Here is a 56,734-nt window from a genome sequence, read left to right as displayed (position 1 = left end):
ACGTCCGCGTCGCGACCGGCCCGGACGGCCGGGCGGTCTCCGTCGGCGACATGCGCCGGTTCCGCGCCGAACACGGCTTCGCTCTGCCTCCTCTGGTCTGGGACAACGAATGCCTGCTCCGCTACGGCGCGGGCTTCGCCGTTCCGGAGCCCGACACCACCGACGCATGGACCCAGGTCGTCTACACCGCCTGGCAGCTGATCGGCCAGTCCGGGACCAAGAACCCGCTGACAGAAACCGAGGAGCTGCCCCGGTCCCGCGCCGGCCGCCGCCGCGACGAACGCAACGGCATCACCGCCGGCCCCGGCGTGCGGATCGTGCGGGTGCACTCGGCGCACCGGCCCAGCCGGGCCGCGGCCGAGCAGGACGCCGCCGCCTCGACCGGCCGCAGCGCCCCGAACTGGTCCTGCCGCTGGCCGGTCGCGCCCTACCGGCGCAACACCTGCCTCAACCCCCGCGGCCACGCCGGGGGCGACTGCGAACACGAAGAGAAAATCGTGCCCGCCCACATCAAAGGCCCGCCCGACAAGCCGTTGCGCATCACCGACACCGTCCATCTCTGGGACCGCCAACCCGAGCCCTGACCGGCTCCTGCTCAAGACACAGCCTGCCGGCGCGGAAATTCAACGGCCCTCCGGCAGATCCCGTGGGCTGCCGGTGCCGTCGGGAGCCTGTTCGCCCGCCGGCGGTGCGGCCGGACCAGCGGCGTCGGCACGGGCGAGCACGTCGAACTCCTCGAGGAGCCGCGCGGCCTCCGCGACCCGGGCACGGGTGGTGCGGGCCAGCTGGCGCAGGACGTCGCGCGCGGCGACTTCGGCGACGATGCCGTCCGGGGTGCTGGCCAGGCTCTCGGCCTCCCAATTCTGGGTCGCGGTCGTCACCCCGGCGACGGTGCAGGTGGCGTGGAATTCCCAGCGGTCGTCGTGGCGCTGGTTCGCGGTGACGGCGAACGACTTCCCGGCCGCCAGTGCCGTTTGGCGGCCAACCGGTCCCGGTCGCGCATGCGGTGCTGAACACGGCGGCCGCCGAGGGCCCGGACACCGCGGCGTTCCTCGCCCGCCTGCATGGATCGGTCGATCACCGCGCCTCTGGTTCGACGCGGAGCACGTCGCGTGGTTCACCGCGCTGCTGGCCGGCGGACGTGTCGCCGGGATTCTCCGCGGAGGAGCGGGTTGGGAAGCCGTCGCCGACGACCTCGACGCGGCCTACGGCCCCGTCGTCATGAGCAGCAGCCAGGGCCGCGGACTTCCCGGCTCAGCGTTGGCCCGCTCACCGCGAAGCGCCCGCACATCGCGAAGTACGTGCGCGAGCTGACCGAGTGCCCCGAGCCAGGCGAGCGGAGCGTCCTTGTGCTGGATTCTGGCTCGGTGCTGCCGAACGCGACGATCCGGCGGCGTCTGGTTGCGCTTCCGTCGAAGCTGGGCGGTCTGGGGGAGGGGTTTGGCCTCGGCGTTCTTGAGCGCTGCTTGGCCGAGCCGCGGGCCTGCTCGCTTGGCATGGCGACCGAGACCGCCCTGGCCTGCGTGCGCAGGCTGAATTGCCATCCGATCGCGGGGAGCGTATCCCTGCGTCAACGCGAATCGGATAGCGGTTGGGCTGCAAGCGGATAGCCGGGGGAAGAGGGATGCGATAACCAAGGACGGTGCCAGCGGACTCGGGTAGCGAAGCGCAGTCATGTCCCTCGTCCGATGACGCGGCGGTTGAGCAGCTTGCCGCGGTGCCGAAGGGCGACATGTTTGCGTCTCTGTGGATCCGCAACTACCGGCTGTTCTTTGTCGGGCAGGTCGTTTCCAATGTCGGCACCTGGATGCAGCGAATCGCTCAGGACTGGCTGGTGTTCCAGCTGTCGGGGCACGACGCGGTTGCGTTAGGCGTTGCGGTCGCGCTCCAGTTCGCGCCGACTGTGTTGCTGTCGCTGTGGGCGGGTGTGCTCGCCGATCGGGCGGACAAACGCAGGTTGTGCATCGCGGTACAAAGCGGAATTGCCTTGCAGGCCGGCGTGCTGGGACTGCTGGACGTAAGTGGAGCAGTGGGGCTGTGGCACGTCTACGTGCTGTGTTTCGTGCTCGGGACGTTCAGCGCGCTCGATGTTCCCGCGCGGCAGGCGTTTGTGGCCGAGATAGTCGGGGACGCGTTGATCCCGAACGCGGTCGCGCTCAACTATTCGGTGTTCAACTTGGCTCGCATAGTTGGGCCCGCGATGGCCGGGTTCGGAATTACGTGGGTGGGAACGGGGTGGATGTTCTTCGCGAACGCGGTGAGCACGTCGGCTGTGGTCGCCGGGCTGGCGCTCATGGAGCCGGGCAAGCTGTTCCGTGCCTCGGCCGCAGGGCGGGCCAAAGGACAGGTGCGAGAAGGTCTCCGCTACGTGCGTGGGCGGAGAGACCTGATCGCAGTGCTGCTGCTCGTGTTTTTCGTCAGCACGTTCGGCAACACGTTCGCAACCTCGCTCGCAGTGGTCGCAGGCAATGTATTCGGAACTCAGGCTGACGGATACGGGCTGCTGTCAACGCTGCTGGCGGTGGGTACGTTCGCCGGCTCGCTGTTATCGGCACGCCGCGGCACCCGAAGTTCGCCTCGGGTGCGCGTGATGCTGCTTGCCGCAGCGGGATTCGGCGCCGCCGAGGTCGTGGTCTCGTTCATGCCGACGTACGTTGCGTTCGGCATCGCGCTCGTGCCCGTGGGCTTGGCCAGCGTCACCTTCCTCAACACTGCCCTGTCGCTCGTGCAAGCCCGCTGCGGTCCGGAGATGCGCGGGCGTGTCATGGGGTTCTACGTGCTCGCCCAACTCGGCGGTTATCCTGCCGCCGGTCCGATGGTGGGGTGGATGGCCGAGATGTTCGGAGGGCGGTCACCGCTCTGCATCGGTGGGGCTGTCTCGATCATCGCGGCGCTGGCGTGCGCGGCCATGCTGAGCCGCCACGGCGCGATCCGCTCAGACCTCGCCAGCAGATAGCTGCCCCGCCGCTGAAACGATCGGGCGATGTTGCAGCCTCCGCCCCGGCCCTAAACCCGACCCGGCGACGTGAGGCACGGGCTCGCTCCGCCGTCCGGCCGATTGCCCGCCCGCGCGGAGATTTCCCTCTCGCGCACGCGGGCATCGTCGTGTTCGCCCCGGCGGGTGGTTCCCGTGTCGCCACCCCGCCGCGCGTCCCTCGCATACTGGATAGAACCGCGACGGCGAGTGGATTGTCCGCCTCCTGCGGACGTCCTAGCGTTGGCCATGCATCGACCGGGACGAGCTGCGTTCCCTTGTCGCCTCGGGCGTGATCACGAGCAGGCGAGGGTCCCGTGCGCGCCATCAGAGCGGATGCGCCTCGGGATCCCCTTTCGCGCGGCGGGCGCCGCAAGCGGAATCCGGCGTGCACGACGAGCTGGTGCCGACAGGCCAATCCGATTCCATTGGGGGAGGACTTTCGATGCTTCCGGAATTCTTCGACAAAATCGGGCACGAGAACATCGTTTTTCATCACGACTCCCGTGCCGGGCTCAAGGCGATCATCGCGGTGTACTCGACCGCGTTGGGGCCCGCGCTCGGCGGTGTCAGGTTCCATGCGTATTCCAGTGCCGAAAACGCCCTGTCGGACGCACTGCGCCTGTCGCAAGCGATGGCGTACAAGAACGCCCTCGCCGGCCTCGCGCTCGGCGGCGGCAAGGCCGTGATCATCGGCGATCCCGCCAGCGACAAGACCGACGCGCTGTGGCGTGCGTACGGGCGGGTGGTGAACTCGCTGCGCGGCAGCTACATCACCGCCCCCGATTCGGGCACGACTGCAACCGACATGGACGCGATCGCCCGTGACTGTTCGTACGTGGCAGGCCGTTCGCGGGAGAACAGCGGCACCGGCGATCCCTCGCCGGCCACGGCCTACGGGGTGTTCCGCGCGATGGTGGCCTGTGCGGAACATGTGTGGGGGTCCCCGTCGCTCGCGGGTCGCCGGGTCGGCGTCGCGGGCGTGGGCAAGGTCGGAACGGCTCTGGTCAAAAGGCTGTTGCAGGGCGGCGCGTCCGTCGTGGTCAGCGACATCAGCGACCGCGCCGTCGAGGCCGTGCGACGGGATCACCCCGAGGTGGACGTCGCCGTGGACACCGAAGCGCTGGCCAGCGCCGATCTGGACGTGTACGCGCCGTGCGCACTGGGCGGAGCGCTGGACGCCCACGCGGTAGCTCGCCTGCGTGCCCGGGTGGTGTGCGGCGCAGCCAACAACCAACTCGCGCACGACTCCGTCGCCGACGACCTGCACGCGCAGCGGGTGCTCTACGCCCCTGACTATGTCGTCAACGCGGGAGGAGTGATCCACGCAGCACAGGAGCTCGCCGGTCTGAACCGTGAACGCGAGGCGGCCGTGCGAGTAGGCCGGATCTACGAAACGACCGCCGAGATCCTGTGTCAGGCCGCCGAAGACGATGTCCCGCCGCTAAAAGTGGCCCAGCAGCGGGCCGACGAACGAATCCGCAGCGCCGAGACGGCGACCGCAGCCGTCCGAGGTTGACCGTCCGGAACAGGTGAAACGACCCGCCACGGTTCGTCTCGAATCGCACGATGAGAGAAAGGGCAGGAATATCCCATGACCAATCCTGACGTAGTTTCGCGCGCGCGGTCCTTGCTGGCGGTACCGGGGCACAGACCCGACCGGTTCGCGAAGGCGGTGGCCAGCGGCGCCGACCTCGTCATGCTCGACCTCGAGGACTCCGTGGGACCCGCGCTGAAAGACCAAGCGCGCGACAACGTCGACGAGTGGCTTTCCGGGCGAGACGCCGACACCTGCGTGGTGCGCATCAACGACGCGTCAACACCCTGGCACCGCGCGGACCTGGCCATGCTCGCGCGCCACCACACGGTCGTGATGGTCCCGAAAATCACCCAGGCCCGCGATGTGGTCACGGTGGTGCGGCATCTGGGAGCGGGCGCCCGCCTGATCGCGATCCTGGAGACCGCGGCCGCCATCCTGCACGCCGAGGAGATCTCCGGTGCGCCGGGCGTGGTGCGGACCATTTTCGGCAACGCCGACCTGGGCAGCGAACTCGCCGTGGATCCGGCCGACGGCCGGCCGTTCGGCTACGCCCGGTCCGCTGTGGTCCTGGCCGCGGCGGCCAATCACCTGCCGCAACCGCTCGACGGCGCCACCGTCGCCCTGGAAGACACCGACGCCGTGGCCGAGGACTCGCGGCGCGCCGCGGCTCTGGGCTTCGGGGGCAAAGCGTGTCTGCACCCCCGGCAGGTCGCCGTGGTCAACGACATCTTCACGCCCAGCCCGGAAGTCCTCGCCTGGGCGCGCGACGTGCTCGCCTCCACCGAGGACGGATCAGTCGTACGGCTGAACGGCGAAATCGTCGGCAAACCGATCCTCGACCGTGCGCGCCGAATCCTCGCCATGCAGCCGCCTGCCGAGGCCAAGGCGCTCGCGCCGGCCCCCTGACGTCCTCGGCACACCGACGCGACCAGCAACAACACCTTTCGTATCGATCCGGATGGAGGTGCCCGGCTGTGATCAGGCAGGGCTGGCGGGGAAGGTTTTACGAGGATTTCGAGGTGGGCGACGTGTATCAGCATCCGTTGGGGCGGACGGTGACCGAGACCGACAACACCTGGTTCACGCTGCTGACGATGAACACGGCGCAGATCCATTTCAACAACGCGGCCGGCGAGGCCAGCGAGTTCGGGCGGTGCCTGGTGAACTCGACCCTGACGCTGGCGATCGTGGCGGGGCAGAGCGTGATCGACACCAGCTTCAACGCCATCGCCAACCTCGGCTGGGAAGACATCAAGCTCACCCGCCCCGTGTTCGCCGGCGACACGCTCTACTCCGAAACCACGGTGCTGAACAAGCGCGAATCCCGCAGCCGCCCGCACGCCGGGCTGGTGCAGGTGACAACCCGCGGCCTCAACCAGGACGGCGAACAAGTGCTCTCCTACACCCGCACCTTCCTCGTCCACAAGAGCGCGCACGTCGCGAAACCGGGACCGTTCCCCGCCCTCCCGACCGCGCCGCGCGCCGAGGCGTCCACCACCGCGTGAGCGCCGGGCGCGTTCCGGCTCGACCGACCCCCATTCGCTTTCGAAACGGGACTCACGTTGACAGTTCTCGAACGCTACTTGGACAACATCGAACTGGGCGGCTTGGGCACACCCCGGGCGCAGGTCGCGCGGTTCCACGGCCACCTCGACACCGACGCGCTCGCATCCGCGTACCGCGACCTGTGCGACGCGCACCCCATTCTGCGCTCCCGTGTCATCGCAGACCCGGCCGGGCAGCTGCTGTCGGCAGCGGACCGGAACCCGCCGCCGATTCGCGTCCGCGACGGCGGGGACGATGTCCTCGACCGCGAGGCCCGCCGCCCGTGGGATCCCGCGCAAGGGGTCGCTGAGCTGTTGCTCATCCGCGGCCAGGAGTCTGGATACCTGGTGTTGCGTGCCGACATCGGGGTCGTCGACGGGCGCGGCTGGACGGCGTTGTATTACGAGCTCTGGCACCGCTACACCGCGATCGTCACCGGCTCGACACCACAGGCCCGCACGAGAGGGTCGTTGCCTGCCTCTCCGGCCGAGCTCGCAGCGCAACGCTGGAGCGGGCCGCCGGTGAGCGCACCCTCCAATATGGACCGAGCGCCGATCGTGCAGCTCGACGACCGGCTGAGCCCGGCGGAGACCCGCGGCATCGTCGCCGCGGCCCGCGCCCGCGGCATATCGGTAACCGGCCTGGTGACCGGGATCGTGCTGATCAGCCTGCGCACGTTCGGCACGCCGGTCGCCGGGCCGGCGGCCATGGTGTGCTTGACGGCGGTGGATCTGCGGCAGCGGGTGACACCGCCGGTCGCCGCGACCGAGACCTCGAAGTTCGTGGCCTGGCACCGAGCCGACCTCCAGGTCGCCCATGACTCCGACCCGGCCGCTCTCGGACACACAGTGAAACGCAACCTCGAACAAGGAATCGCCAGCAGACAGCTGCCGCTGGGCTACCCGTCGCTGAGCGTGGAGACGCCACTTGAGCAACGGCTGGCCAAGGTGGTCGTGAGCAACATCGGGGTCGTGCCCGACATCGAACATCCTCCCGATGTCAGGATCACCGGCTGGTCGCGCATCATCCCGTTCAACCGGCCCTATCCGCTCTTCGGGGTGTACACGTTTCTCGATCGGCTCCACCTGATTGCGGCGTACCCGGCCACATTGTTCTCCCGCGTCGACGCTGCCGCGCTGACCTACGACGTGACTACCCGCTTGCGGGCGATCGCAGACCCCTTCACGGGGCTGGGCAGCCGCATCGAAACCGCAGCGTCCTCGGCGCACCGCTAGGCGCGTCGTGCCGCGCTGCCCAATGCCCGCGAAGACACGGCCGTCCCGCGGGAGCCGGGCGGCTCGCACGCATCCATTTCCCTCGCGTTTGCACGGAAGGCAGACAGTGCCACCACAGATGACAACGATTCCGGGAAGCCGATTGTCCGGAATCCCGCAGGTTCGCAGCCTGGGTCCCGACATCCGCCGCGACATCTCCGTGGTGTCGTCGGTGTTGCCGTTCAAGGTGAACAACTATGTCGTCGACGAGCTGATCGATTGGTCGGCCGTCCCGGACGATCCGATCTTCCGGTTGACGTTCCCGCACAAGGACATGCTGCCCGCCGACATGTACGACGAGGTCGCGGCATTGCAGGCGCGCGGCCTGCGCCCGGCCGAGCTGCGGCGGGCCGTGGCGCCGATGCGGGAGCGGCTCAACCCCCACCCCGGGGACCAGTTGACCAAAAACGTTCCGCAGGACGGCAGTGGTGTGGTGCGCGGGCTTCAGCACAAATACGCCGAGACCGTCCTCGTGTTCCCCTCCCACGGGCAGACCTGTCACGCTTACTGCGGCTATTGCTTCCGGTGGGCGCAATTCGTGGGGATGCCCGGTCTCAAACAGCAGGTCGACGACAACGACCGCATCGTCGACTACCTCCGCTCCCATCGCGAGGTCTCGGATGTGCTGTTCACCGGCGGCGATCCGATGATCATGACGACCGACGTTCTTCGTCAGTATGTCGAGCCGCTGCTGGGGCCGGGGTTCGAGCACCTGCGGAACTTCCGTTTCGGCACCAAGGCCTTGTCGTACTGGCCCTACCGTTTCACCACCGATCCCGACTCCGACGATCTGCTGCGGCTGTTCGAGCAGATCGTCGGCTCCGGCCGCCACGTCGCGGTCATGGCTCATTTCTCGCATGCCCGCGAACTCGGCACCGACGCGGTCGCCCGGGCGATGCGCCGAATCCGCGACACCGGAGCGGTCGTCCGCGTCCAGGCGCCGATCGTCCGCCACGTCAACGACAACGCGCCGGCCTGGGCGGAGATGTGGCGCCAGAGTGTCCGCCTGGGCGCGGTGCCCTACTACATGTTCGTCGAACGCGACACCGGCGCCCGCGAGTACTTCGCCCTGCCGCTGGCGCAGGTGGTGGACATCTACCGCGACGCGTTCAAGCAGGTCTCGGGACTGGAACGCACGGCACGGGGCCCCGTGATGTCCGCCTCGCCAGGCAAGGTGGCTCTGGACGGGGTAGCCGACATCTGGGGATCCAAGGCATTCGTATGCCGGTTCCTGCAGTGCCGGGATCCGGACATGGTGGGCCGGCCGTTTTTCGCGGAATTCAGCGACACCGCCACCTGGTTCGACGACTTGCGTCCCATGCAGGGAAGCGAGGGCTTTCCCGCGCATCAGGTTGCCGCGGTCTAGGTCAGCCGCGCGTGGGCGCGGCGATCGAGTGCAGGTCCTGAAACGCCTCGCGCAGCTGCGTCAGCGACTCCTGGATCCAGGGCAGCCGGAGGGGGTCGGGGGCACGCAGCGCCGCCCACCGCTCGGTGTCGGTGTCTCCGTAAAGGAGGCTGGTGGCCGCGCGGAACCGCAACGCGGCGGGGTCGTCGCCGAACTCGACGCCGGGCAGGACGGCGACCCCGAAGCGTTCCAGCAGGAGGCTGGCCAGGTCGGCGCCGGTGGTGACGCGGGGACGCAAGACCTCGAAGTCGGGGTAGAGGTAGAACGGGCCCTGGGAGCCGGGGCAGGCAGCGCCCGCCTCCTGGAACAGCGCCTGCACGGCGCCGGAGACCGCGGCGTGCAGACGGCGGGCTGCCTGGATGTGCGCGGTGACCGGCGCGGGCTCATCGAGGGCGTAGGCCGCGACGTGCTGCATCGGCGCCGCCAGCCCGGACCACACTTCACTGGCGATTCCGATGACCGCCTCCCGCAGCGACGAATCCGGAATACGGGCGAACCCGATCCGGTAGCCGCCCAGGGCGAGGTTCTTCGACAGTCCCGTGGTGACGATCGTGCGCTCGGGCAGCAGCTCGGCGGGGCTGGTGAACGGCTCGGACGTGAGGTCGCGGTAGATCTCATCGGAGATGACGACCAGTCCGTTGTCGCGCGCGATCCGGGTGACTTCGGCGAGCTGCTCCCTCGAGGGCAGCCGCCCGGTCGGGTTGTCCGGCACGGTCAGCACCATGACGCCCGGGGAGCGCCCCGCTGCCCGGGCCTGGTCCAGCGCCGCGGGCAGCCGGTCCGGATCCGGCAGGCCCCCGCCGCCCGGGGGCACCGGGACCTGGATCACGGCTTTCCCTGCCAGCGCTGCTTGCGCGGCGTAGCTCACCCAGGCTGGCTGCGGAAGCACGACATCGCCGGAAATGGCCGCCAACAATGCGTACAGCAGCGGCTTGCTGCCCGGTGCGAACACGACGTGGTCGGGCGTGCTCGGCTGGCGCCGCCGCGTCAGGTAGCCGGCGGCGGCGGCCCGGGCCTGCGGAGTGCCGGCGACCGGGGCGTAGGAATTCGCGGTGGCCGAGCCGGCCAGCACGGCGGCGATCTCGGGGAGCACCGGCAGCCCTGCCTCGCCGAAACCCAGGTGGACGACCTTGCCGCCGGCGGCGCGGCGCTCCTGGATCCGGTCGTTGATCGCCAGCGTCGCCGAATGCTGCGGCATCGACACCAGACACCTCCTGAGGCGTGGGAACTGTTGTCCGGTAAGGGACCTGTCGTGGGTCACGCAGTCGAACTGGATACGGGCAGCGCAGATTTCGGGCGCTGCCAAGGGAAGCGTCACGTTGTGGCGGGTGCGCGGTCCGTGGTTGTGATCGAGGCGAGGCGGTCGGCGACCTCGTCGGTGGTCACGGCGGTTCCCCACAGCCGGTGGAAGTGCTCGACCGCGGAGCGGTGCATCGCCGGGTCGAACGCGGCGCTGGCGTCGGCCAGCACGTAGGTCCAGTATCCGCGGTCACTGGCGTCCAGTGCCGTGAGATGCACGCATCCGTCGCTGGCGATACCGCCGAGCAGCAGGCTCCGGACCTGGAGGCTGCGCAGCGTGCTGTCCAGGCCGGTCGAGGTGAACGCGCTGCGGGTCACCTTGTTGAGCACGACCTCGCCGGGCCGCGGGGCCAGCTCGGCGACCACCTCCCGCCATGTCGAGACGGGATCCAGGCCAGTCGCCGCAACGGCCGCGCCGGTGCTGTCCTCGAACCTTCGCCGGATATGCGGCAGCAGGTCGCCTCGGTCCAGGCGCTGCGCGCCCGTGGTGACGTGCACGATCGGGAGGTCGGCGGCCCGGTACAGGGTCAGGATCCGGTGCAGGTTCGGGATGACCGTCTCCTGCGCGGCGCGGTAGAACTCCGCGAACAGCCGGGGAAACTCCGCCCGCAGACGGGTGCCGATGGGGCCCGCCGGGTCGAGGTAGTAGCGCTGCATGTCGATGATCACGAGCGCGGAGTCCTCGGGATCGTAAGGGACGTCGGGAAAGCGGATCGGGTACGACGCCCGATCCGGTCCCGCGGGCTCATGCTGGGCCATGGCCATTCCTTCCAGTCCGCACAGGCTCGCTGCCGCCGGCGGCACGGGTGTCAACGCTGTACGGGCAGTGGCGCCGTCGCCGCCGGCTCTCCGAGCGGGTCGCGCTCCGGAGAGGGCACGGTCGCCGGATCGATCTCGTCGACCGGGGCATCCCAGGTGCGGGAGAACACCGTGTCGCCGTCGATCGACACCTCCCCGCGCACCCACAGGCTGGCGGCGGTGCAGCGGACGCTGACCGCCGCCGTGAGCGTCTCGCCGGTATTGAGGTGCACGAGCGCGCGGTAGCGTCCACGGGCCACCGACGCCTCCGGGCGCGCACGCAGCACCGAGGCGGTGGTCTCGTGCTCGATCTCGACCAGATGCCCGCTGCCGGGCACAGTGGTGTCGCTGCGCTGGCCGAAGCGGACCTCGATGCCGTCGTTGACGTAGTCCCGGGTGACGTTCCATGTCCCGCCGTAGCCGGGGATGTCGGGGGTGGGCTTCCCGAACCAGCCCACCCGTTTCGCGCCCTCCAGGCGTGTGACGTCGCCGTCGGCGCCCAGTGCCTCGTCGACGACCGGCAGGTGTGCCTCGATGCGGACGACATGCAGGGGAGAGGGCGAGGGAAGCGGACGAAGGAGGGGAAAATCCGCGTCGCTGACCGCGATCCGCAGGCGGTGGCCGGCGGCGACCCGATACGCGGTGCGGCGCAACCGGATGCGATAGCGGTCCCGTCGTTCGGTGGGGCATGCGACACCGCCCACGATCAGGGTGGACCGGCCCTGCGGGTCGACATCGGTCAAGCGCGCCACCAGTCGCTGCGGCACGGGCTGGCCCTCCGCCGCAAGGGTCACCGTGACGGACGGCATCCCGGTGATCAGCACGTCGTCGTCCAGCGCGAGGCTCGTCGCGCACAGCGAACGGCTGTCGTCCTCGTGCTGGTCCTCCGGCCAGCCGAACCCGTAGCCGACGATGTTGCTGAGCCCGGCTTGCGCGCCGACGGTCGGGTCGGGGTCATACACCCCGATGACGGATCCGCCGCACGCGTCGGCTGTTGCATCGACGGCGTCGACCAGCGTCGGGGAGCCGGCCGTGCTCAGGCGCAGGTCCTCCTTGCCGGGAGGCCACGATGCGTAGGTGCGCCATTGCGGGCGCTCGCCCTGGATGTAGACGGTGACCGGCGGTTCCTCGTCGACGCCGTTGGCCGTTCCTGAAAGCCAGCGATCCCACCACCTCAATGCCGAGGCCAGGAAGTCGATCGGCTCCACGGGCGAGAGATGGGGCAGGGTGTGCATCCAGGGGCCGACAAGAAGTTTCTTGGGTGCCTCGACCTGTTCGTAGCCTCGGATGGTGGAGTTCATGTAGATGTCGCGCCAGCCGGTGACGAACATCGTGGGCGCCGTGATGCGGCCGGTGTCGATCGTCCAGTCCCGCCACCGCGGGTCCGCAGCCGCGAGGTTGCCGACCATCAGGCTGGGATCGAGGGCAGCCAGCCGCTGCCGCCACCGGCGCTCTTCCGTTGGCGAGGAATAGTTTCCCAGCGCGGGAAGCAATCGCTGCAGCACGTTCGCCCCGGCGCGCCGGACCTTGTTCTGCACATCGCTGCGGGCGCCGCAGTGGGTCACGGAATCCCACTGCAGGTCGAACGGGTTGGTCATCGCGATCAGCGCCTTCAGCGCCGGCGGGTTCCGGCACGCGGTGAACGCGGTGATCATGCCGTTGGCGCAGAATCCCCACATTCCCACCGCACCGGTGCACCAGGGTTGTTTCGCGGCCCACTCGATCGCCGCCACCCCGTCGTCTCCCTGCGCGGGATCCAGCATCGACCGCAGGGCTCCGTCGGATGATCCGATGCCTTGGACGTCCACCAGCAGACAGCCGTAGCCGCGTTCGGCGAAATACCGCAACGAGGATTCGTATTTCACGCCGGCCATGAGGTCCCGGCGATACGGGGACAATTGGATGACCGCCGGGACCGGGTTCTCGGTGACCGGGAGCCACACGTCGGCTGAGAGGGTGACCGCCGGGTCGGTGGTGGGGATGCGCACGTCGCGCAGGACGCGCACCTCGTGCCGCGCGGACGTCGTCGTCATCGGCTTCTCCTCGAGGACATGGTTTCCGGGTGTCGTGGTCACTTCGCGCCTCCGGCGGCGCTGGTGTCGGCGGGTGCGGGCGGGGCTGGGACGGGGCGGGAGGCCAGCCCCTCAGCGGGCGCCCGGGAGGCTTGGGCCAGCAGCGCGCGGGCGCGGGCGAGGATGGGCTGGTCGACCATGCCGCCGTTCACGACGGTCGCAGCCCCGGTGCCGACGCTGTCGACCACGGAGCGGGCCCACCGGATTTCCTCGCGCGAGGGGGCCAGCTCGCGATGCGTGGCGGCGATCTGGCGGGGGTGAATGCACAGCCGTCCGGTGAAGCCGAGTTCGCGCGCGTGCCGGGTGTCGGCGGCGAGCAGGGCCTCGTCGTCGATCGCTGTGGTCACCCCGTCCAGCGGCGGCGCGATCCCGGCGGCCGCGGCTGCCAGCACGACGGCCGATCGGGCTGCGGCGAGTGCCCGGTGGCTGGTGTGGGCGACACCGAGCTCGGCGGCAAGGTCGCCGTTGCCGAACGCCAGCCGGGCCACACCGGGGACCGCGGCGATCGCCGGGGCGTTCACGATGCCTTGCGCGGTCTCGAGAATGGGGATGACCCATGACTCCGGCGCCAGCAGTCCCCGTACGTCCTCGACGTCGTCTGCCGTGCCGGTTTTGGGCAGGAGCACGACCGCCGGCCCTTCGAGCGACGCCAGGTCCTCGCGGTACCAGCGGGTACGCCGATCGTTGACTCGTACGATGCCCGCGCCGCCCTGCGCACGCCACCGCCGCACCTGCTCGCGTGCCCGCGCCTTGTCGGCGGGCGCGACCGCGTCCTCGAGATCGAGCACGACGGCGTCAGCGCCCGAAGCCGCGGCCTTGGCGAAACGATCGGGTCGTGAGCCAGGTACGAACAGCATCGTCCGTGCCGTCGTGACAAGCGCCGGCGGATGCGATCGAGGGCGAGACTCAGCGACGGTCATCGGAACCGCTCCTGCGCCCGCCGCCGGTCAGGTGTTCACCGCTGCCGCCCGCCCGCGGCGCGGGGAACCTGTCGGTGGGTCCGAAGGCTCCGGCTGCGCGCAGTTCGGCCACGGTGCTCTCTCCGAAGCCCAGCAGTTCGCGCAGCACCGCCGCGGTGTGCTCGCCGCGTCCGGGGGCCCGCTCGTGGTCCTTCCGGGCCGCTCCCACCCGCACCGGGGTGTTGACCTGTGCGACGGTGCCTGACGTGGGATGGCTCGTCGAGATGATCAGATCGCGAGCCAGGGTGTGTTCGTCCGACAGCGCCTGCTCGACGGTGTTGATCGGGCCGCAGGGCACGGACGCGGCGCGCAGGTCGGCCAGCCACTGCTCGACGGTGCGGCCGCGGAATTCCTTGTCGAGAATCGCTTCGAGCTCGTCCCGATGGGCCAGCCGGTCGGCGAACGCGGTGAACCGCGCATCGCAGAGCAGGTCCGGCCGTTCGAGAACGCGCACCAGACGCTGCCAGAACTTCTCCTTGGCGCAGCCGACGACGAGCCATCCGTCGGCTGCGGGAAACACTTGGAAAGGCACCAGCGACGGATGTGCGGAGCGGCGGGTCCGCGGGGGCTCGAATCCCTCGTTGAGGTGCCAGGTCGCCAGGTAGTTGAGCATGCTGATCGCGGTGTCGAACAGGCTGACGTCGCAATCCATGCCCACACCGCTGCGTCGGGCCGCGTGCACGCCGGCCAGCAACGACAACGCGGCGGCGTATCCGCCGGAGAAGTCCACCAGCGACAGCCCCGACTTGGCCGGCGGCGAGCCCGGCTCCCCGGTCAAGGTCATCCAGCCGGCGTAGCCCTGGAGCACGTAGTCGTAGCCGGGCTCGCCGGCCCGCGGTCCCGTCATCCCGAACCCCGACAGCGAGCAGCACACGATCGCCGGGTTGAGGATTTTGAGATCGTCGTACCGGATCCGCAGCCGTGCCGGGACGTCGCCGCGGAGGTTCGAATACACCGCATCGGCGCGGCGCACCAGGCCCTCGAAAACCTGTCGGCCGCGCGCGTTGCGCAGATCCAGGCTGATGCTGTGTTTGTTGCGGTTGAGGGACTGGAAGAACAGCGAGTCCTCGCCCTCGGTGTAGGGCGGAACGTACCGAGCCACGTCGCCTCCGGCGGCGGGATCCTCGATCTTGATCACTTCTGCCCCGAGGTCGGCCAGCAGCAGGGAACCGAACGGGCCGGCCCCGTACTGTTCGATCGCGAGGACGCGCACGTCGTCCAGCGGCCTCATGCCAGGCTCGCTTCCGGTGCGGTGAAGGGTGTTTTGGCGGCGGGGAACGCTGCGGGGGCGGTGTGGCCGCGTTTGTGGACGAGGAAGGTGCGGGTGTAGGAGAGCACTTGTTCGCCGTCCTGGTTGAGGCCGCGGGTTGTCACCTGCACCAGCCCGGCGTGCGGGCGGCTGCGGGATTCGCGCTTGTTCAGCACCGTGGTTTCGGAGTAGAGCGTGTCGCCGGCGAACACGGGGCGGGTGAGCTTGATGTCTTCCCAGCCGAGGTTGGCGATGGCGTTGAAGCTGGTGTCGATCACGCTCTGCCCCGCCACGATCGCCAGCGTCAGGGTCGAGTTCACCAGGCACCGCCCGAACTCGCTGGCCTCGCCGGCCGCGTTGTTGAAATGGATCTGCGCCGTGTTCATCGTCAGCAGCGTGAACCAGGTGTTGTCGGTCTCGGTCACCGTCCGCCCCAACGGATGCTGATACACGTCGCCCACCTCGAAATCCTCGTAAAACCTTCCCCGCCAGCCAGTCTTGACAGTCATTCCTCATCTCCCGAATGCAATCGTTCCGACGATTCCGAAAACCGTCGCCCCGCGAGCGGAAAGCGCGGCGAACGTTCGAGCGTCCGGCCGGTCGAGCGGCAGACGACGGGCCGGGTCCGCGAGTCAGGACTGCGCGGCGAAGCCTTGCCTTGGCGGACCTTGCGGACGGGGTCCGAATTTTCGCGGCGGCTACGTTCAGGAGCGTAAACGTCCAATAGTTAGGCGTCAACCGTCAGCGGTCACGACTCGGCCATGTCCTGGTAGTAATGACGGCGAGCGGCGCGCAGATGCGCGCGCATGGCCTCGCGGGCGCCGGCCTGGTCCCGGCGGTCGAGGCAGTCCAGGATCTCGCGGTGGTCCTGATCGACCTCGAGCCAGGTCCGCGCCGGCGCCCGGTCGCGCAGGAAGCGCTCTTCCAGCACCCGGAACACCGGGCCGGCCACCAGGGCCAGCAACGGATTGTGCGTGGCCTGCAGGATGCCCAGGTGGAAGCCGCCGGTGCAGCTGAAGACCCGGTCCGGTTCGACCCGGTACGGGTCGAACAGCGTCGCCCGCAGGGCCGCGAGCTCCTCGTCCGTGCGGTGCAGCGCCGCGATCTCGGCGGCGGGGACCTCCAGGATCTCCCGGGTCTGCACCAGATTCTCGACCGACACGTCGCTGCCGGCCATGAGGGACAGCGCGGTCCGCAGCGAGCCGCTGACCGAATCCGCCGAGGGGCGCGCGATGAACGTTCCGCCCCGGGCGCCCACCTTGATCTCGAGCAGCCCCTGTCCGGCCAGGGATTTCAGGGCTTCGCGGACGGTGTTGCGGGCGACGCCGTGGCGAGCGGCCAGGTCGGCTTCCGAGGGCAATCGCTCGCCGATCTGCAACGCTCCGCTCTCGATCTGCTCGCGGAGGTCTTGTTCGATTCGCCGCCCCGGCGTGACCGTGACGTTGTCGCCTTGTCCCATCCAAGCTCCTCTGTGCTGCCGCCCCCGGATGCGGGGAGGCGGCGACGGTTGACAGTGTGATGCAGGTCGCTTACTTTACCTCAAACGTCCAATCATTTGGCGCGGTCGTGGTCCCGTTCACGCTGGCGACCTCGTCTCTGTGCTGCTTCCCGACGCTTCCGGGACGTTCCGTCGGGACAAGGGGGTCAACGAGCTGGTTCTCTATTACTGAAAGGACTCAACGGTGAGTCTCTTGGACCCGCAAGCTCATGCTGCGACGAGCGGACACGGCAGGACGTCGATTGCGGCACGACTGGAACGCTTGCCCTTCACCGGCTATCAGAAGAAGCTCGGCGGGATTCTGGCCACCTGCTTCATGCTCGACGGCATCGACTTGAACATGGTCTCGTTCCTGCTCGCGCCCATCAGCCACGACCTGCGCCTCAAATCGGGTGCGGCCGCGCTGGTCGCCAGCGCCGGGTTCGTCGGCATGGGCTTGGGAGCCACCGTCGCCGGCATGCTGGCCGACCGGTGGGGGCGCCGCCTGGTGTTGATCAATTCAATGCTGGTGTGGGGAATCGCCAGCCTGCTCACAGCCTTCGCCTGGAACCTGCAGTCGTTCATCGCATTCCGTGTCCTCACCGGAATTGGGATCGGCGCCGAGCTCCCGGTCGCTTTCGCGCTCGTGGCCGAGTTCATGCCGGCCGATCGTCGCGCGCGCCTGACCGGATGGATGCAGGTGGCCGGGAACGCCGGAAACGCCGCGTTCAACGGACTGGCGTTGGCGGCTGTCGCCATCGCGGGGATCTCGCTCGGCTGGCGAGCGATGTTCGCGGTGATGTTCGTCGCGTCCGCGTTCGCTCTTTATGTGCGGCGCAGTTTCCCGGAATCGCCGCGGTGGTGCGAATCCCGCGGTCTGCACGACCGTGCCGACAACGGCATGCGCGCTATCGAAGAGGCAGTCCAGCGCTATACCGGGGCGCCGTTGCCGGCGCCGGTCGCGATCGACACAGCCCGCACGGAAGACAAAGAACGCGCGGGGTTCCGCGAACTCCTGTCGCGCGCCTATCGCAGCCGGACGCTCCTCTGCTGGGCGTTGTGGCTGGTCGTGTTGTTCGCCTTCTACGGCATCAGCACTTGGGTCGGCAAGCTTCTGGTCGACCGCGGCATGAGCATCTCGAAGTCCATCCTGGTCGGATTGCTGATCTCGCTGGCCGGCATTCCCGCCGCCTGGGCGGTCGGGCACGCGATGGACCGCATCGGCCGCAAAGTGGTGCTCGTCTGCGCGCTTGCGCTTGTCGCGGCGGCCGCCTTCGCGTACGGACACGCGGCATCTTTCGGCCTCGTGGTGGCCACCGGCGCGGTCATGCAGTTCGCGCTGACCGCGGTGGCCACGTCGTTGTACGTCTACAGCCCGGAGCTGTTCCCGACGCGCGCTCGCGGCACCGGCATGGGAACGGCGTCCACGGCCGGGCGAGTCTCCGCGATCGCCGGCCCTTTGGCTGTTCCTCCGATCATTCTCGCGTTCGGCTACACGGGAACCTTCGTCGCCTTCGCGCTGTGTTTCCTCGTCGGGGCGATATTGGTGGTCTTGTTCGGCCCGGAGAGCAAAGGGCGCGTCCTGGAAGACGTCTCCGCCTGAGCGAGGCGCGGCACTGTCGACGAGTCCTCGCGCGGGCCGCGAGGTTCGCCGGAACCGCAGCCGCGGTCACTCGGACCGGCAGGTGCCCGAGGGTTGCGTGGGCCGGGTGATTCTGGAGCGATCCCGCGCGGCGTGCGCATCCGGGCAGGGCCGCTCTCGGCCCTGCCCGATCGCGAGACCGTGCGAGTGCCTTGTGGCATTGACGGGCCCCGGACGCGGCCCGGGCAGCCGGCCCTCGCGTGCGTCTGCTGAATCAGCCGCGCAGGGTTTCCTTGGGGCTTTCCCCGAAGAGCTGCCGGTATTGCCCGGATGCGCGGCCGTGGTGGTGCAGCCCGCAGCGGGCGAATACGCCGGTGACCTTCAGGCTGCCGGGCGCCGCGTCGCGGAGGATGCTGCGTGCTTTGCGGAGCCGGGCTTCGAGCAGTTCGCCGGTGAAGGTGCTGCCGGCTTCGTGGAATGCCGCTTGGAGGGTGCGCTTGCCGATGCCGAGGTCACCAGCGAGGCTGTCGATGGTCCACGGTTCGTCGACGCGTTGCCGGATCGCGGCGAGCGCAGCGTTGACATGGCGCCGAGACGCGATGTGCGACGGCTCGGGCGAGCGGGAATCGTAGCTCGGCGACTGTGTGCGGAACAGGCCGAGCATGAGACTTTGTTCCCAGGTGCGAGCCAGGAACGAGTCGGAAAACAGGCTCGACGTGCCGTCGAGATCTCGGGCCATGGTACGCGCAATGTCCGCCCATCCGGCTCCATAGCCCGTGGCGACGTCCATTCCCGGATGGAAGGTCACGGGCCCGTCGTCCAAAAGATGGCCGGCGTGCTCGCGCAGGAATTCTTCCAGCGCGCTGCGTTCGATTCGCACGATCAGCTTCACGCAGTCGGCGCTCCAGCGCATGCTCAGCGGCTGGTCGGGATCGGGGATCGTGGCAAGCCCGGGATGCGATTCGATCTCGTTGTCGCCGGATCGCACCAGCGCGTGCCCGGCCAACGGGATCATGACGACGAAGAATTCTTTGAGCGGCCTCGGTTCGATTACGACCTCGCTGCCGTACCCGACGAGGACCATTCCGATGTCGCGCAGCTTTTTCGTGCGCATCCATGCGTCGAGTCCGCTTCCGCGCCCGACCGGTTTCAGGCGGTGAGGACAGAAGATCCTCTCCACCCGGTCGCGCACGTAGTCCACGTCACCGGAGCGAAACAGTTCGTTGCCTCTCAGCAACGACAGAGGTTCATGCGCATGAACCTTTGTCATCGGTACCCCCCGATCCTTCCGGCGTTCGCCCTTCGGTGCCGCCGTCGCACCTTCAGTGCCATTCTTGTCTCCTCGGCGGACCGCACCATACCTCCAATCGGGCAACATGTATTCTGCAATTTGCAGATCCGGTGCGGCCAAGATGACCGGCGGGGCGAACAGGTTCGGGCGATCCCTAATCCCCGAGACGAGGGTTTCGCGTGTGCACGATGAGCGTGTCCGTTAGGCAGCCGGACGGACACGCTCATCGTCGGCTGCAGTTGCTTCGCACAGCGCCATCGCAGGCGTGCAACCTGATCAGCAGCCCAGTCCAGATCGTGCTGATCGCCGTCCAGTTCGCGCGAAACTGCTGACCTCCCGCGCGCGTTGCGTTGTGATAGGAGGCGGGGCGGATCGCGCTCTGCCACGCGGATCAGGGGACTGTGCAAGGCGACCCGGACTCAGCGGGGCTCCGCCGTTGACGGGCCTCGCCGCACTGGCGAGCCGTCGCGATCCGCTGAAAGTCGGCTTGGTGCCAAGAAAGGACAGGGAATGTCTTCGGGCCTCGTGACGCTGGTGAACCCGAATCTGGTGCATCCGCCGATCACGCCGTACGCGTTGGACATCTTGGGGACGTCGTTGGAGGCGGCAGGCTTCGACGTCGAAGTGCTGGACCTGTGTCTTGACCGGGAGGGCTGGTCGACGCGGGTGGAGCAGTACTTTTCACGGCGTTCGCCGCTGCTGGTGGGTGTGACGATCCGCAACACCGACACGATCTATCCGCAGGAGCAGCGGGTCTTCCTGGGTTCGCACCGGAAGATCATCGCTGCGATCGCCCGCCGCACCCAGGCCCCGATCGTGGGCGGCGGCGTCGGGTTCTCCTCGATGCCGTTCGCGCTGGTCGACTATTTCAACCTCGATTTCGGCGTGAAGGGTCCCGGCGAGGTCACCCTCGTGCGCCTCGCCGAGGCTCTGGCTGCCACAGGGGACGGCAGTCGCGTGCCGGGAGTCATCGCGAAGGATCACGCCGGACAGCTCCGGGAGAACAATCACGGCAGTGCGCGGCTCGACCGGGGACGGACCCGTCTGGTCAACCTCGTGACGCCGTACAGGCGGTATTCCGGGCGCGAGGACAAGGTCGACAACCTGGCCTACTACCGCTTGGGCGGACTCGGCAACATCCTCACCAAGAACGGGTGCACCTATGCCTGCACCCATTGCGTCGAGCCGGACGCGAAGGGCAGCCGGTTCGCGCTCCGCCCGCCGGGCGCGGTGGTCGACGAGATGCACTCCCTTCTGGAACAAGGGGTGCATGATTTGCACACGACCGACAGCGAGTTCAACCTCAACATCGCGCACAGCAAGCGGGTGTTGCGCGAGATCATCCGCCGGAAGCGGGCCGATCCGTCCTCGCCGTTGCACCGACTGCGGTTGTGGGTCTACGTGCAGCCCGCGCCGTTCGACAGGGAGTACGCGGCGCTGCTCGCGGAGGCCGGGTGCGCCGGCATCAACGTCGCCCCGGATCACATGCGGCCCGATCTGTTGGACGGATGGAAAGTCACCGGCAAGGGACACCGGTTCTACGATGTCGGCGACGTGGCCGAAGTCTGCTCGTGGGCGCGCGAGTACGACATTCCCACGATGGTCGAGGTGCTGTTGGGTATGCCCGGAGAAACGGCGTCGACGTTGCGCGACTGTGTACGCAGCACCCTTGCTCTCAACGCCACCGTTGTCGGCTACACGCTCGGCATCCGAGTCTTTCCGTACTCGCCCTTGGGGCAACAGTTGGCCGAACTGAGCGGTGGCACGTCGGCGGTGCCGGGGGTGCAATCCAACACCGCAACGGAGCCCATCATGCTCGCCCCGCGTCGCCGGTGCGCGGATGCTGCGGCCTACGAACGGCAATTCATGTTCGACGCCCGCGGCGGGTTCAGGCCGGTCTACTACTTTTCTCCCGAACTCCCCGACGGAGCGGGTGCGACAGCGCCCGGGGATCGCTGGCAGTCGAGCCTGGAATTGCTGTGGAACTGCGTCCCTTTCGGCGACCGGGATCGGGTCATGCTGCCCACGGCCCCCGGCTTGAGCCCAGAAGACAACAACTACGCGGACAACCCGTTCCTGCTTCGGCTGACCGAGTTGGGCTATACGGGCGCGTACTGGTCGCATTGGCCCGACCGCTACAAGATCATGGGCTCGCAGTCGCCCGCGAACGCCTGACCGGCTGCGGCAGCGCGGTTCCGGAGAAAGGCCCGACACGCACGGCCTCGACCCGTCCCCGAGCGTGCGCCGGCTAGCGGCCGAGCTGGCAGGACGCAAGGTCGAGCACCAGCTTCGTGGTCAGGTCGCTGTCCGCGCCGGACGTTCCTGTGTCAGGGCTCGTGACCAAGGCCTCAAGCACGCGTCGCCAGCCGCGGCCGGGGTCCGTGCGCACGTCGAGTTCGCCGGGCAGCCGCGGCGGCGCGTCCGCTCGCGTGCCCGCCGCCGCGCATACCCCCTCGGCCGCCAGGTGCACGAACAGGACGTCCGTGTTCGCGGCCCACGCCTGCCAATGCGGGTCGGCAGGGTCCACGACCACTGCCCGCTCGGGGGATGCGAGGGCGTCCGAACCACCGGAAGAGATCCGGACCTCACCGCGGGTCGGGAGCACCACGAGATAGGTCGTCAGCAGCGGCTGCATTTCGATCTCGACTGGGCCGCCGAAGCTCAAGCACGACACAGAGACCCCGCCGCCGAAATCCGCGTGCCGGCCGCGGGCGTCAAAGCGCTCGGGATCCAGCGGCTCCAACCGGAAGCAGGAAAGCCAATGCCGACGGTAGTTGTCCGAATCGACGATACGGCTGCGCTTTGCTGGCATCGCAGACCCTCCCACGCAAACGGGTGCTCGCCACGAAGACCAGGTCTCGCGATCCCTGGACCCGCGACGGCGCGGACCGACCGTGTGCGCAGCAGTTTGGCAGACGACCTCGTCGTTCCGGAACCTCCGCCCGGGCGAGTTGACCGCCACGGCCGGGATGCGAACGCCGGTGTCGCGTCGCGCGTGCAGCGGCACCCTGGCCCGCCGCCTCAATTGCGCAGTTCCGCCCCTGCGCGAACGGGATCATGAAGTGCGCGTTCGGGATAGTCGGCACAATGCCGAGCGCATACGGTGATCGCGAGGCTGCCTGAGGAAGGAACGGCCGCTGCCGCCGAACTGAGGAATGCGGATCCGGCGAAAAGCACCGCTGTCGCGCGGGAGCGCGGAGCAGGAGAGGACGACCGTCGTATGCCCGCGTTCATGGAGCCGTTTCGGATCAAGATGGTCGAGCCCATCCCGTTTCCCTCGCGGGAGGAACGCGAGCAAGCGCTGGCGGATGCCGGGTACAACCTGTTCCGGGTGCCGGCCAACGCAATCACCATCGATCTGCTGACTGACTCGGGCACTGCCGCGATGTCGGCGGCGCAATGGTCGGCGTTGGTCTCCGGCGACGAGTCGTACGCCGGGGCGCGCTCCTTTGCCCGTTTCGAACGAGTCGTTCGCGGCCTCACCGGCTACCGCGAGGTCATTCCGGTCCATCAGGGCCGCGCGGCCGAACGCATTCTGCTCGATGCTGTATTGGGTCCCGGCGAGCTGTGCGTGAGCAATACCCATTTCGATACCACCCGCGCCAGCGTCGAATCTGCGGGCGCCACCGCCCTCGACCTGCCCGCCAGCCGTGATCACGAACCTGGCTTCGGCGGCAATATCGACGTGGCCGCGACCGAGGCTCTGCTCGCCTCGCCCGACGGCCTGCGGGTGCGCTGTCTGGTTCTGACGATCACGAACAACGCCGGCGGCGGTCACCCGGTCTCGATGACGAACCTCCGGGCAGCCCGGGACTTGTGCGACACGTACGACGTTCCTTTGTTGCTGGATGCGTCTCGGTTCGCCGAAAACGCCTACTTGGTGACGGCCCGGGATCCCGCCTACGCCGGCCGGCATCCGCGGGACGTGGCCTGTGAAGCGTTTGAACTGGCGGATGGCTGCTGGGCGTCGTTGAAGAAGGACGGGCTCGGCAACATCGTCGGCCTTATCGCGCTACGCGATGCCGATCTTGCCGCGCGCTGCCGTGCACAGCTCATCGAAGTCGAGGGTTTTCCGACCTACGGCGGGCTCGCCGGCCGCGACCTCGATGCGCTCGCCCAAGGCCTCGAAGAAGTGACCGACCCGAGGTATCTGCGCTACCGCGCCGAGTGCGCGGCCTGGTTCGGATCTCAACTGGCCCGCGCGGGTCTTCCCGTCATCGAGCCCACCGGATGCCACGCGGTCTACCTTGACGCCGCTGTCCTTCTGCCTCATCTCCCGCCGCATCAACTTCCAGCGACCGCGCTCGCCAACGCGCTCTACGAGCACGGCGGCGTCCGCGTGTCCGACCTCGGCACGCTGGTGTTCGGCCGCCCAAACCCCGGCGGCGGCGCGGATATTCCGGCGCCGCGGGAACTCGTGCGCTTCGCGCTGCCCCGCCGCGTCTACACCCGCAGCCACCTCGAGTACGTCGTCGACAAGACATTGAGCGTGGCAGCGTCCGCGGCAAGCATTCCTGGCTACCACGTCGTCGAGCAGGCCCGCACGCTGCGTCATTTCACAGCCGTCCTCAAGCCGCTCACATGAGGTCGCGGGATCTCGCCACGCCTGGTGACCGACACGCTCGCCGGTCAGGACGCATCCTGCCTGGCGGGCTCGAGCAGCGGCTGTCGAGTCCGGCTGCCGAGGGGCTGCCCCCGGCGCAGCGATGGAGCGGAGGCCCGGCGAGGTGACCACGGGACATGCCGGCGTCGCCGCCACCGCCGAGGACGCCGCCGCCGTCCAGCGCGATCTGCTCGGCGCCCGCCATCGCGTGCGCGCCCTCGCCGACCGGATCGAGCTGCGCTACCGGGTCGCCGACGTCGAGCCGGGGATGACGCTGTGGCGGCTGACCTACCCGTATCCGGTCGAGCTGGTCATCGACGCTGCCCCCGCCTTCCTGTTCACCGCGCTCGACCCCGCCGGTGCCGGCGGCGAGGCCGAGTGGCTGCTGGACGGGCGAACCTACCGATGCCCGCCCGAGCCCGGCCTGGTGCTCAACCCCCGCGACCAGGCCACCCTGACCCTGCGCGAGCCCGTCACCATGCTGGTCCTGCGCGCCTCCCCGCGGTGGGCGGAGCTGGCGCTGAGGCAGCATCTGCGCGATCCCGCGCTGGACCGCGGCCCGCTGCGGTTCGACCGCATCGCCACCCCCGCCTGCGCCGACCTGATCACCGCACAGGCCGCACGCCTCCCGCGATGACCCGACAGCGCCGCGAGCCCCGGGCCCGCTGCTTGAGACGGACCCGCCCCGGACACGGAGAAAGCATTTGGAACGGAACCCGCACAGCGCGGACCTTCACGACATGCTCGCCGATCTCGAGGACTACCGCGCCAACCTGGGAACACGCGCGACGCCCGCTGCGTTCGCGAAGCGCATGGCCGCGACGCAGGCGCGCACCGGCAAGGCCGAGGCCGACATCCTGGCCCTGCGCAACACTGCCGCCCACCGGCAGGCGATGGACATGCTGAACATGATCGAACGGAACCCGCCTGGCGCGGACCCCGGCGCGAGCAAAGCCCTGCACGCGGTCACGCGGTTGCTGTTGGTCGGCATCATGCAAACCCTCGACGGCACCAGGGACGCGAACGAAATCCGGCCATGACCGGCCCTGGCGGGCCTTCGAGGCCGCCGGCGGTTCGAGCTCGCCGAACCCGGACCCCGTGTGTCAGCGGACGGGCATCGTCGTCAGGCACGCCAAGATTCTCGCAAACCTCGTGCCGTCGCGAAGTTGTTGCCCGCTTCGGCCACGTGGTGATCGCTGGCGCCACGGCGCGCTGGGCTCGGCTTCAGCTGTTCCGTCCTTGGCCGGGGCCCGGCCCGCGTGGCGGAGCGGGCGATTTACGTCGGGCGGGGACGTTCTGAGAGTTCACTGGGTGGCGTGCCTGGACCGCGCAACGAGTTCGAGGAGCACCTGGTGCAGCTCGCGGATGGTGTTCCGGGGTTCCACGCTGATGTTTCCGAGGTGATCGGCTACGACCTGGAAGAGCCGCGCGTCGCGGTGGGCTGTCCGCGGTGCGGGCGGACGCTGAACGAGGACGAGAAAGACCGGATGACGGCTCGAACCGCGGCCGGGGCCAGAAACGTGCTGATCTGCTTCGACTGCGAGTGCGCGGAGGAGGCCCGGATGCTGCGCGGCGGCGGCCTCCTCCGCCGCCGAGGGCCAGGAGATCCGGCTGTTGCGGGAATCCGCTCCGCTGCGCGGGATGAACGAGAGGCTGTCCGCATTGGGTTTCCGGTGCCGTCCGGCAGTGCCCCGGCTAGAGTCACCAGCCTGACGAGGGCCCGGGCCACCCGGTGAAAGGTCGGATTTCGCTGGGCGGCATCCGCAGGGGCCCTTCCAGCATCGGGCGGCGGCCAGCAGATGATCCGGTCCGCCTTGCAGGTAGATCTTGAGGAGAAACCGCAGACGCAGCGCGTATCACCAGCGCAGGCAGATAACGGCTTGCGTGGACGGAGGGCGTTGCCGCCTTCAAACCCGACGCCGACGGCGGCTGGACCTCAGACATGCAGCAACCGGCGGACCGGGCAGAACCTGTCCGACGAACGCTACGAAGCACTGCGCGGCATCGGCTGCACCGGCTGGCCAAAGAGATTCCGGGTCTAGTCTTCTTCTTTGCAGGAGAAGATGCCGTGTTCGACGGAGACCACGAACTCCTCGCCGGGCCACTCCTCGTAGGCTGCCTCGACTGCCGCAGGATCGCCCCATCGCTTCATGTGAGCGCCGTCGGCTTCGGTGCGGATGATGTAGCCGAATGGGCACTCACAGCCGGTGAGGAAGGTGTAGTGCCTGCCCGTTCGCTGAGTCGCGTAGGCCAGTTCCGCCGGGTACGCGGCCTCGTGCTTGCCGCAGTACAGCGGCAGCCGGATCAGCGTGCCGTCCAAGGTGCTGGCGGGGAGTTCGGTCGCGGGGGTAAACGCCGACAGCCGAACGCCCTCGACTTGGGAGATCAGGGTTTGCGCTCGGTTCATCCGGTCAAGCACGGCGTCGTCGGCGAATCCGGCCGCTGGCCACGGGACGGTGTCGGTGGGCGGCCAGATGTCCACAAACCCCCGCTGGGTAACCAGTTCCACGGCAAGTGCCGGCACGACGAAACGCACGCCCTGCACCAGCAGCCTGCCCAACACCAGCGTCATCGCGTAGCCCGAGGGCAGCGCGGGCGGAGACTGAGCGCCAGCCGCTTCGATGACGAACGGGGTGACCCAGGCCGACGCGGCGCGGAGATCACCGGTGTAGGAGCCGATCCAGTACTGGCTGAAGGGCAGTGGCTCCGCGCGGTCGCGATGGGCGTACAGGGCCGTGTACTCCTCGGGCGGCCCGCCCGGCCTGGGTCCGGTCGCCGAGGCCAGGAGGGACACGAGGGCGGTCTTGCACGTCCAGGCGGCGATCAGGGCCTGGTCATCGACCGACAGACGCCGGGGCTCGCCGCGGATCAGCGGCGTGAGCACGGGTTTGGCCTTGCGTTCGAGTTCGCTGAGCCAGCCGTTGTTGCAGGTGGCGCACACCATCCGCACTGTGGTGCGGAACGGCTTCGACGACCACTCTCGAGGGACCTGGTTGAGCGGCCCCGCGTGGTGGACGACGGGCGAAAAGCCGAGGCCGAGGCCAGTCAGCCAGTCGGGGAGGACGTGTTCTCGGGTCAATTCGGATGTGGAACCGCAGAAGACGCACCGTCGATCCAACGTCTTGCCTCGTTCTCGGGGATATCGGCGACCGGTCGGGTGCGCCCAACCTCCGCCCCTTCCGGGCTTGAGACTGGTGATGCCGCACATCCAACCGCCCCTCGGCCACGACCGGTCCTCGTCGCCACGACGCTCGGCGGGACTCAGGCTCCGGGCGGACTGGGCCTGCGGCGCCTGCGCGCCGCGCGCGGCTGGGCCTCGTACTGGTCCAGCGCGCTGGAGGCGGTGTCGCGCCAGGCCACGACCTTCGCCACCTGCTCGTCGATGCGGACAGTCGTGCCGTCGTCGGTGAAGTAGGCGAGCGGCACGCCGAAGAACGTCGCGAGGGCGTTCGCGACCTCCGGGAAGGGATCGGTGCGGTCACCGGCGACGAGTTGGCGGAGATCGGTCTCGGAGACCGTGACACCGGTGTATGCCTCGACTCCGGCCGAGATCTCCCGCAGCGAATAAGGACCCCGGTCGGCGGGATGCAGGGCGGGGATCAGGCGCTCGAGTTTCGCCGCGAACGTCTCACCCGCCCGCGCAACGGGTTCGCCGACCATGCCCCCGTCGTCGCTCACGGCTGCGTCTCCTCCCTCGCCTGCATGGTCGCCGGACCTGACCGGGCAGCGGCCCGGCGGAACCACGCTGCTTCCGCGCACGTCGGGTCTTCGGTCCGGTCAGGCTTTGTGTACCACGCCTCGCTGCGGTGCCGCCTCAGTCAGGCCGAGCCGGAGCCGCAACCAAGTTCCTCTGTGCCGGGTGCCTCGCTACGGCTGGTCGTGTTCTGGCTTCTCGTCCCAGCAAGACGAGGGAGTGGGGCCGGGTATCAGCTTCTCGGTCTTCGTCGCATCGTCGTGCAGGTGTCGCGGCACATCATCCGAACGAGCGTCAGCAGACGCGAACGTATGATCCGATGCCGGAATCGATCCTGAGCCCTCCGGGCCGCGCTCCCGCGTCGCCGCCACCCCGGGATAGACCACGAGCCGCGCCAGCGAAGACCGCACTGAGCCCTGACGCGGCTTTCGGTGCCGCACGCGGCGACACCGGAACCGGGGATGTAACGCAGGACCTGGCTGGTCCGAACCAAAGTGGACTGTGCCGAGATCGGGGAGGGACTGATGCACGATCCCGCCGGGGAGAACACGGATTCTACTGCGGCCGCCGGCGATGTCGCCGACCGCAGTTCCGTTCCTGGGGGAGCGGCGCAAAGGCGGTGGACGACTGTGCGCGAAGTCGTCGGGCGGTACTTAGCCGGGCTCCTGGTGAGGACTTGGGGGCCCACCGCCGCGCTCTGGACCGCCCCGCCCACTGCTGGAGAATCCCGGTATCTCGCGGACAACGGGGTTGCCGAGCACCACCGGCAGCGGATCCTGGGCGAGGTGCTCCGGCAGAATCTCGCGGCAATGCTCGGCGTGTTCGCGATCGTCCTCTTTCTGTTCGCTTTCGGACTCCGTGAGACGCCGCTGGGCCTTGGCGCACGCACGCCCTCGTTCGTCGCGGGCGAGCTCGTCGCCTGCGCCTTCTACCTGTTGTTCGTCCAGCGGATCTGGTCACCGCGGAGGCGTCTGTTGGCGTCGATCGGGCGGGCTGTTCGCCTGGTCCTGCTGCTCGACCCGCGTGCGGCATCGCCGTCGCCGTTCAGCCGTGCTGTCCGGCCGTACCTCGCTGATCCCGGGTTCCGTCGCCGCCGGGTGGAGGGAGTGGCGTGGGCGCTGACCCGCGACACCGCGCGCTTCACCGGATCGGAGCCGTCGGCCGGGATGACGGCGGGGGAGGTGCTGCTGTGGTTCGCCGAGAATCCGGCCGATCCTCGCCGCCGCCCTGTCCTCAGCGCCTATTTGGTCGAACTGGCTACCGCGGTCGCGAGCGGCGCGGCCATTCCCGCCGCCGCCTTCCTTCCTGCCACCCGGTTCCGGACCCGATCCCCGCGAGAGCCGCTGCTGCGCCGCCTGCGCACCCTTGGCGGCGGTGCCCTGGCAACCGGGATCATCGTCGCGGCCGTCACGGCGGTGCTGCGGATATGGATCAAGTGAGCAGCCTGCCCTGGGCAATCGACGCGACAGGACGGTGACCTCCGATCGAGCTCCCCGAAGCTGGTCAGCTCGGCGTTGCGCGGCGGTTCGCGGTGCAGACGTCCTGCGCGCAGTCGCGCGCACTTGCCGCACCGGACGCGTCCGAGTAGTCATCGCTCCCGCCGACCCACCCGGACATCGCAAAACCAGCACACCGCAACCGCACCCGCAGAAACAACCGTGCAACCGCGGAGAGTCGTTACACCACAACGGCTTTCAGGTTCGGAAACGGCACTGGCTGACCGGTGTTCGGCGGGTCTCGTCGCCGCCCGGTCGGACAGAGGCGTCGGTTCAGAGGCGCTGGTTCCAGCAGACGAAGAACCGTTCGTCCCGGTCGGGCCGGATGCCGCCGGGAATGCCGAACACCATCTCCAGGTCCAGGCGGTCCTCGGGCCCGCGGACCTCGAATCCCTGGCGCTGGTAGAAGGCGATCAGGTCGGGCCGGTCGGCGGGGATCTGGCCGTAGACCAGCGGGTAGCCGTGCGCGAAGAAGATCTTCCTGGCCTGGCCCAGCAGCGCGGCGCCGAGGCCGCGGCCGCGGTGCGGCTCGTCGACGACCAGAGCGCCGACACCTTCGCCAGGCCGACCGTGCCGACGGCCAGGAGCTTGCCCTGCTCCCGGGAGCTGGCTCCGGCGTTGCGGGCGTACGTCGCGTAGTTTTCGGCCACGTGCCGGGGCGGGTACACGATCGCGGTTCCGACTGTGCCGCGGTCGCGATGGGCTGCGACCAGCAGGCAAGGAGCGCCTGGCCGAGCTGCACGAGCAGCACCGGGCGGAGTCGGAGCGGCTGCTGGACGTGTTCGGCGACGTCCTGGCCGGCGCCCGGGAGGCCACCGCCGGATCCGAGAACGGCACGCCCGCGGCCGCGGTGGCCGAGCAGGCCGGGCGGCTGCTGCTCAAGACCTTGTCCGACGCGGGCGGGATCGAACGCCTGTCGGCCGCGCACGAGGTGGTAGCCGCGCATCACGGCAACAACTACCTGCCGCTGCTGGAGAAGTTCTACAAAAGCCACCGCTCGGCGCTGTTCACGCTGCTCGACACCCTCGACCTCGAGGCCACGAGCGCGGATCACAGCGTGCTGGACGCGGTGGAGTTCCTGCGCGCGATCCGGGGCCGCACCGGCGAATACGTGCCGGAGAAGGTCACCGTCGGGCAGGGCGCGGACGCGGTGACGGCGGCGATCGACATCGGCTTCGTCACCGAGGCGTGGCGCAAGACCCTGGTGGTCAAGGACCGGCCGGGGAAGCTGGTGCGCCGCCATCTGGAGGTGTGCGTGTTCTCCTACCTGGCTTCCGAGCTGCGGTCGGGGGACATCGCGGTGGCCGGGGCGGACTCGTTCGCGAACCTGCACGCGCAGCTGATGTCCTGGGAGGAGTGCGAGCCGCTGGCCGTGCAGTTCTGCGGCCAGGCCGGCATCCCGTCGGACCCGAAGCAGCTGACCGCGCACTACCGGGCCGCGCTGGGCGACATCGCCGCGGTGGTGGACGCCGGGTTCCCGCACAACACCGACCTGTCGTTCGAGGACGGCCGTCCGGTCCTGCGCCGCCGCAAGGGCGCCGACCGGCGGCCGTCCGCGCTCGCCCTGGAAGACGCGATCCACCAGCGGCTCCCGGAGCGCGGGCTGCTGGACATCCTCGCCCGCACCGCGCACCTGCTCGGCTGGACCCGGCATTTCGGGCCGGCGTCGGGGTCGGATCCGAAGATCCGCGGTGACCGGATGGCCCGCTACGTGCTGACCGTGTTCGCGAACGGCACGCTGCTGGGCCCGGCGCAGGTCGCGCGGCACATGCGCGACCAGGTGTCCGCGCACGAGCTGTCGATCGCGGCGAACAAGCACACCACGTCGGCGAAGATCGACGCCGCCTCCACCGACGTGATCAACGAGTTCGCGAAGCTCGACGTGGCCGGGATGTGGGGCGACGGACGGGTCGTGGCCGCGGACGGCACGCAGGTCGACACCTGGGAGAACAACATCCTCGCGGAGTCCCACATCCGCTACGGCGGCTACGGCGGGATCGCCTACCGCCACATCTCCGACACCTACATCGCCCTGTTCAGCCACTTCATCCCGTGCGGGGTGTGGGAGGCGGTGTACATCATCGAAGGGTTGCTGCGCAACGACTCCGACCTCCAACCGGACACGATCCACGCCGACACCCAGGGCCAGTCGCTGCCGGTGTTCGGGCTCGCGGCGCTGCTGGGGTTCGACCTGCTGCCGCGGATCCGCAACTGGCACGACCTGAACTTCTACCGCCCGTCCGCGGACGCACGCTACGAGCACATCGACACGCTGTTCGGCGACAACGTGATCGACTGGGGCCTGATCGAGACGCACTGGACCGACCTGCTGCGCACCGCGATCTCCATCAGCGAGGGCCGCCTGTCGTCAGTGACCTTGCTGCGGCGGCTGGGCAACAATTCGCGCAAGAACCGGCTGTACCGGGCGTTCCGCGAGCTGGGCCGGGTGATCCGGACGATCACGCTGCTGCGGTTCCTGGCCGATGCGCAGCTGCGGGAGCAGATCACCGCGATCACCAACAAGGCCGAGGCGTTCCACGGGTTCTCCGCGTGGCTGCGCTTCGGCGGCGAGGCGATCGGCCGCAACGACCCGGACTACCAGGAGAAGATCGTCAAGTTCAACGAGCTGCTGGCCAACTGCGTGATCTACTCCAACGCCTGCGACATCACCGCCGCCGCCAACGCCCTGGCCGGCGACGGGCACCCGATCGATCCCGACGACCTGGCCACGATCTCCCCGTACATCACCCACACCATCCGCCGCTTCGGCGACTGGGTGCTGGACCTGTCCCCACCCGAGACGGTGCCGGTCACCACGCTGGACCTGGTGCCCGGCGCGCTGTTCCCCGGCGACATCGCCACGGCCGCGGTGCCGGCCGTTGCCGCGGCACGACAACTGCTCCGTGCCGCCTCGAGGAAGGGGTCTTGATGACCACCCGTTGGGTTCGCTACGTCGTCCCGGTCATGGTCGAGATCGACTGCGACAACGACGCGATCGACCGGATCGTCGCCCTGCCCGGCGAGGCACGCGAGGACCGCGACGACCGCGGCCAGTTCTGCATCTACGACGAGAACTTCATCCGCCGCCACGCCGACGGCCCGGACGAGGTGCACGCCCTGTGGGTGGCCAACCCGCCGAACGGGCGGATCCTGCCCGGCCCGCCGCAGGACTGGCCGCACCTGCTGGACTGGGAAGACGGCTTCGACCTCGACGAATACGACGCCGACGGATACTGCGAGGACGACCGCTACACCGACTGCGACCCCTACGCGCCGCCGCGCCGTCCGGGAGCGTCCTCGTGACCGGCGACGGCGCGGGCGCCGCGCCGGTCGAGTCGGAGGCGGTGCGGATGGTCCGCGGTACCCCGCCGTGGTGGCCGGGGTCCGGGCCGGTTTCCGGCGGTAACCCACCGCTCGGGCAGAGCGTCAGTCGCTTCGGGAACCAGGCCCGGAGCGGGGTGGCTGCACGAGAGCTGGGAACGGGCTCTCATGCGTGCTGAGGGTCGCGGACGATGCTGTGCACCTGGGGGACGAGGAGATTGGCCAGGCATGCCAGGACGATGAGCGCAGCGGCGGCGAGCAACAGCGGGCCGGGCGACACGACGGGCAGGGCGACGGCGACGAGGATGTATCCGAGCGGGATGGCGGCGGTTTCGCCGAAGGCGTTGATCGCGAACAGGCGTCCTTGAAGCCGGTCCTCGACGTGGGAGGCGAGGACGACGTTCCAGGCCACGCTCGCGATGTCCATGGCGAGCCCGGCGAGGAGCATCGCGGTCATCACGATCGCGAACGGCGCGTGCGCTCCCATCGCGGCGAGCGGGAGCGCGAGCCCGCAGGACACGCAGAGCGCTACTGTCAGCAGTCTGCGGGGTTTCCAGGCCAGGGCGAGTCCGCTGCCCGCGACCATGCCGGCGGCGAAACCGGCCTGCAGCGCGCCCCAGCCGGCTGCGCCGTGGTAGCGGTCGGCCGCGACGACGGGGCCTAGCAGCGCGTTGCCGGCCATCCACGCGGACAGGACTGCCGTCCCGGACAGGGTGTAGGTCCACATCCAGGTCCGGGACAGGAACTGTGACCATCCTTCGGCGAAGTCCTGCCGGAGGGTGCCGCGCGCGGTCGTGACGGAGCCGAGGTCGAGGCCGAGCACCAGCAGTGCCGACAGGACGAAGCTGGCGGCGTCGACGGCCAGGCCCACCGCTGGGGAGGAGACGCTGATCACCAGCCCGCCGACGGCCGGTCCGGCGACGCGGACCGCGTTCTGGGGGAACCGGGCGAGTGCGTTGGCCTGCTGGATGAGGTGTTCGGGCACGATCTGCCGCAGGATCCCTTGTTGCGCGGGCCGTGATATCGCCGCGGCGGCTCCGGAGAGGAAGGACAGGCCCCCGAGCAGGAGCGTCGCGCGGGCGTCGACGGCCACGACCGCCGCGACCGCCGCTTGGACGAGCGCGGCGCTCAGCCGGCCGGCGAACAGCAGCCGCGACCGGGACACGCGGTCGGCCAGCGCTCCGCCGTAGAGCAGGAACACCACGGTGGGCACGATGTTGAGCGCGAGGACCACCGCGAGAGACGACCCGCCGCTGCCGCCGCCGACCACGGCGAAAGCGAGCGCGACCGGAGCGATCGACGATCCGAAACCGTTGACGACATTCGAGGCGAACACGCGCCGGAACGCGCCGATGCGCAGCAGCTCCGCCGCGCCGCCGCTGCGCAGCGCGGTCACTGTTGCCGGCCTGTCGCGGTGTCGCGGTTCCGCTCCCAGAGGGCGATGCCGTGCCGGTAGGCCGCCCAGTAGTCGGCGTGGGAGATTTTTCCGTGGCCTCGGCCGTTGCGCAGCAGGGAGACGTACACGCCCGGGTCGGGGTCGGTGGCCTCGACGATCGGGAGGAGATGGTTTTTGAGGTGGAGCAGGTCGCGGTCGCTGACCGCGGCGTAGACCATTTTCCCGGTATCGGGCGGTCGCCGCGCGAGCAGCGTTGACAGTTTCTCCGGTTCGGCGGTTCCCGGCAGGTGCGCCCAGGGCGCGAATTCCGGCCACAGGAAAAACGAGCGCGGATCGTTCTGGGGCGCGATGGCCAGCGCCAGGCTCGGCGAGCGGGACTGCAGCGCCATCCGGATCGCGGCGTATCCGCCGGAGGAGGGGCCGTGCCAGACCACGCCGCGCAGGCGATGCTGTCGCGCCAGGTCGGCAGCTACGCGGTCGAGCAGCGGCCAGAAGTGCCGTGCACCGGACAGATACCAGCCGATGGAGCAGTCCGGCGAGCGTTCCAGGACCGGGTCGGACGCGAACAGACAGACCGCGTTCAGCGACAGCGAGGTCTCCTGCCGGAGGAACACCGGCGTGCGGTACTGCGCCCGTTCGATCTGGCCGTGCAGGAACACGCTCACGTACGGGGACTCGATCTTCTTCGGCACCCGGACCATGTACTGCAGCAGGTCCCCGTCCGGCGACCTCGCCGCGTAGGAACGGCTCTCCCGCGTCGGGCTGTCGTCCGCAGCGTCGCGGGCCTCGGATCCCGGGGCCGGGCGACGGGTCATCCGCGGTCCTTCGCCCCGGACGCGAGCGGAGCCGACTGGGCGGCCTCGTCCGCGCGCGGCGAGTACCGGGGGATGTCGTTGCGCAGCATCGTGCGCAGCCCGGGGCCGACGACTTTGACGACGGAGAACACGTCCGGGCGCGTGGACAGGTCGAGCACGATCGGTTCGTGCCCGCTGACGGCTTCAACGCGCCGTGCGAGCGTGGCCAGCTCGCTGCTGAGGCTGGTGTCCTGGAACCCGAGGCCTTCGACCGCCAGGTCCCAGTCGAGGCCGGTGACGGTGAAGCGCGGCTCGTCGCAGACCGAGGAGAAGACGTCGATTTCGGACGGAATGTCGTCGCGTGTCCCGGTGATCTCGGTCAGGCGCGTCTGCACGGCTTCGGTCAGCGCCCGCGACACCGCCACGGCGGGATCGCTGTGCGCGCCCGCTCCCGCGCACACGGCCGGGTAGTCCTGCGACCAGATGCAGGCGACCGCGACGGGCAGCGCGTACGGGTTGGGCACCAGGGCGAGCTCCAGCTGGACGCCCGCGTCGTCGAGGCGGCGGATGGTGTCCTGGCAGAACGGCGAGCTGATGCTGCGCGGGTCGAGGAAGACCCGGTGGTCGGGCGCGTGTTCTTTCAGCGTCGACACGACGTCGCGTTCGATGACCTCGTACAGGCCGTGCAGGACCGCCTCGTCGTGGGTGTTGCCCGAGGCCAGGCCGTTGCTGCTGGCGTCGAACGGGACGGGCTGCCAGTCGCGGGTGCTGGTGAAGGCCAGGTCTACGACGTCGCAGGGGATCCAGGTCGGCGTACCGCTGCGCAGGCCGACGCCGCGGTACCAGTCGAGGACGAGCAGGTCGAACGCGTCGGCCGTGACGCGCGCGTTGAGGTTCGCGACGTCATACTGCAGGTCGAGGTCCCGGGCGAGGGCGGTGCGCCGCTCGTTGCCGGGATGTTCGGCGTGTTGCTGTTCGAGGGTTTCCATGACCGCGGACAGCTTCGCCAGGATGGGGTCGTGGCCTTTGCCTTGTGCCACCGACAGGGTTTCCGATGCGGGGCGCACCGCGAGGAACACGGGCACGCCGATGCAGTCGAGGCCGGTGACGTCGGCGACCCGGGTCACGCCGTAGCCGGGCAGCAGCGGCTCGATCAGCGCCCAGGTGTCCTCCGGGGCCCTGGCCCGGTGGGTTCCGGGGAGGACGATCTTCTTATCCAGCATGGGCGCTCGTCTTTCGCTCCTGGAAGGCGCGCACTGCGGTGAGGTAGCCCACGACCATCCGCGCGAGCGCGCGCACGGCGTCGCCCTCGCTGCGGAATCCCCGGGCGACGCCGGCGCCTTCCATCTCGTCGGCGTCGACGCCCCAGAGGTCGGCCAGCAGCGCGGACCCGACATCGCGGCGCAGCCAGCGGGAGCTGAACGCCGGGTTGCGGGCGTGGAATTCGCGGTCCGCGGCGAGGTACTCGGTCAGGGTGGCGATGTCCTGCGGCGTTTCCCCGGCCAGCAGCCACCGCACGTGCCGGCTGTCGCCGAGGTCGTAGCGGGGCCGGAAAATCGTCCGCTGCACCTGGTCGACGAACGGCGCACGCCCGCGTGCGGACTCGCCGATGCCCAGCGCGTCGAAACGCTGCGCGAGCTCCTGTCCCTCGGCCTGTCCCGCGGGGCTGCGCGACAGGCGCGCCAGGAACCCGGCCCAGATGTCGGGGAAAGCGGGGTTGAAGATCTGCTGGTACTGGATCCGGCAGCCGAGCGGGGCCGGGGAGTCCTCGGCGAATCCGGCGAAGTGGTTGCGCCAGTCGCGGTAGAAGCCGGTGTGCCAGTCGCCGAGCCGGACGCGCTCGCCGGAGGATTCCTGCCAGTCCCGCGTCTCCTGGATCCAGGTGAGCGCGGCGATCGCGTCGGCGCGTTTCTGGTTGCCGAAGTGGCGCTCGTCGCGGGTTTTGGCCTCCCACCAGTCCGCGAAGTCCTCGCGGCCGTGCTTGCGGGCCCACCGCAGGCAGGTGCGGAATGTGCGCTGCGGGTAGTACAGCTGCCGGAACAGCTCCAGCAGCGCAGCCTGCTCGGCTGCGGGGATGACGTGTTCGGCGGCCGCGGCGCGCAGGACCGCCCGGATGTTGACCAAGGGCACGGTGAGGGCGCTGAGGTCGTCGTCGCTGCCGTGCGCGACCGCCACCTCGTCGTCGCCGACGATCTCGCCGGAGGCGTAGGCCCGGTAGATCTCGCCGATGCCGATCATGCCGAACCGCGCCAGGTCCGCGGCGCGCAGCGCCCCGACGCTGGACGCTCCGACGACCCGCACTCCGTTGTCCAGCGCGTGGAACACTTCTTTGTGCCGCAGGGACAACGACTGGTGGTAGAGGCCGTCCAGGACGAGAACGGTGTCTCCGCTGGCGATGTCGGGGGCGAAAAGGTCGCCGTGTTTGATCGGCCGGTGCACGGCGACCTCGCCGACGATGCCGCGGACTTCCTTTTCGCCGATGGTCGGCCCGACGAATACGTGGATCAACAGCTTCCTCCGCGGGCGCTGGAATGCGTGGACGGGAAGGCGCGCGCCCCGGCGGGCCGGAAGGAGAATCCCCGGCCCGCCGGCGTTGCGTCAGTCCCGCGTCGCGTTGTCGCCGCCCGCCACGTTCGCGGGGCTGTCCGAGAAGAGCGCGGAGAACTGCTCGCGGGTCAGCTGGTCCGCGACGCTGACCGTCAGCTCCGAAGGCTCCGCGATGGCGTTGCTCGAATCCATTCCAGAATCCAATCTTTCGACGGCGTCTAGCATGCCGGTCTTGTCGATAGCGACTGGCATGATCGCGTCTGCCCTCGTCGCGGTGCAAGATCCGAATGACGGCTTGACCGTCTCGCGCGCCGGGGGATCGCAGGAGGGGCTAGTCGCGAAAGACGCGGCGAAGCGGACGTAGGTGGCGATATTTTGCGGTTGAGGATGGGAGCCGGCAGGCAAAGATCCCCTATTGAAGGCATTGCCAGAGTCGGATCTTTGTGCTTGCCCGGTTGTCGTGCCGACAGTTTCCCGGGCACGAAAATCCCCTTTTCCGGGGGTTTCTCGCGGGTGCCGCGGCGGCGGGCGCGACGAGTCCGAAAACGAGGAAAGGCGTGACCGCGGTCGCGCCGGACAGGGCGTGGCGGATTCCCGGACGTCGGGACCGGGATTGAGGAGGAGACGAGCGTGATGGTCAGCGTGCACGCTCCGGCGGTGGTGCTCGCCGGGATGGTCGTGCATCAGGGGAGCCGGCTGTGCGAGCGCGGCGCGTCCTCGGCCGCGTTCCGGCACGCTCCGGTGTTCGCGGTGCAGTTGAGCAGGCGGGCGACCGTCTGCGGTCAAGTGGCGGCGTTGCCGGCAGGCTTGGCGTTGGCGCTGTGCGTCCCGCCGCGCCTGGGCGCGGCGTTGGCGGGCGTGTTCGTCCTCTGGTGGCTGGCGACGGTTCAGCGGCGGCTGGCGAATCACTGCTGGCTGAGCGTGGTCGCCGTCGCGGGGATGGCGCTCCTCCCTGCGGCCGACGACGCGGTGCTGGCCCGCAACTTGCTGGCGGGCCTGTATTTCTCGGCGACCCTGTTCAAGCTGAATCGCACCTACCTGGCCGGCGATGCGAGCGCCGGCTGCGTCGTGGCCCGGCTGCACGCTCGGCTGCTCGGCCTGAGACTGCCCGACACGGTGTTCCGGTGCGTTCCTCCGCTGGTGGTCGGCACGGAGTTCGCCGTGGCCGTGCTGCTGCTCGACCCGCGGTCGGCGCCGGTCGCGCTGGTGCTGGCGTGCGCGATGCACGGCGTCTTCGGGATCACCGGGAACTTTCCCTTCTCGATCGTGGCGCTCGGGCTGTGGCTGGTCGCGTTCCGCGCCGACAGTCGCGGGGACGTGGTCCTGCGGCTCGGAAGCGCGTGGCCGGTGGTGGCGAGCGCGCTGGCCGCCGCGGCCGCCGCGGCGCTGCTCTCGCGCAGTCCCGCAGGCCGGACGTCGGCGTTCGTCGCGGGGAACGCCGTGCTGGGCGCGGTGTTCGGAACGCTGTGCGGGCTCGCCCTGGCGCACGCGCCGGAGGGAGACTGGGACAGCGCCGCGGTGCACGGCGCCGTGGTCGTGCTGTTCGCGCTCAACGCGGTGTCGGTGTTCCTCGGGTGGAAGCTCGACTGGAGCTTCGCGATGTTCTCGGGCCTGCGGCCGCTGGGACGCTCGTGGATCCAGCGGCGCCGCTCCCGGCGGGTGCCGCGGTACTACCTGCTGAACCTGCCGGAGCAGGTCCCCCTCGGGCTCGTCCGGGACATCGGCGCCAGGACGCTGTGGGAGGCGACGTGCGGCGGTTTCGCCGTCCACGAAGCCGTGGCGTACTGGTTCGAGCGGGCCGCGCGCCGGCACGGATGCACCTTCGCGCCGGTCGCCGCCGAACGCCGCGGAGACGTCCTGGTTCCCCTGCCGGGCAGCGGCGCCCAGCCGAGGCGCGTGCCGCTGGCGTTCCCCTGGATGATTCCCGTCGACTTCGCGGTCCCCTACCTCGGATAGCCGCAGGCAGTGCCGTCCGCGGCGAGCGATCTGACGATCGCCGGTCGTGACGTTCGGTGTGGGTCCCGGCGTTCGGGCCGGGCGCGGGGATACTGTGAGGCGCCAAACCGGACAAGCACGCGCGCAGGGAGTCAACAACAGTGTCGGATTCGTTCGTCCACCTGCACGTCCACACGGAGTACTCCATGCTGGACGGGGCGGCGAAGGTCAAGCCGCTGCTGGCGGAAGCCGAGCGGCTGGGACAGCCCGCGATCGCCATGACCGACCACGGCACGATGTCGGCGGCCGCCGAGTTCTACCGGGTCGCGAAGAACTCCCCGGTGAAGCCGATCATCGGCATCGAGGCCTACGTCGCGCCGGAGTCCCGTTTCCACAAGAAGCCGGTGTTCTGGGGGCAGGCCAGCCAGCGCGGCTCGGACGAGTTCGGCGAGGGCGGCGACGTCTCGGGCAGCGGTTCCTACACCCACATGACGATGTGGGCGGAGAACGCCGACGGGTTGCGGAACCTGCTGAAGATGTCCTCGCTGGCGTCGTTCGAGGGCTACTACCGCAAGCCGCGGATGGACCGGGACCTGATCGCGGAGAACCACCGCGGGATCATGGCCACGACCGGCTGCCCGTCCGGCGAGGTCCAGACCCGGCTGCGGCTCGGGCAGCGCGAGCAGGCCATCCAGGCGGCGTCCGACTACAAGGACATCTTCGGTGCCGACAACTTCTTCCTGGAGCTGATGGACCACGGGCTGCCGATCGAGCGGTCGGTGCGCGAAGGCCTGCTGGAGATCGGCAAGCTGCTGGACCTCAAGCCGGTGGCCACCAACGACTCCCACTACGTCACCCAGGACCAGGCCGAAGCGCACTCGGCGCTGCTGTGCGTCCAGGCGGGCAAGACGCTGTCCGACCCGACCCGGTTCAAGTTCGACGGCGACGGCTACTACCTCAAGTCCGCCGAGGCGATGCGCGAGTACTGGGACAAAGAGGTGCCCGGCGCCGCGCAGAACACGCTGCTGATCGCCGAGCGCGTCCAGTCGTATGCGGACGTGTTCGACTTCCACGACCGGATGCCGCGGTTCCCGGTGCCGGAAGGCAAGACCGAGGACGACCTGCTGCGCGAAGAGGTCGAGAAGTTCGTTCCCACCCGGTTCCCCGACGGCCCGACCCAGGAATACAAGGACCGGATCGACCGCGAGCTGGGCATCATGGCGAAGATGGGGTTCTCCGCCTACTTCCTCGTGGTCGGCGACCTGGTGCGGTGGGCCAAGGAGCAGCGCATCCGGGTCGGTCCCGGCCGCGGCTCGGCGACGGGGTCGCTGGTCGCCTACATCCTGCACATCACCGACCTGGACCCGATCGAGCACAGCCTGCTGTTCGAGCGGTTCCTGAACCCCGAACGCGTCAGCCCGCCCGACATCGACCTCGACTTCGACGACCGCCGCCGCGGCGAGGTGCTGCAGTACACGATCGACAAGTGGGGCGCGGAGAACGTCGCCCAGGTGATCACCTTCGGCACCATCAAGACGAAGGCCGCGATCAAGGACGCCGCGCGGGTGCACTTCGGCCAGCCCGGGTTCTCGATCGCGGACAAGATCACCAAGGCGCTGCCGCCGCCGATCGCGGCGCAGGACATCCCGCTCTCGGGCATCTTCGACCCGAAGCACGAACGGTACGGCGAAGCCAGCGAAGTGCGAACGCTGACCGAGACCGACCCCGAAGTCAAGCAGATCATGGACACCGCGCGCGGCCTCGAAGGACTGATCCGCAACGCCGGCGTGCACGCCTGCGCGGTCATCCTCTCCTCCGAGCCGCTGCTCGACGTCATCCCGCTGTGGCGGCGCGACGACGGCGCGACGATCACCGGGTTCGACTACCCGTCCTGCGAGGACATGGGCCTGCTCAAGATGGACTTCCTCGGGTTGTCCACCTTGACCATCATCGAGGACACCATCCAGGCCGTGAAGGACAACCACGGCCGCGAGATCGACCTCGCGACGCTGGCCCTGGACGACAAGAAAACCTACGAGCTGCTCTCCCGCGGCGACACCCTCGGGGTGTTCCAGCTCGACGGCGCGGCGATGCGCAGCCTGCTGCGCGCGATGGCCCCCACCCACTTCGGCGACATCGCCGCGGTCCTGGCCCTGTACCGGCCGGGGCCGATGGCCGCGAACGCGCACATCGACTACGCCGAGCGCTCGAACGGACGGCAGAAGATCTCGCCGATCCACCCCGAGCTGAAAGACGCGCTCGAGCCCATCCTCGGCGAGACCTACCACCTGCTGGTCTACCAAGAGCAGGTCATGGCGATCGCGCAGCAACTCGCCGGCTACACCCTCGGCGGCGCGGACCTGCTGCGACGCGCGATGGGCAAGAAGAAGAAGGAGATCATCGAGAAGGAGTTCGAGAAATTCCGGGAAGGCATGCTCGGCAAGGGATTCTCCGCCGAAGCCTGCCAGACGCTGTGGGACGTCATGCTCCCGTTCGCCGGGTACGCGTTCAACAAGTCGCACACCGCCGGATACGGACTCGTCTCCTACTGGACCGCCTACCTCAAGGCCAACTACCCGGCCGAGTTCATGGCCGCCCAGCTCACCTCCAACTCCGGCAACAAGGACAAGTCGGCGATCTACCTCGCCGAATGCCGACGGATGGGTATCAAGGTCCTGCCGCCGTGCGTCAACGAATCCAACCTCCGGTTCCGCGCGGTCGGCTCCGACATCCGCTTCGGCCTCGGCGCGGTCCGCAACGTCGGGACCAACGTCGTCGACTCGATCGTCAAGACCCGTCAGGAAAAAGGCCTCTACACGGGATTCGTCGACTTCCTCGACAAGTCCGAGCTGCCGGTGTGCAACAAGCGCGTCACGGAATCGCTGATCAAGGCCGGGGCGTTCGACGCCTTCGGCCTCACCCGGCTGTCGATGATCGCGGTCCACGAGGAAGCCGTGGAGGCGGTCGTGCCGCTCAAACGGCAGGAGGCGATGGGCCAGTTCGACCTGTTCGGCACCGGCGGCGACGAATCGTCCGCGGAGGTCGCGGCGGCGTCGTCCCCGTTGGCCCACGTGAAGTTCGGGCCGGACGAGTACCCGCGCAAACAGCTGCTCGCCTACGAGCGGGACATGCTCGGACTGTACGTCTCGGCACACCCGCTCGACGGCGCGGAGCGGATCCTGCGCCAGCACGCACCCAAGCCGATCGCCGTGCTGGTCGACGACGCGCCCAAGGAAGGCGAGATCGTGCTCTCCGGCATGATCTCGTCGGTGGACCGCCGGGTGAACAAGAAAGGCGAGCCCTGGGCGATCGTGGTCGTGGAAGACCTCGACGCCTCGATGGAAGTCCTGTTCTTCCCGAAGTCCTATTCGATGTGGCAAGCCGAACTGGTGCAGGACTCCGCCGTCGCAATCAAGGGACGGGTGAACTGGCGCGAGGACAAGATGTCGGTCTTCGGAGGGAGCATCGTCACCTTGGACATCAGCGACGCCGAGCGCAACCCCGCCGACGGGCCGCCGCCGTTCGTGATCAAGGCCGACGCGGCGAAACTCGACCGAGAGGTCGTCATGGAGCTGCGCGGCACGCTGACCGCACACAAAGGCGACACCCCGGTCCACCTGCTGCTCTCCGGCCGCAACGAACTCAAATTCACGCTGGACGACTACCCGGTGAAAACCTCCGCCGCGCTGTCCGGGGAACTGAAGGGCATCCGCGGGATCTCGATCGTCCAGTGAGCGGCCTGGAGATCGTCCTCGGCCGCACCGACGACCTGAACTGCCGCCGGTGCGGCGGAGAACTGCTCCTCATAGTACGGGTGCCGACGACGACGCCCCTGCCCGCCGGCGACACCGTCGACAGCTACCGCACCGTGGAGCTGTGCCCGCGCTGCGACCGCGACGACCAGGCCGCACAAGGTGTCCTGGCCTGTTTCGCCGTCCACGAACGCATCGAGCACGACACCGTGAACGACCTCGCCCCCGCGCTGCGGGAATGGCTAGCCCACCTCGCAGCCAACCCGCCCACATACACCGAAGCAGAACTGGACGAGGACATCCGGCAATGGCAAGCCGGCGAGATGTGACCCAAACCGAGAAGCCCTGGGCGTACAGGAAGCCCGTGTGCCGGGAAGCGCTCGTCGACGCCGCCGACGAGCGGCGGCCACCCTGGATCACGCGTTCTGCGCTGGGCCTGTGGGTACGCCCTCGACCGCCTCGGCCGAACCCACAGGTCGCCGCCGGAACACAGGCCGGTTTCCGGAAGCAGCCCGCCGCTGGGGCAGGATGTCGGTTGCCTCGGGCACCAGGCCCGGGGCGGGTGGGTGTCCCCGGCGGCCGCCGCAACTCGGCGAGCGCCGGGGACCTGCGTCGTTCAGGTCCGGGTGCGCCACGTCTGCGGTCATGGCCGCCAGCGTGGCATCCGGGACCGACAGAACCCGGAAGGCGCTCAGACGGGCCGACCGGTTCGATGCCGATCGCGACCGCGCCGTGAAATCTTCGCGCCGCTGGCACTATGGCGTCCATGACCAGCAGCAAGCGCGCCGTGTACGTGGTGCACGACCGCACCACGTCCGCCCAGCCCGGCATCCTCGCGACGGCCTACGAGTCCGTCGAAAAAGCGATCGCGGACCTCGACGGATTCCGTGCCCAGCACCCCGACGATCCCGGCCCGCTGACCTGGTCCACCGGGCCCGGCTGGGCCGCCGGCCGCGACGCGGCGGGCAACACCGTGTTCGACGTGTTCGGCGTGTCCGTCGCCCCCGACAACGAACCGGCGTACTTCGAGAAGTTCAACCGCAGGCCGTGACCGGCCTCGGCTCCCCCCGGGCGCGTTGTCTGTCGCCCGGGGGGAGCCGGTTATCGATTGCCCTCAGCGAGCGCCCGCCGGATCAAGGTGCTCAGGGATTCTTTCTGCGCGTGCCCGTTTTCCGTTGCGGGGCAGCGGTTCTGCCACGCGCGGGAAGGACCGGTCCGCCCGGTGTGGCACGCGGCGCGGGGCGGGAGCCGGAACGGGCCGGGGTACTGGACGCCGCAGCGGGTGCAGTGCGCGTAGTACAGGCGCGCCAGCGGGCCCGGAGTGTCGGAGGCCAGCACGGTTTCGGCGGTCCCGTCGTCGCGGGTGACCGCCAGTGCGGGCCACGCCGGGGTGCAGGCGCACCCCGCGGCGATCGCGGCCGCGGTCGCTCCTGCGTCGGTGCCGGTCATGGTGTTCACTCCCCGGTGTCGTCGGTGCGGAAGCGGGGCTGTCGGCCGATCCGGCGGGCGACAGCGGCGATGTCCTCGACGGTGTAGGAGCTGCGGGTGCCGGAGATCGACATCCCGGCCGCAGCGGCGAGGTCTTTGAGCTGGTAGGGCTGGGGCTTGATGAACTCGCGGCCGTAGGCGACCAGCATCCGCTTGCGGGCCTCGGCGGCGCGGATCTCCCGCTGGGCGGCGTTGATCTCGGTCAGCACCGGGTCCCAGTCGCCGTCCGCGTGCTCCTCGGCGAGCCGGAGGGTCTGCTCGAATTCCCTCCGCTGGTCGGCCACGTCGTCGCGCCACGCGTCGAGGGCATCCTCGTCGCCGTCGACGAGGTCTTCGGCATCGGGCCAGGGGTACAGGATGTCAACCAGGTCGTCGATCATGTCGCGTTTCGCCATGCGTTTCACCATACGCATCTCATTTCACTTTTCGCAACGCGTGTCTCTGAGTGAAACGAGAAGCAGCGGGTGCAGCCGTGGAGCCTTCTCATAAACGACCGTTTCTGAGAAGAACCCGCGCACATCCCTCGCCGGAGCGCCCAAGGGCCGGAATCCGTCTCAGAACTCGTTCTCACTCAAATAGAGTGGCGAGGCGGTTCTGGGAAATGTTTGTGAGAAAATCCGGGCATGGTGAAAGACGGGACGCGACCGCTGCGGGCGGTCTGCGACGGGGAGCGGGCCGAAGGGCGGCGGTTCGCGGCGTGGGCGCCGCGGCGGTCGCTGCGGATGGGCGAAGCCGCGTCCTGGCCCGAATTCGAGCAGCGGATGCGCCGCCAGGCAGCGCTCCCCGCGCGCTGGCCGGTCATCCGGCTTCCCGCCGGCGCCACGCGGCGCGTGGTGTGGCCGCTGGTGCGCACCGCCGGCGGATGGCAGCGCCGGTTCGGACGGCGGCGATGACCGCGGCCGCACCGCTGTCGGACGCGGACGAGGTCGAGCAGCACCCGTGCCCGCGGTGCCTGGCCGAACCGGGCTCGCCCTGCCGGTCCCGATCCGGAGCGGTCGCCGGCACCTACCACACCGGCCGGTTCGCCAAGGTTCCCCGGCTGGCCAAGCGACTGCGCGTGCCCACGCCCGCCGATCGCGGCCCGGGTCAGCCGTGGCGGCCGGGTACTCCGCCGCCGGTGCCGATCGCGGCGGACACTCCGACCGCGGACATCCGGATCGGCTACGCCCGCTGCTCGCACCTGACCCAGGAACTGCAGTCCCAGCTCGACGCGCTGGCCGCGCACGGCATCCCGCGCGAGAAGATCTTCGCCGAGAAGATCTCCACCCGCATCCGCGTCCGGCCCCAGTTCGAGGCCGCCCTCGCGACTGCCCGGGAGATCAAGGCGCACGCCCCGCACTGCCGGGTCCTGTTCACCGTCTACGAAATGAAACGCCTCGGCCGAGACTCCGCCGAGCTGACCGCCACGGCGGATCACCTGACCGCGCACGGGATCCTGCTGGAGATGCTCGCCGGGCCGATCCCCGGCATCTACGACCCGTCGGGCACCGGCCGGATGCTGTTCGGGTTCTTCGCCGCGATGGCCGAAACCGACCGCGAAACCATCCGAGAGTCCACATTGGAGGGGCTGAACGCCGCCGCCCGCAAGGGAAACCACGGCGGACGGCCGCCGGTGATCACCGACGACATGCTCCACACCGTGCTGCGCCGCCGCGCGAACGGCGAGTCCGTTCAGGACATCCGCCCGGACCTGATCATCCCGACCGGCAAGCGCAAAGGACAGAACCCGAGCCTGGCCAGCATCTACCGCGCCCTGGCCGAGCACGAGAAGCGGCAGCGATTCCCCGACGTCGTCGAGGCGGCCCACGCCGACCTCGCCGCCCTTTCCGGGGCGTCGGCGTGAACCGCGCGCGTGCGGCCGCCCGGACCGGCGCTGGGTTCGTGCAGCGGATCCGGATCGCACCGGACTCCGACACCGGCCGCTACCCGTACACCCTGCCCGTCGTGCGGCGCCTGGCCCAGGCGGGCGGGCTGGACCTCGACCCGGGCGTGACGTTCCTGGTCGGGGACAACGGCACCGGCAAGTCCACGCTGGTCGAGGCGATCGCGGTGGCGGCAGGGTTCAACCCGGAGGGCGGTTCCCAGTCGTTCCGGTTCGCCACCCGCGCCACCGAGTCGAGCCTCGGCGACCGGCTGGTGCTGCGCTGGGGTGCCCGCAAGCCGCGCACCGGGTTCTTCCTGCGCACCGAGTCCTACTACAACGTCGCCAGCGAGATCGAACGCCTCGACCAGGACCCCGGTTCGCCGCCGCTGCTGCCCGCCTACGGCGGAATCTCCCCGCACGAACGCTCCCACGGCCAGTCCTTCCTGGACCTGGTCACGCACCGGTTCGGGCCGGGCGGGCTGTATCTGCTGGACGAGCCGGAGGCGGCGCTGTCCCCGCGCGGGTGCATGGCCCTGGTGGCGCGGATCGCCGAGCTGACCGCTCAGGGCAGCCAGTTCGTGGTGGCCACGCACTCGCCGATCCTGCTGGCCGTGCCCGGCGCGCGGATCCTGCAGATCGACAGCGACGGCGACATCGAGCAAGTCGGCTACGACCAGGCCGAACCGGTCGCCCTCACCCGCGGGTTCCTCGCCAGCCCGGAGCGGTTCCTGCATCACCTGCTCGCCGACGAGTGACGTCCGGCGCGGCTTCAGCGCTGAAGGGCGGCGATGGCGCGTTCGGCGTTGCGGTGCAACGGGATCGCGAGGTCTTCGTACTCGCCGGCGTTGATCCGCAGCAGCATCCGCCCCGTGGCGTAGAGCTGCGCGAGCAGCCCGTCGCGGCTGTCGAGCCGGTCGGCGAACTCAGCCCGGACCCGCTCGGCGACCGCCGGCCGCAGCAGCGAGTGCACGTAGAGGGTCGCGGCGTCGTACCCGGCCGGGGCGCGGCCCCAGCCTTCCCAATCCACCAGCACGCAGTCCGGTTCGAGCAGGTTCGCCCAGTGCAGGTCCGCGTGCGCGACCGTCCACGACCCCACCGCGGGATCGACCCGGTCGCCAAAGAACACCCGCACCCGCCGGGTGACCTCGTCCTGGCTCACGGCGGTCCGGCTCGTCGCAGCACCGGCGAGCGCGGCCAGCGATTCCCGAAGCCCGCTCCACCAGGCATCGGGCAGGTCGAGGTCGGCGCGCAGCTCCGGGGTCGGCGAGCACGGCCGGCCCTCGGCGGCGGTCATCAGTTCCGCGCGCAGCCGCTGCGCCTGCTCGGTCCAGTCCCAGTGCCGCAGGACCCGCGGCTTGGCCACGCCGGTCAGCTGGCCGGCGTCGACGTTGCCGGTCCAGAACTCGCCGTCGGCCCACTGCTCGGCCTCGGCCACCACCCGCAGCCATCGCGGTCCGCGCTGCGTGCCGACCCGCGAGCTGATCGACCGGTCGCGCCAGCCCCAGACCGCGTCCCCTGCCGGGACGGCATCGAGCGCGGCGGCGGCCCGGGCAAGGCAGCGGCGCAGCCACGCACGATGCTCGTCGTCGACGAGCGGGTCGGGCTGGGAAGACATGCAGGTCAGGCTACCGACGCGGTCACCGGTAGGTGGGCCAGCAGCGGCGGAACGGCGCGCACGGGCTGCACGAGGGCGAGCACCGCGGAGCGCACGTCGGCTGGCACGGGTCCGGAGCACAACTCGGGTGGCACGAGTCCAGGCCGCTGGTGCCCGCGCCGCCGCGCGACTGACGCGCGGCGAACGCGCCCGCCAGCTCCGTGCGCACCTGCTCGGCCTCGCTGCCGGCCAGGATCGCGGCGAGAGCGTCGTCAAGAACGTTGCCGACCGGCAGCCAGCGGGAGAACACGCACGGCCAGACCGCCCCGTCCGGGGAGATCGCCGCGACCCCGTCGCCGCAGTGCCCGCACAGCTGCTCAACGCCCGCCTGCTGGTCGCGGACCCCGCGACCGACCTGCCGTACCCGGTCGTAGCCGACCGAGGGCACGCCCAGCTCGACCAGTTCGCGCTGCGCGGCCCCGGCGCGCTGCCCGCCGCCCAGGTCGATCACCCCGGCCCGCAGCGGGATCCCGCGGCCCAGCGCCTTGGCGAAGTTCGCCTTCGTCCTCGCGTAGCTGGGGCGGCCGGTGACCGCGGCGTGCTGGGCCGGGTCGTCGGAATAGTAGGAGGTCGCCAGCGACACCCCCGGCCGCGAGAAGACGTCCCACAGCTCGTCGGTGACGTGCACGAGATTGCTGAACACCTCCACCCCGAACCCCAAGTCCAGGGCGTGCTCGACCAGCGGCACCAGGTGCGGGTACAGGGTCGGCTCGCCGCCGATGAACTGCACCGTCTCCACGCCCAGCGCCCCCGCCTCGTCCAGCACCCGCATCCAATCCATGCGGGTCATCGACCCGTGCGTCCCGGACGGGCCGGATTCGGCATAGCACTGCCGGCAGCTCAGCTGACAGCGTCCGGTCACTTCCAGCCACAGAAACGACGTCCGCACCGAATCCCCTCCCGCCGTGATCACCACTCGAACTCTGACCTGCGACGACGCCAGGCGGTACCGATGATCAGGCGAGACGGGACGCACCCGGGGCAACGCGGAGTGAAAGCGGCAGGCTTGGCCGCAATTAGTCCAGCGGAGCAGGCGTCCACGGCGCCGCCGGGTCGGCGGGCAACGGGTCGAGCCGATCTGGCAAGTGCGCCCGCACCGTGTCGCCGAAACCGCGCATCGCCTCCAGGCCGGCACGGACCTGATACGTGGCATTGCGCAGATCGTCGGTGATCTCTGCTTCGGCGATGCGGGCGAGGGAGCCCTCGCCGACCTCGGGATAGCCCGGAATGTAGGCGAGCCCGGCCGCGACAGTGCCGCCGAGGAACACTGGGACATCAGCCCGCAGACCGGCCGCCAGCTCTTGCGCCTGCTCGTAGCTCAGCCGCGTCACCCAAGCCACCGGCGCATCCGGCGCGGTCATCGCCAACTGGAGACCGCCCTCGGTCCGCCGAACATCCAACGAAGCCAACATCCCCTCAGCATCACACCGATCCGGCCACCTGGCCCGCCGCCGCGCCTGCCCCGAACGGACGACGCGCCCGACCAGCCGCTTTGGCAGGCTTCTCCCGTATCCCGGCGGCCCCCTCCAGACCGAGCGGACCCGTTATCGTTGAACGAATGGGCACGCTTCCGCCCTCTGGCGACCCGTATCTGGACGCGGTGCGGGTTGGTCCCCGACCGCCGGAGCTGGGCGGGGTGGAGTTCGGTAACGGGGTCCGGCTGGGCCCCGAGCATCGCCACCGCGACAGCGACGAAGTCGCCTGGCACCAGCGACGGATCTATCGCGACCAGACCGACATCGGCGGTATCGACTACTGGTCCTGCTCGGCCTGCCGGTGGGTACTGCTCGGCGAGATCGGACTGGTCGAGCAGCGACGCGGCATCGGCACCCGCGTACTCGCCCACTTGCGCACGGAGCTGCCGGGCTACCGCTGGTCCATCACCGCCGCCAAGAGTCCGTCGATCCCGTTCTGGCTACGCATCCGGGCTACCTACCCCGACGAATACCTCTACTGCGGCACCGGCGAGCGACCCGTCCACTGCCCCCACGTCGATCCCTAGCGAGCCAGGCCATAGCCCGGGTGAACCTCACGTCCCGACCTAATCAACCGCATACCTGCTGGTCACACGCTTCGAGCCAGGACTCATTGCCCCTTCCGCGCGTATCCCGGCTGGCCCCCTTCCAGTGCGCGGCTGCCGTGGCGAGAACACGGTCCGGCGTGCCGGGCAACATCACCGGGCAGGCCCATCAGCCCGCGCCCTCGTCGGACACCCCGTGTGCGCCGACGACCAGCTCTGTCGCCGTTTGCACTGTTTCCCGGAGTGTGGTGCGGACCGGCACTCCGTGCGCGCGGGCCAGGTGCACCAGGTACTTGTTCCTTCGGGGATCGGGGCAGTCCGGGGGACAGCCGAGCACGACGGTCCGGCCTGCCGCCACGTCGTAGCCGAATTCGACGTTCGTCGTCATCCCGGGCATGTACGTCATGTCGCGGGGGATCCAGAACAAGATCGCGTTCGCGTGCTCCCGGGACGCGTTTTCCCAGGTGAACTGGTCTTCGTACCGTCGGGCGCGGACGGGGTTCTCCGGCGTCACCACCGCCAGCGGTTCCGGCTGGAGCCAGAGCCGGTCAAGCAGGTCGAGGGCCTCGGGCCGCCACGAAGGCACCGGCCCTTCGGCTGTCGCGGTCGGCCCGGCGAGGAACACGCTCGGTTCGTCCGGGCCGGGAAGGGGTTCGCGGGCCTGCACTAGCCGGATCATGCCGCCGCCTCCGCCCGTTCCATTTGCTCCTGCTGCTGGCTCGGCGTCCACGGCAGCGGCAGCCCGTCGTCGGGGGAGCGGGGCACCAGGTGCCAGTGGAGATGAGGCACGGTCTGTGTCGCGCTCCGGCCCGAGGACTGGATCAAGTTGTATTCGCGGTAGCCGAGGTGGTCGGCCAGCTCGGCCGCGCACGCCGCGGCGTAGCCGGTGACCACCGGGTCGCGGTGGCCCGACTCGACGTGGGCGTACGGGGCGACGATCACGTGGCCGGGGATAGCGCGCTGGCGCGGGTAGAACGCGGTCGCCGCGGCCCATCGCTGGACGATGGCGGCCGGGTCCACTCCGGACGGATCTCCGCCGGGAGCGGCGGGGCAGAACGGACAGAACCGCAGATCGGAAGTCATGGACTCAGCATCGGCACCGTGCACGGCATCACGACAGGTGTTTCCCGGCGGCTGTCGACCAGGAAACGGGAAACGAAACGGTCGACGCTTCGCAGCTCGTGCGACGGACTGTCGCGGGGACGGCAGGCCTGCGGCGGGCAGTGCGGATAACCTGGCCGGGACCTGTTCAGCTGTGCGGGTCGTCGAGGTCGACGGCGACCGCGGGCACGGGCCGCGCGGGCCGGTGCAGCCAGCGGGCAGGGACTTGCATTTTGACGGTATGCGGGAATTGGACCATCCCGACACTGTGTTCCGGGCGGACGGCGCCGGTGAGGCGGTATCTGCCCGGGGGCAGGCCGAGCGCGGCGGTCTGCTCGTCAACGAGCTCGACCTCGACGTGCCCGAATGTCAGGACGCGCAGCCCGTCGACCATCGGCGGCTCGGCGTCCGGGTCGATCGCGGTGACGGTCAGGGCGAACCGTTCGCCGCATTGGAAACGCAGCTGGTCCCAGAGCCCGTAGCCGCTGCGGCCGGAGGGGTATCGGCTGCGCGGCAGGTGCTCGGGAATGGTCACGTCGTAGGTCTGCCCGACCTCGACGTCGCGCACGTGCACGAGTCCGAGTGTGCGCCCCGCCGCCGCAGGAATCCAGCGCGAAAACACGCTCCGCTCCTGCCGCACAGGCTTCCGGGCAGCGGAAAAGACGCCCGCAAACATGCTGCGGCGCACAGGAAATGACAGCGAACACAGGATTTTCCGTTGTGCGCTATCGTCACCGCTTCCGCGCACAGCACCCGCGAAAGGCCGCACCCGCCATGTCGCAGCAAGGACAACTCGATCGGTTCGCCTGCCGCGCCCTCGGTCTTGCCCTGCGAGGCCTGTCCGCCGCCCTCGTCCCCGTGGGCGCGCTTGCGGCGGCCGAGTACGCGCACGCCACGGTGGTCGACGCGAGCCCGCTCGCGACCGCGCTGCTCCGGGCCTCCCTGACGGCGATCCTCCTCGGCGTGTTCGCCTTCGGACGCAAAGGCATCGCCGAGCTGGCGGCCGAACTCGAGGAACCGCCGCCGGACCGCCCCGCACCCCGGTCCTCGCGGCGTCGGCTGTACCGGCCGCAGCGCCGGCTTCGCCGACCGCGCGGCTGACCAGCAGGACTCGCGCGAATCTCGCGGGAACCCTCAGCACCTCGCCGCCGTCGGACGGCGAGGTCAGTCGGCAGGCGGCAGCGACAGCTGGCTCTGGTGTGCGCGGACGCGTTCTGCGAACGCGGGGCAGGCCGCGTCGATCAGCGCGGTCGCCAGGTCGGCGCGTCCGTCCGGGGAACGGCCGCGCCAGTAGAGGGTCTGGCAGCGGGTGACCTCGGCGACGCGGTCCGGGGCGCTGTCTTCGACCAGGACGAAGAACTCGTCCGGGCGGTAGACCTCGTAGGGCAGCTGCTCCGCGGCGTCGCCGGTGATGGTGAAGCCGCCGTCGTCGCTGAGCACGATGTCCGCGCTGCAGGCCAGTGCTGCGGCGTGCACGTGCTGGTCGTCGAGGTCGGTGCCGGGGAACGAGCCGTCGACGGTGAAGTCTTCGACGCGGCCGCCTTCGAACACGCCCGTGATGCGGTCGCGGATCGCCGTGATCTTGGCGCCTCGCCATTCGGGGTGCTTCTTGAGCAGGTGGTAGATCGTTTCGGCGAGCACGTGCTCGCTCCAGTAGACGGTGTAGATCTCGCCGGGCGCGCCCAGCTGCAGCAGGCACAGCCAGTCGCGCAGGGTCCGGGAGTAGAGCACGTTGGCGTCGACGAACACTCGCAGGGCGGCCACCGGGCCAGGCTATACATTGGCTCGCGCGGACAGTACGTCCCGCCCGCGCGAGCCAATGGGGTCAGTCGTCTTCCAGGGCGCGCAGCTCCTCGAACGCGGCCAGCTGCCGCTGCCGCCGTGCGCGCTGCTCGGCGAGCACGTCACGCGTCCGCAGCCGAGTGTGCGTGCCGACCTTGCGCGCCGGGATCTCGCCGGCCGCGATTTTGCGCATCAGCGTCGGCCGCGAGACGCCGAGGATCTTGGCCGCCTCGGTGGTCGTCAGCTCCTCGGGCAGCGAACTGACCGTCACCGCACGCCCGGCCGCCACCGCCTGCACCACCTGCGCGATGATCGCCGACAGCTCGGGTGGCACGTCGACCGCGGACCCGGACGCCTCCGCGCGGAACAGCGCCCTGCCTTTCTCAGGCAGGCGACGCACCACCTCGGCGGCCTGCCGCTGATCGCGCTCGTCGGTCATCAGGACGGCACGGTCGTTCGCCCCCGCCAGCGTTGTCGACACAGGTCATCACTCCTCACCACTCACTGCGTGCAGTAACAACCGCAGAACCGTGCATTTGTAACTGCAACATGTGTCCATAAGACCACGTGCGACCCGGGCAAGGCAACCGCGAACGGGTCAGGTCACAACACCCGTCGCCGGGCAGCGGGGGCCTCGCGGTCAGCGCGGCGGCGGTTCGACGGCTCCGCATGCCGCGCTCGACGGCCCGGTCTCCGGCTGACTGATTCCGCCCCGCGGCCGCGGCTGCCTTCCGTCATCGGGTCGTGGAACCGAGCATTCCGACCCGCGCGAGCGTTCGGCCTCGGTTCGGGCCACAGCTCGCCGGGGGGACCGACCTGTGCCATCGCTGCTCCGAAGAGCCGGGGACCGGGCAAGAACCACCGCTCGGCCAGCCCTGCACCACTCGTGTGGCGGGATTCTCGCGTATCCCGACGGGCGTCGCTGCCCGTCGACGGGGTCGGCATCATCGCGGGGGTGTCAATCGGCGCTGGCGACGGTGAAGTGCAGTTTTCGTTTGATCCAGGTCCAAGCGGCGGCGTCGCGGACTCCGTATTCCTGGATGATGCTGTCCTCGGCATCGAGGACGTCGAGCATGACGTAGGCGTCCGAGCTGGCGGGGACGAGTTTCCCCGTGGCACGGCACTGCCGGATGCACTGCTCGAGTCCGGGCCAGCCCCGGGCGGCGGTGGTGACGCTGTAAGCGCGCAGCCGGTTGCCGGGCAGGCGCCTGCACGCGCTGAACGCTTCGGCGTCGGGATGCAGGTCGGGAATCACGGCCAGATCTCTCCTTGTGCTTCGTACTCCTTGTTGCCCCTGTCCTCGTCGGCGGCGGCATCCGCCGCCTCATCGTGCACCTCCCGCAGCGAGGACAGCTCCGTGGAGGGCCCGGATGAATCAGTACGCGTGCCTGACCTGTGGTCATTGAACAAGTTCTGCGTGGTCGATGATGTCGATGAGGTCGTCCGACCTACAGGGGAGGCGCTAAGCCGTGGCGAGTTAAAAGCCTGGTACGACCCGGGGCCCGGTGCGGGTTTCGTGGTGACGACACCCGCTCAGGCGGACGAGCTGCTGGAGCGGATGGTATCCGAATCGGCCAGCGAAAAAGTCGGGTTGATGGCCCAGATCGCGCTCAAGGGCGACGGCGAGGGCACCTGGTCGTCGCTCCTGCAGTTCGGCGTGCGCGCGGCCAAGTGCGGGTTCGTCGGCTGGGCCGGGGGCGGCCGAAACGAGCGGGGCGTCATCAGCGACAACGGGGCGACCTCGCCCACAGACGTCCTCTACGACTATCAAACCCACGAACGTCCGGTGCCGAGCAATGCGGAAGTCCCTATGGCGACGGTGCACCAGGCCGTCCTCGACTACGTGTCTTCCGGCGGTGCGCGGCCGGGCGGGGTCTCGTGGCGAGTGGTGTAGTCCACACGGCGAACGCCGCTGGCCCGGCTTTGACGACCGGGGCTGTGTTTGCGCAGTGAATCGCGCTGGTTGCCGCCGCCCTTGTCGGTGCTCCAAGAGTAGTCGGAGCGTGTCCTCGGCCGGAGCGCCGGCGCGGGGACGACGTGCTCGCCGGGAAGGCTTCGGCGCCGCACCAGCCGTGGCGCCGCGCTGGCGGAGCACGTCGACGATGTCCCGCTGCAAGCGCAGATTCACCACGACCTCGCCTGGGATGCCGGAGAGCGCAACGACAACCGCGCGGCATTGACGCACGCAATCAGGGCGTTCCGCCGGCACAGCGCCGCCGGCAGCTCGACCGGAGAAGCGGACGAGCTGTACGGAATCGGCTGCCGCCGCCGCCACCGGAATCGCCGCGAGAGCCGGAACCAGCGGGAATCGCCGCGCCCCAGGCGACCAGACGCCATCGTCTCCCCGACGAACCGGCGATAGTCGAATACGCGGTTTCGCCAGTAGCCGACGGCGACCAGGCCGTCAGCTTCCCTGGCACCGGCCGACAGTGGGACTTTGTCGTTCTCCCGCGCGGGGCTCGTCGAGGGCCAGGTGCAAGGCGGCGCCGATTGCGTCCGGTCAGCCCGTCGGCCGGTTGGCCTGTCCCGGCGGCAAGGTCGCCGTCAGCTCGTTCGGTCCCGGCGCGAGCGGGGCCGGTTTTTGCAGGCGCGCGAGGCTGTCGAGGATCTCGGCGGGGGCTTTCAGCAGGTGCGGGTGTTGCTTGAGCGCGCGGATCTCGTTTTCGCTGAGGACTTTCACCACGACCGTCCCTTGTGTCCTGACGAACAGGACCGAGCTGAGGCAGATGACCACTTCCTCGTCGGCGGCTGTGTGCTGCAGCAGCTGCGCGACCGCGTTCGCTTCCCGCACGTCGCTTTCGGAGCGCGGCGTGTCGATGTACTTGAGTTCCGCGGCGCGCTCCAGTTTGCCGGCGAGGTCGGCGAGTTTGTCCGCCACGGCGTGGTCCTGGGCCCGTGCGCGGAAACGCCGGAACCACGATCCGCGGAACACTATGTCCCACAGGTCCGCCTCGAGCCCGCATGTCTCGAGCAGGTCCACCACGGCATCCTGCAACGGCGTTCCGTCGTCGGCCGTGGTGTAGATCGAGACCAGGTGTTCCCCGGGCCGCAGGGACAATTCTCCCTCATTCGCAACGTTCATCATCTCCCCGGCCTGGGCGTCGACGTACCGCAGAGTCTCGGGGTCTGTCTGGAATATCTCCGCGAACACCGCGGCTTCTTTTCTTGAGAGGAAGCCGCGCCCCTCGTTCCCGTCGGCTTCGATGACGGCGAGGAGTTCCGCGGTCATCGGCCCGCGGTCGAAGACGCTGACCGTCCGGCCGCGCTCGGGATTGCGGGCAACCACGGCGTTGTACCGGGCGGCCACCTCGCCCCGGGTCAAGCCCAGAGCGTGCCGCCATGCCGACAGCGCGCCCAGCCCCCGGCGCCTGGCGAGAATTTCGGCGATCTCCTGCGTGGACGCCCCGCGGTCGAGCAAGGCCCGGCGTAGGCGCTCGAGGCCTTGTCCTCCGCCCGGCTCTCCGACGCGCGGGGTGTCCGACGCCCGGTCGCCGACGACGTCGTGGCGGATGCCGTTCGCTGTGCTCTGGTCGCGGTCTGCGGGCGTCGACATGCAGGACCTCCTGGGTATCGTCGGGCTGCATCCGGAAAGCGGCCCACAGCCACCACTGTGGCGCACGGGGACGGTCTTGTCAGGCTGGCTCGCGGCCAGCCGTACGCGCGGCCGAGGTGGCGCGATCCGCGCTTCGCGAGCTGTTCCGCTGCCCCGGCCGCGTCATCGGCGGCCAGGGGCGAGAAGCTGTACCACCTCGTCGCAGCCTGCCTCAGCGCCGTCCCGGAGTGGATGCGAGCGCGGAACTCGCCCACGAGACAGTCAGTGGT

At 69.6% G+C, this 56,734-nt stretch carries 57 protein-coding genes (1 of these 57 running past the window's edge); 27 read left to right on the top strand and 30 right to left on the bottom strand.

Annotation, left to right across the window (positions count from 1 at the left end; translation table 11 throughout):
• Positions 1-584, top strand: partial view of a hypothetical protein gene (locus SSMG_RS41435; protein ID WP_158688167.1) — the end only. The gene continues 634 nt to the left of window position 1, outside the view; the window shows 584 of its 1,218 coding nt (coding positions 635-1,218); its start codon lies beyond the left edge, outside the window; it ends in the stop codon at positions 582-584.
• Between the two features lie 39 nt (positions 585-623).
• Here SSMG_RS41435 and SSMG_RS41430 read toward each other — a convergent pair whose 3' ends face one another.
• Positions 624-881, bottom strand: a complete 258-nt coding sequence (locus tag SSMG_RS41430) for a hypothetical protein (RefSeq protein ID WP_037719276.1) — start codon at positions 879-881, stop codon at positions 624-626.
• A gap of 836 nt (positions 882-1,717) precedes the next feature.
• On the opposite strand from SSMG_RS41430, the gene SSMG_RS41425 reads away from it, so the two are divergent.
• From SSMG_RS41425 to SSMG_RS41400, 6 genes are all read left to right on the top strand, one after another.
• Positions 1,718-2,956 carry an MFS transporter gene (locus SSMG_RS41425; RefSeq protein ID WP_286157113.1) on the top strand — a complete coding sequence of 413 codons (1,239 nt, stop codon included), beginning with the start codon at positions 1,718-1,720 and terminating at the stop codon, positions 2,954-2,956.
• Positions 2,957-3,362: 406 nt separating this feature from the next.
• Positions 3,363-4,493 carry a Glu/Leu/Phe/Val dehydrogenase dimerization domain-containing protein gene (locus SSMG_RS41420; RefSeq protein ID WP_353611831.1) on the top strand — a complete coding sequence of 377 codons (1,131 nt, stop codon included), beginning with the start codon at positions 3,363-3,365 and terminating at the stop codon, positions 4,491-4,493.
• A gap of 75 nt (positions 4,494-4,568) precedes the next feature.
• Complete coding sequence (locus SSMG_RS41415) at positions 4,569-5,420, top strand: CoA ester lyase (protein WP_009086404.1); 852 nt, start codon at positions 4,569-4,571, stop codon at positions 5,418-5,420.
• A gap of 68 nt (positions 5,421-5,488) precedes the next feature.
• Positions 5,489-6,019, top strand: coding sequence for a MaoC family dehydratase (locus SSMG_RS41410; RefSeq protein WP_009086403.1), 531 nt, complete (start codon positions 5,489-5,491; stop codon positions 6,017-6,019).
• A gap of 57 nt (positions 6,020-6,076) precedes the next feature.
• Positions 6,077-7,294, top strand: coding sequence for a hypothetical protein (locus SSMG_RS41405; RefSeq protein ID WP_009086402.1), 1,218 nt, complete (start codon positions 6,077-6,079; stop codon positions 7,292-7,294).
• A 118-nt stretch (positions 7,295-7,412) separates the two neighbouring features.
• The gene (locus SSMG_RS41400) at positions 7,413-8,699 is read left to right on the top strand and encodes a KamA family radical SAM protein (RefSeq protein ID WP_199786468.1); all 1,287 of its coding nucleotides are present in this window, start codon (positions 7,413-7,415) and stop codon (positions 8,697-8,699) included.
• A gap of 1 nt (position 8,700) precedes the next feature.
• Here the strand turns inward: SSMG_RS41400 and SSMG_RS41395 are convergent, their stop codons facing one another.
• From SSMG_RS41395 to SSMG_RS41365, 7 genes are all read right to left on the bottom strand, one after another.
• Positions 8,701-9,936: a pyridoxal phosphate-dependent aminotransferase gene (locus SSMG_RS41395; RefSeq protein WP_037719489.1), complete on the bottom strand. Its 1,236-nt coding sequence runs from the start codon at positions 9,934-9,936 to the stop codon at positions 8,701-8,703.
• A gap of 116 nt (positions 9,937-10,052) precedes the next feature.
• On the bottom strand, positions 10,053-10,796 hold the full coding sequence (locus SSMG_RS45870; RefSeq protein ID WP_037719269.1) for a cysteine hydrolase family protein: 744 nt from the start codon (positions 10,794-10,796) through the stop codon (positions 10,053-10,055).
• Positions 10,797-10,846: 50 nt separating this feature from the next.
• The gene (locus SSMG_RS41385) at positions 10,847-12,868 is read right to left on the bottom strand and encodes a CocE/NonD family hydrolase (RefSeq protein WP_050788567.1); all 2,022 of its coding nucleotides are present in this window, start codon (positions 12,866-12,868) and stop codon (positions 10,847-10,849) included.
• A gap of 38 nt (positions 12,869-12,906) precedes the next feature.
• On the bottom strand, positions 12,907-13,764 hold the full coding sequence (locus SSMG_RS41380; RefSeq protein WP_009086397.1) for a CoA ester lyase: 858 nt from the start codon (positions 13,762-13,764) through the stop codon (positions 12,907-12,909).
• Between the two features lie 49 nt (positions 13,765-13,813).
• Complete coding sequence (locus SSMG_RS41375) at positions 13,814-15,097, bottom strand: CaiB/BaiF CoA-transferase family protein (protein WP_009086396.1); 1,284 nt, start codon at positions 15,095-15,097, stop codon at positions 13,814-13,816.
• Positions 15,094-15,624, bottom strand: a complete 531-nt coding sequence (locus SSMG_RS41370) for a MaoC family dehydratase (protein WP_009086395.1) — start codon at positions 15,622-15,624, stop codon at positions 15,094-15,096. Before SSMG_RS41370 ends, SSMG_RS41375 begins: the two co-directional genes overlap by 4 nt.
• A gap of 239 nt (positions 15,625-15,863) precedes the next feature.
• Positions 15,864-16,574 (bottom strand): FadR/GntR family transcriptional regulator, encoded by a 711-nt coding sequence (locus SSMG_RS41365; RefSeq protein ID WP_009086394.1) that lies wholly within the window; start codon positions 16,572-16,574, stop codon positions 15,864-15,866.
• A 232-nt stretch (positions 16,575-16,806) separates the two neighbouring features.
• Between SSMG_RS41365 and SSMG_RS41360 the strand changes: the two genes are divergently transcribed.
• Complete coding sequence (locus SSMG_RS41360) at positions 16,807-18,195, top strand: MFS transporter (protein WP_158688166.1); 1,389 nt, start codon at positions 16,807-16,809, stop codon at positions 18,193-18,195.
• 253 nt (positions 18,196-18,448) lie between these two features.
• Here SSMG_RS41360 and SSMG_RS41355 read toward each other — a convergent pair whose 3' ends face one another.
• A complete protein-coding gene (locus tag SSMG_RS41355) occupies positions 18,449-19,375 on the bottom strand; it encodes an AraC family transcriptional regulator (protein ID WP_037719267.1) in 927 nt (308 codons plus the stop codon).
• A gap of 600 nt (positions 19,376-19,975) precedes the next feature.
• On the opposite strand from SSMG_RS41355, the gene tsrT reads away from it, so the two are divergent.
• Positions 19,976-21,640: a tryptophan 2-C-methyltransferase gene (gene tsrT / locus SSMG_RS41350; protein WP_009086391.1), complete on the top strand. Its 1,665-nt coding sequence runs from the start codon at positions 19,976-19,978 to the stop codon at positions 21,638-21,640.
• A gap of 73 nt (positions 21,641-21,713) precedes the next feature.
• On the opposite strand, the gene SSMG_RS41345 is transcribed toward tsrT, so the two are convergent.
• Positions 21,714-22,277 (bottom strand): hypothetical protein, encoded by a 564-nt coding sequence (locus SSMG_RS41345; RefSeq protein WP_037719265.1) that lies wholly within the window; start codon positions 22,275-22,277, stop codon positions 21,714-21,716.
• 291 nt (positions 22,278-22,568) lie between these two features.
• On the opposite strand from SSMG_RS41345, the gene SSMG_RS41340 reads away from it, so the two are divergent.
• From SSMG_RS41340 to SSMG_RS41325, 4 genes are all read left to right on the top strand, one after another.
• Positions 22,569-24,050, top strand: a complete 1,482-nt coding sequence (locus tag SSMG_RS41340) for a tryptophanase (protein WP_234392914.1) — start codon at positions 22,569-22,571, stop codon at positions 24,048-24,050.
• A 142-nt stretch (positions 24,051-24,192) separates the two neighbouring features.
• Positions 24,193-24,705 (top strand): hypothetical protein, encoded by a 513-nt coding sequence (locus SSMG_RS41335; RefSeq protein WP_037719263.1) that lies wholly within the window; start codon positions 24,193-24,195, stop codon positions 24,703-24,705.
• 103 nt (positions 24,706-24,808) lie between these two features.
• A complete protein-coding gene (locus tag SSMG_RS41330; RefSeq protein ID WP_158688165.1) occupies positions 24,809-25,108 on the top strand; it encodes a hypothetical protein in 300 nt (99 codons plus the stop codon).
• A 276-nt stretch (positions 25,109-25,384) separates the two neighbouring features.
• Positions 25,385-25,804, top strand: a complete 420-nt coding sequence (locus SSMG_RS41325) for a hypothetical protein (RefSeq protein ID WP_158688164.1) — start codon at positions 25,385-25,387, stop codon at positions 25,802-25,804.
• A 302-nt stretch (positions 25,805-26,106) separates the two neighbouring features.
• Here the strand turns inward: SSMG_RS41325 and SSMG_RS41320 are convergent, their stop codons facing one another.
• Entirely contained in the window at positions 26,107-27,012 is a 906-nt protein-coding gene (locus SSMG_RS41320; RefSeq protein ID WP_050788565.1) for a hypothetical protein, read from the bottom strand.
• A 317-nt stretch (positions 27,013-27,329) separates the two neighbouring features.
• Entirely contained in the window at positions 27,330-27,746 is a 417-nt protein-coding gene (locus tag SSMG_RS41315; protein WP_050788564.1) for a hypothetical protein, read from the bottom strand.
• 825 nt (positions 27,747-28,571) lie between these two features.
• Here SSMG_RS41315 and SSMG_RS41310 point away from each other — a divergent pair.
• On the top strand, positions 28,572-29,201 hold the full coding sequence (locus SSMG_RS41310) for a hypothetical protein (RefSeq protein WP_158688163.1): 630 nt from the start codon (positions 28,572-28,574) through the stop codon (positions 29,199-29,201).
• Positions 29,202-29,531: 330 nt separating this feature from the next.
• Here the strand turns inward: SSMG_RS41310 and SSMG_RS47870 are convergent, their stop codons facing one another.
• Positions 29,532-29,753, bottom strand: a complete 222-nt coding sequence (locus SSMG_RS47870) for a hypothetical protein (protein ID WP_353611841.1) — start codon at positions 29,751-29,753, stop codon at positions 29,532-29,534.
• On the opposite strand from SSMG_RS47870, the gene SSMG_RS47495 reads away from it, so the two are divergent.
• The 3 genes from SSMG_RS47495 (at position 29,721) to SSMG_RS41295 (ending at position 32,561) form a co-directional block, all read left to right on the top strand.
• Complete coding sequence (locus SSMG_RS47495) at positions 29,721-29,897, top strand: hypothetical protein (protein ID WP_234392915.1); 177 nt, start codon at positions 29,721-29,723, stop codon at positions 29,895-29,897. The two genes, SSMG_RS47870 and SSMG_RS47495, sit on opposite strands and share 33 nt — an antisense overlap.
• Positions 29,898-30,036: 139 nt before the next feature.
• A complete protein-coding gene (locus tag SSMG_RS41300) occupies positions 30,037-32,187 on the top strand; it encodes a Tn3 family transposase (RefSeq protein WP_199786467.1) in 2,151 nt (716 codons plus the stop codon).
• Complete coding sequence (locus SSMG_RS41295; RefSeq protein ID WP_009086373.1) at positions 32,187-32,561, top strand: hypothetical protein; 375 nt, start codon at positions 32,187-32,189, stop codon at positions 32,559-32,561. Before SSMG_RS41300 ends, SSMG_RS41295 begins: the two co-directional genes overlap by 1 nt.
• A 184-nt stretch (positions 32,562-32,745) precedes the next feature.
• Here SSMG_RS41295 and SSMG_RS41290 read toward each other — a convergent pair whose 3' ends face one another.
• From SSMG_RS41290 to SSMG_RS45865, 5 genes are all read right to left on the bottom strand, one after another.
• Entirely contained in the window at positions 32,746-33,975 is a 1,230-nt protein-coding gene (locus SSMG_RS41290; protein WP_009086371.1) for an MFS transporter, read from the bottom strand.
• Positions 33,972-34,790 carry a hypothetical protein gene (locus SSMG_RS41285; protein WP_009086369.1) on the bottom strand — a complete coding sequence of 273 codons (819 nt, stop codon included), beginning with the start codon at positions 34,788-34,790 and terminating at the stop codon, positions 33,972-33,974. The genes SSMG_RS41290 and SSMG_RS41285 overlap by 4 nt, the downstream gene beginning before the upstream one ends.
• Entirely contained in the window at positions 34,787-35,992 is a 1,206-nt protein-coding gene (locus tag SSMG_RS41280) for a YcaO-like family protein (RefSeq protein ID WP_009086367.1), read from the bottom strand. The genes SSMG_RS41285 and SSMG_RS41280 overlap by 4 nt, the downstream gene beginning before the upstream one ends.
• The gene (locus tag SSMG_RS41275) at positions 35,982-37,277 is read right to left on the bottom strand and encodes a TfuA-like protein (protein WP_009086365.1); all 1,296 of its coding nucleotides are present in this window, start codon (positions 37,275-37,277) and stop codon (positions 35,982-35,984) included. The genes SSMG_RS41280 and SSMG_RS41275 overlap by 11 nt, the downstream gene beginning before the upstream one ends.
• A 90-nt stretch (positions 37,278-37,367) precedes the next feature.
• The gene (locus SSMG_RS45865) at positions 37,368-37,508 is read right to left on the bottom strand and encodes a hypothetical protein (protein WP_158688162.1); all 141 of its coding nucleotides are present in this window, start codon (positions 37,506-37,508) and stop codon (positions 37,368-37,370) included.
• A gap of 438 nt (positions 37,509-37,946) precedes the next feature.
• Between SSMG_RS45865 and SSMG_RS41270 the strand changes: the two genes are divergently transcribed.
• The 4 genes from SSMG_RS41270 to SSMG_RS41255 all read left to right on the top strand — a co-directional run bounded on the left by SSMG_RS41270 (position 37,947) and on the right by SSMG_RS41255 (position 44,054).
• Positions 37,947-39,272 (top strand): hypothetical protein, encoded by a 1,326-nt coding sequence (locus tag SSMG_RS41270; RefSeq protein ID WP_009086364.1) that lies wholly within the window; start codon positions 37,947-37,949, stop codon positions 39,270-39,272.
• A gap of 140 nt (positions 39,273-39,412) precedes the next feature.
• Positions 39,413-42,985 carry a DNA polymerase III subunit alpha gene (gene dnaE, locus SSMG_RS41265; protein ID WP_009086363.1) on the top strand — a complete coding sequence of 1,191 codons (3,573 nt, stop codon included), beginning with the start codon at positions 39,413-39,415 and terminating at the stop codon, positions 42,983-42,985.
• Complete coding sequence (locus SSMG_RS41260; protein WP_009086361.1) at positions 42,982-43,332, top strand: DUF6300 family protein; 351 nt, start codon at positions 42,982-42,984, stop codon at positions 43,330-43,332. The genes dnaE and SSMG_RS41260 overlap by 4 nt, the downstream gene beginning before the upstream one ends.
• A 437-nt stretch (positions 43,333-43,769) precedes the next feature.
• A complete protein-coding gene (locus tag SSMG_RS41255) occupies positions 43,770-44,054 on the top strand; it encodes a hypothetical protein (protein WP_158688161.1) in 285 nt (94 codons plus the stop codon).
• A gap of 50 nt (positions 44,055-44,104) precedes the next feature.
• On the opposite strand, the gene SSMG_RS41250 is transcribed toward SSMG_RS41255, so the two are convergent.
• Together SSMG_RS41250 and SSMG_RS41245 are read right to left on the bottom strand one after the other, a co-directional pair.
• Entirely contained in the window at positions 44,105-44,452 is a 348-nt protein-coding gene (locus SSMG_RS41250; protein ID WP_009086357.1) for a hypothetical protein, read from the bottom strand.
• A gap of 5 nt (positions 44,453-44,457) precedes the next feature.
• On the bottom strand, positions 44,458-44,886 hold the full coding sequence (locus SSMG_RS41245; RefSeq protein WP_037719470.1) for a hypothetical protein: 429 nt from the start codon (positions 44,884-44,886) through the stop codon (positions 44,458-44,460).
• Positions 44,887-45,114: 228 nt separating this feature from the next.
• Between SSMG_RS41245 and SSMG_RS41240 the strand changes: the two genes are divergently transcribed.
• Genes SSMG_RS41240 through SSMG_RS41230 form a run of 3 tightly spaced genes read left to right on the top strand, consistent with a single transcriptional unit; the run spans position 45,115 to position 47,110 of the window.
• A complete protein-coding gene (locus SSMG_RS41240; RefSeq protein WP_009086353.1) occupies positions 45,115-45,384 on the top strand; it encodes a hypothetical protein in 270 nt (89 codons plus the stop codon).
• On the top strand, positions 45,354-46,334 hold the full coding sequence (locus SSMG_RS41235) for a recombinase family protein (RefSeq protein WP_234392916.1): 981 nt from the start codon (positions 45,354-45,356) through the stop codon (positions 46,332-46,334). Before SSMG_RS41240 ends, SSMG_RS41235 begins: the two co-directional genes overlap by 31 nt.
• Entirely contained in the window at positions 46,331-47,110 is a 780-nt protein-coding gene (locus SSMG_RS41230; protein ID WP_009086349.1) for an AAA family ATPase, read from the top strand. Before SSMG_RS41235 ends, SSMG_RS41230 begins: the two co-directional genes overlap by 4 nt.
• 14 nt (positions 47,111-47,124) lie before the next feature.
• Here SSMG_RS41230 and SSMG_RS41225 read toward each other — a convergent pair whose 3' ends face one another.
• From SSMG_RS41225 to SSMG_RS47490, 3 genes are all read right to left on the bottom strand, one after another.
• Positions 47,125-47,970: a hypothetical protein gene (locus tag SSMG_RS41225; RefSeq protein ID WP_037719250.1), complete on the bottom strand. Its 846-nt coding sequence runs from the start codon at positions 47,968-47,970 to the stop codon at positions 47,125-47,127.
• Positions 47,971-47,992: 22 nt separating this feature from the next.
• Positions 47,993-48,922: a radical SAM/SPASM domain-containing protein gene (locus tag SSMG_RS41220; protein WP_286157112.1), complete on the bottom strand. Its 930-nt coding sequence runs from the start codon at positions 48,920-48,922 to the stop codon at positions 47,993-47,995.
• A 103-nt stretch (positions 48,923-49,025) separates the two neighbouring features.
• Positions 49,026-49,421, bottom strand: a complete 396-nt coding sequence (locus SSMG_RS47490; protein ID WP_009086342.1) for a hypothetical protein — start codon at positions 49,419-49,421, stop codon at positions 49,026-49,028.
• Between the two features lie 146 nt (positions 49,422-49,567).
• On the opposite strand from SSMG_RS47490, the gene SSMG_RS41210 reads away from it, so the two are divergent.
• A complete protein-coding gene (locus tag SSMG_RS41210; RefSeq protein ID WP_009086341.1) occupies positions 49,568-50,011 on the top strand; it encodes a hypothetical protein in 444 nt (147 codons plus the stop codon).
• A gap of 187 nt (positions 50,012-50,198) precedes the next feature.
• On the opposite strand, the gene SSMG_RS41205 is transcribed toward SSMG_RS41210, so the two are convergent.
• The 3 genes from SSMG_RS41205 to SSMG_RS41195 all read right to left on the bottom strand — a co-directional run bounded on the left by SSMG_RS41205 (position 50,199) and on the right by SSMG_RS41195 (position 51,704).
• Positions 50,199-50,708, bottom strand: coding sequence for a nucleoside 2-deoxyribosyltransferase domain-containing protein (locus tag SSMG_RS41205; protein ID WP_009086339.1), 510 nt, complete (start codon positions 50,706-50,708; stop codon positions 50,199-50,201).
• Complete coding sequence (locus SSMG_RS41200) at positions 50,705-51,112, bottom strand: HIT family protein (RefSeq protein ID WP_078561273.1); 408 nt, start codon at positions 51,110-51,112, stop codon at positions 50,705-50,707. Before SSMG_RS41200 ends, SSMG_RS41205 begins: the two co-directional genes overlap by 4 nt.
• A 166-nt stretch (positions 51,113-51,278) precedes the next feature.
• Positions 51,279-51,704, bottom strand: a complete 426-nt coding sequence (locus SSMG_RS41195) for a hypothetical protein (protein ID WP_158688160.1) — start codon at positions 51,702-51,704, stop codon at positions 51,279-51,281.
• Positions 51,705-51,904: 200 nt separating this feature from the next.
• Between SSMG_RS41195 and SSMG_RS41190 the strand changes: the two genes are divergently transcribed.
• On the top strand, positions 51,905-52,231 hold the full coding sequence (locus SSMG_RS41190) for a hypothetical protein (RefSeq protein ID WP_009086333.1): 327 nt from the start codon (positions 51,905-51,907) through the stop codon (positions 52,229-52,231).
• 63 nt (positions 52,232-52,294) lie between these two features.
• On the opposite strand, the gene SSMG_RS41185 is transcribed toward SSMG_RS41190, so the two are convergent.
• The 3 genes from SSMG_RS41185 to SSMG_RS41175 form a co-directional block, all read right to left on the bottom strand.
• Entirely contained in the window at positions 52,295-52,894 is a 600-nt protein-coding gene (locus SSMG_RS41185) for a PIN domain-containing protein (RefSeq protein ID WP_009086332.1), read from the bottom strand.
• A gap of 61 nt (positions 52,895-52,955) precedes the next feature.
• Entirely contained in the window at positions 52,956-53,393 is a 438-nt protein-coding gene (locus SSMG_RS41180; protein ID WP_009086330.1) for a helix-turn-helix domain-containing protein, read from the bottom strand.
• Between the two features lie 477 nt (positions 53,394-53,870).
• A complete protein-coding gene (locus tag SSMG_RS41175) occupies positions 53,871-54,167 on the bottom strand; it encodes a hypothetical protein (protein WP_009086328.1) in 297 nt (98 codons plus the stop codon).
• 264 nt (positions 54,168-54,431) lie between these two features.
• On the opposite strand from SSMG_RS41175, the gene SSMG_RS45860 reads away from it, so the two are divergent.
• Positions 54,432-54,806, top strand: a complete 375-nt coding sequence (locus tag SSMG_RS45860) for an Imm1 family immunity protein (protein WP_158688158.1) — start codon at positions 54,432-54,434, stop codon at positions 54,804-54,806.
• 606 nt (positions 54,807-55,412) lie between these two features.
• Here SSMG_RS45860 and SSMG_RS41165 read toward each other — a convergent pair.
• Positions 55,413-56,465 (bottom strand): hypothetical protein, encoded by a 1,053-nt coding sequence (locus tag SSMG_RS41165; RefSeq protein WP_037719245.1) that lies wholly within the window; start codon positions 56,463-56,465, stop codon positions 55,413-55,415.
• Positions 56,466-56,734: the final 269 nt, after the last annotated feature.

This window comes from Streptomyces sp. AA4, from assembly GCF_000158875.1.
Taxonomy (GTDB): Bacteria; Actinomycetota; Actinomycetes; order Mycobacteriales; family Pseudonocardiaceae; genus Amycolatopsis.
This window is presented reverse-complemented; position numbering and strand designations above follow the sequence as displayed.

Excerpts from the sequence above, each read along its gene's own strand:
- SSMG_RS41415 (WP_009086404.1), top strand. The coding sequence starts at position 4,569 with ATGACCAATCCTGACGTAGTTTCGCGCGCGCGGTCCTTGCTGGCGGTA.
- SSMG_RS41400 (WP_199786468.1), top strand. The coding sequence starts at position 7,413 with ATGACAACGATTCCGGGAAGCCGATTGTCCGGAATCCCGCAGGTTCGC.
- SSMG_RS41395 (WP_037719489.1), bottom strand. The coding sequence starts at position 9,936 with ATGCCGCAGCATTCGGCGACGCTGGCGATCAACGACCGGATCCAGGAG.
- SSMG_RS45870 (WP_037719269.1), bottom strand. The coding sequence starts at position 10,796 with ATGGCCCAGCATGAGCCCGCGGGACCGGATCGGGCGTCGTACCCGATC.
- SSMG_RS41385 (WP_050788567.1), bottom strand. The coding sequence starts at position 12,868 with ATGACGACGACGTCCGCGCGGCACGAGGTGCGCGTCCTGCGCGACGTG.
- SSMG_RS41380 (WP_009086397.1), bottom strand. The coding sequence starts at position 13,764 with ATGCTGTTCGTACCTGGCTCACGACCCGATCGTTTCGCCAAGGCCGCG.
- SSMG_RS41375 (WP_009086396.1), bottom strand. The coding sequence starts at position 15,097 with ATGAGGCCGCTGGACGACGTGCGCGTCCTCGCGATCGAACAGTACGGG.
- SSMG_RS41370 (WP_009086395.1), bottom strand. The coding sequence starts at position 15,624 with ATGACTGTCAAGACTGGCTGGCGGGGAAGGTTTTACGAGGATTTCGAG.
- SSMG_RS41365 (WP_009086394.1), bottom strand. The coding sequence starts at position 16,574 with ATGGGACAAGGCGACAACGTCACGGTCACGCCGGGGCGGCGAATCGAA.
- tsrT (WP_009086391.1), top strand. The coding sequence starts at position 19,976 with ATGTCTTCGGGCCTCGTGACGCTGGTGAACCCGAATCTGGTGCATCCG.
- SSMG_RS41345 (WP_037719265.1), bottom strand. The coding sequence starts at position 22,277 with ATGCCAGCAAAGCGCAGCCGTATCGTCGATTCGGACAACTACCGTCGG.
- SSMG_RS41330 (WP_158688165.1), top strand. The coding sequence starts at position 24,809 with ATGCTCGCCGATCTCGAGGACTACCGCGCCAACCTGGGAACACGCGCG.
- SSMG_RS41320 (WP_050788565.1), bottom strand. The coding sequence starts at position 27,012 with ATGGTGTGCGCCACCTGCAACAACGGCTGGCTCAGCGAACTCGAACGC.
- SSMG_RS41310 (WP_158688163.1), top strand. The coding sequence starts at position 28,572 with ATGCTCGGCGTGTTCGCGATCGTCCTCTTTCTGTTCGCTTTCGGACTC.
- SSMG_RS41295 (WP_009086373.1), top strand. The coding sequence starts at position 32,187 with ATGACCACCCGTTGGGTTCGCTACGTCGTCCCGGTCATGGTCGAGATC.
- SSMG_RS41285 (WP_009086369.1), bottom strand. The coding sequence starts at position 34,790 with ATGACCCGTCGCCCGGCCCCGGGATCCGAGGCCCGCGACGCTGCGGAC.
- SSMG_RS41280 (WP_009086367.1), bottom strand. The coding sequence starts at position 35,992 with ATGCTGGATAAGAAGATCGTCCTCCCCGGAACCCACCGGGCCAGGGCC.
- SSMG_RS45865 (WP_158688162.1), bottom strand. The coding sequence starts at position 37,508 with ATGGATTCGAGCAACGCCATCGCGGAGCCTTCGGAGCTGACGGTCAGC.
- SSMG_RS41255 (WP_158688161.1), top strand. The coding sequence starts at position 43,770 with ATGACCAGCAGCAAGCGCGCCGTGTACGTGGTGCACGACCGCACCACG.
- SSMG_RS41250 (WP_009086357.1), bottom strand. The coding sequence starts at position 44,452 with ATGACCGGCACCGACGCAGGAGCGACCGCGGCCGCGATCGCCGCGGGG.
- SSMG_RS41245 (WP_037719470.1), bottom strand. The coding sequence starts at position 44,886 with ATGGCGAAACGCGACATGATCGACGACCTGGTTGACATCCTGTACCCC.
- SSMG_RS41240 (WP_009086353.1), top strand. The coding sequence starts at position 45,115 with ATGGTGAAAGACGGGACGCGACCGCTGCGGGCGGTCTGCGACGGGGAG.
- SSMG_RS41235 (WP_234392916.1), top strand. The coding sequence starts at position 45,354 with ATGGCAGCGCCGGTTCGGACGGCGGCGATGACCGCGGCCGCACCGCTG.
- SSMG_RS41225 (WP_037719250.1), bottom strand. The coding sequence starts at position 47,970 with ATGTCTTCCCAGCCCGACCCGCTCGTCGACGACGAGCATCGTGCGTGG.
- SSMG_RS47490 (WP_009086342.1), bottom strand. The coding sequence starts at position 49,421 with ATGTTGGCTTCGTTGGATGTTCGGCGGACCGAGGGCGGTCTCCAGTTG.
- SSMG_RS41210 (WP_009086341.1), top strand. The coding sequence starts at position 49,568 with ATGGGCACGCTTCCGCCCTCTGGCGACCCGTATCTGGACGCGGTGCGG.
- SSMG_RS41205 (WP_009086339.1), bottom strand. The coding sequence starts at position 50,708 with ATGATCCGGCTAGTGCAGGCCCGCGAACCCCTTCCCGGCCCGGACGAA.
- SSMG_RS41200 (WP_078561273.1), bottom strand. The coding sequence starts at position 51,112 with ATGACTTCCGATCTGCGGTTCTGTCCGTTCTGCCCCGCCGCTCCCGGC.
- SSMG_RS41190 (WP_009086333.1), top strand. The coding sequence starts at position 51,905 with ATGTCGCAGCAAGGACAACTCGATCGGTTCGCCTGCCGCGCCCTCGGT.
- SSMG_RS41165 (WP_037719245.1), bottom strand. The coding sequence starts at position 56,465 with ATGTCGACGCCCGCAGACCGCGACCAGAGCACAGCGAACGGCATCCGC.